This window comes from Phytohabitans kaempferiae, from assembly GCF_042433955.1.
GTDB classification, from domain to species: Bacteria; Actinomycetota; Actinomycetes; order Mycobacteriales; family Micromonosporaceae; genus Phytohabitans; species Phytohabitans kaempferiae.
This window is the reverse complement of sequence record NZ_JBHLUH010000077.1, coordinates 173,015-227,478: the sequence shown is the minus strand read 5'-3', so window position 1 is coordinate 227,478 and position 54,464 is coordinate 173,015. Positions and strand designations below refer to the sequence as shown.

The window sequence follows — 54,464 nt, the reverse complement described above, 5'->3', positions numbered from 1 at the left end:
GTCTACAGCCAGCCGTTCTTACGGAAGAAGCGGTACAGCCCGAGCGAGATGCTCAGCATGACGGCGAGCACCACCGGATAGCCGTACGTCCAGTTCAGCTCGGGCATGTGCGTGAAGTTCATGCCGTAGATGCCGGCGAACGCGGTCCACACGGCCGCGATGGCGGCCCAGGCGGCGATCTTGCGCATGTCGTTGTTTTGGTCGACGGTCACCTGTGCCAGCCGCGCCTGGAGCACCGAGTTGAGCAGGTCGTCGTACGAGTTGATCTGCTCGACCGTGCGCGTCAGGTGGTCCTGCACGTCCCGGAAGTACCGCCGGATCTCCTTCGGCACCTCCCGGTTGACCTGCGCGGTCAGCGTGATCAGCGGGCGCTGGAGCGGCACCACCGCCCGCTTGAACTCCACCAGCTCCCGCTTCATCTGGTAGATCCGCTGGATCCGGCCGTGCGAGTTGCGCGCGAAGACCTCCGACTCCAGCGCGTCGAGGTCGATCTCGACCTGGTCGGCCACCTCGACGTAGAGGTCGACGACCCGGTCGGTCACCGCGTACGCCACCGACCACGGCCCCTGGATGAGCAGGTCGTGCTTGCTCTCCAGGTCGGCGCGGACGGGCGTGAGCCGGCACGCGTCGCCGTGCCGCACCGTGATCACGAACGCCGGGCCGATGAAGAGCATCACCTGCCCGGTCTCCACCACCTCGGAGGTCTCGGTCAGCTCGCCGTGGCCCACGTAGCGGGCGGTACGCAGCACCAGCGAGCTGACCTCGCCGAACTGCTCCAGCTTGGGGCGCTGCCCCGCCTTCACCGCGTCTTCGACGGCGAGTTCGTGCAGCCCGTACGTCTCGGCGATGTCGGCCATCTCCGCCGCCCCTGGCTCGTGCAGCCCCAGCCAGACGAAGGCGTGCCGCTGCCGTTCCCGGCGGGCCGCGGCGAGCGCCTCGGCGTACTGCCACTCGCCGGGCTGGCGCTCGCCGTCGACGTAGAGAGCGCAGTCGACGACCGCGCTGCGCGAGGGGGGCGCGTGCTCCCGCCGCGGCGCCCCCTCGGCGGGGCTCAACATCCTGGTCATCGCCCGCCGGACGGGTGCGGCCAAGGTGCGGGCCAGTGGCCGCCCTCCCCCCTCGGCTCGCGGGGCACCCTCATGCGCCATGGACCCATCTTCCTATGCATCACTCGTCCCGACCGTTTCCGCTCGGGCGCCCCCGAGCAGCCGCAAGGTGAGGCCATCCGCGATCAAGGCGCCCCGATGCCGCTCGGTGGCGGCAGGGACGCCCTGATCACGGGGAGGGAGGAGGCTTGGGCGCCGGGCGGACCGGCCGCGTCGGGGGGTGGGGGGTGCGAGCGGCCCACCCGGCGCCGATGGGGGCGGGGGGTTTTGCTTATGGGGTCAACCGCATAGCGATTGCTCGCAGCATTGTGATCCGTTAGCCGGGCCTAGGGGAACCCCGGGCCGGCAGTGATGACACATTGTCAGAAATCCGACAGAAGAAGCGCAAGGGCCTGCCTTGTAGGGATCGGTCGAGCCGAGGCGAGGTCCAAACGGCGTCAGGTGTCGCCGATCGTCGCCTCGACCCACCACAAGGCAGACATTCCCTATAACCAGGCCCTAGCTTCGCCCTGTGTTTCCGCGCGGGGCTGGGTTACCTCCGGACCGCTTCGACCGCGGCGGCGAGCCGGCGCACGCCTTCTTCGATCTGCTCGACGGTCACGGCCGAGTACGCCAGCCGCAGCGCGTGCTCCCCGCCTTCGAGCAGGAAGTCGCTCCCCTTGACCACGGCGACGCCCCGCTCGGCGGCCGCGGTGAAGACGTCGTCGGCAAGTACGTCGTCGGGCAACTCGATCCAGAGGAAGTAGCCGCCGTCCGGCTCGGTGAACCGCACGCCCGGGATGTGCTCGCGCAGCGCGGCGGCGAGGACGGTGGCCCGCTCGCCCAGGGCCGCCTTGACCGTCTCGACCGAGCGGTCGATGTCGCCGGAGACGCAGAACTGGTGGACGATCGCCTGCGCCACCATGCCGGGCGAGATGTAGAGGTTGGTGGCGCGCTTGGCGATGTCACCGATCAGCGGCGCCGGCCCGACGAGGTAGCCGACCCGCACACCGGGGCAGACCGTCTTGGTGAAGCTGGAGGCGTGCACGACGACGCCGGTCTCGTCGAGCGAGAGCATCGAGGGCAGCGCCTCGCCACGGAAGCGGATGTCGACGTACGGGTCGTCTTCGAAGATCGTGAAGCTGTACTCGGTGGCGAGCTGGAGCAGCGCCTCACGCTTCTCCATCGAGAGCGTGACGCCGGCCGGGTTCTGGTAGTTGGGGATGATGTGGGCCAGCTTGGGGCGCACCCCCGACTCAAGCAGCTTGCGCAGCTCGTCGGTGTCGATGCCGTCGGGCTGGAGCGTGACGGCGTGGATCTCGCCGCCCCGGCTACGCAGGTTGAGCAGCGTGCGGTCGTACGTCGGGCGCTCCACCACCACAGCGTCGCCCGCGCCGACCAGGTAGTCGAAGAGGAACGCGTCGGCCTGCAGCGAGCCGTTGGTCACCAGCACCTGGTTGACGGAGACGCCATGCTTGTCGGCGATCCACTTGCGCAGGGGCGGGTAGCCGACGGACGTGCCGTACGCCGTGATCCCGCCGGGATCGGCGTCGAACGCGCGGACGGCGGCGGCCTTGAGGCCTTCGACATCGACGATGTCCAGCGAGGGCGCGCCACGGGCGAAGGAGATCAGCTGCTCGGCGGTCATGGTTGCACAGCGTACGGACCAAAGTTGATCATCACGACCCAGATCCGCTGTGAAGTGCCTTTTCGGAGGACGTACGGCAGCCCTCCCGATGGACCCGCGGGCCGGGTCAGACCTTGGTCGACGCGTGCTGCTGGGCCCAGACCCGCATGATGTCGCGGACCGAGATGATCCCCAACACGTCGCTCTCCTCCATGACGACGAGGTGGCGGAACCCGCCACGGGCCATCGCCACAGCCGCCTCCTCAAGAGTCCACTCCGGGCTGGCGTAGACCACATCCCAGGTGAGGTGGGCGGACGTGTGCTCGACATCGGGGTCGAGACCCCGGCCGATGGCGTTGAGAACGTCACGCTCCGTCATGATGCCGACCCCCTCGGAGTCGGGGTCGATCACGATGGCTGAGCCGATCCGGCGAGTGGACATCATCTGGGCGGCCTGCCTGAGTGTGTGCTCAGGGCCGACTACGAGGACCTGGCTGGACATGGCATCGCGTACGCGCATCGCACATCACCCCTCAAGGCACCGTACGGACATCGTCGCCCGAACAGAGACAGAACTACAAGACTTGTGTTCTGTCCGGACGGGACTCAAGTAGATAGATTCGGAATGTGCCCACGGAGCCCCTACGCTGCGCCGGCGCCTTGATCGTCGACGACGACGGGCGCATCTTCATCCAGCGCCGCTCACCTGATCGGCGCCTGTTTCCCAATACCTGGGACATCGTCGGTGGCCATCTGGAGCTTGGGGAAACCCTCGAGGAGGCCCTGCGACGGGAGGTCGAGGAGGAGACCGGCTGGACCGTCTCCGTCGTCCTCGGCACGGTCGGTGAGTACACGTACACCGGCGATGACGGCATCGACCGCGTGGAGACCGACTTCCTGGTGCGGGTCGACGGCGACCTGAGCCGCCCACGGCTGGAGGCCGGCAAGCACACGGAATGCCGGTGGATTACGGAGAGTGAGATCGTGGTGCTGGATGAGCACCGCGATGTGAACGACGGCCTGATCCGCCGGATCGCCGAGGACGGTTTCGCGGCTTTACGGCTCCTCGGCCTCTGAAACACGGGCTACCTTTTGTCACATGCCGGAGTTGCCTGAGGTGGAGGCGCTCGCCGCGTACCTTCGCGAGCGGGCGGCCGGACAGCGCGTGGAGCGCATCGAGGTCTCCGCGATCAGCGCGCTGAAGACGTACGACCCACCACCGACCGCGGCGGCCGGGCTGGAGCTCACCGGCGCCGGCCGGCACGGCAAGTTCCTCGACGTCCGCATCGGTGACGACCTACACCTGGTGGTGCACCTGGCGCGGGCCGGCTGGCTGCACTACCGCGACTCGTTCAACCGCGACGCCCCGCTCAAGCCCGGCAAGGGGCCGATCGCGCTGCGGGTACGGCTCGGCGACGGCTCCGGCTTCGACCTCACCGAGGCCGGCACCAAGCGCAGCCTCTCGGCATACCTGGTGAAGGACCCTGCGCTGGTGCCCGGCGTGGCGCGGCTCGGTCCGGACGCGCTCGCCACCGACGCGGAGACGTTCGCCGAGCGGATCCGCAGCCGCAAGGGACAGGTCAAGGGGGTACTGACCGACCAGGAGGTGCTCGCCGGCGTGGGCAACGCCTACTCCGACGAGATCCTCCACGCGGCGCGGCTCTCCCCGTTCGCGATCACCAGCCGGCTCACCGACGAGCAGATGGCGCGGCTGCACACGGCGACCCAGGAGATCCTGACCGACGCGGTGACCCGATCGGTGGGCCAGCGCGCCGCCGAGCTCAAGGGCGAGAAGCGCTCGGGTCTTCGGGTACACGCCCGGACCGGCCTGCCCTGCCCGATCTGCGGCGACACGGTGCGGGAGGTCTCCTTCGCCGACTCCAGCCTCCAGTACTGCCCCACGTGCCAGACCGGCGGAAAGCCACTCGCCGATCGCAGACTGTCACGGCTCGTGCGCTAGGCGATATGGCCGTGACCTACCGTTTTGCAAACCGGACCCAACGGGCACATCCGATGTGGGCAACGCTCGGTATAGTGGCCCGGTCCATGGTCCCATTCGATCACGGTGGGGCGTATTGTCTCTGCGGTCACCGATCCGCCGCGGTGACCATGGGAGACTGATGCGGTGGTCAGTCCCGAGCCTGACGGCACATGGGCGGCACGTGCAAAGCGGGAGGACGTAGGTGAGGTGACGACAAGCCTCCAACGCCCGGTAGCAAACACAAGCCGGAACAGGACCGTGCGCCACGTCGACAGCTTCGAGATCCAGGCGCCGACGCCGCCATCGCACAACGGTGTGCCGCGTTCGGCGTGGGCCCGTGCCCGTCGGCGCGCGTCCCGCTGGCACCGCCCATACACAGCGGTGCTGCTCCTACTCGACTATGGGGCGGCCGCACTGGCCAGCCTCATCGCCATCAGCGCCTTCGACCAGGCCGTCTCCGGCTTCCAGGACGCCGACGAGGCATGGTTCAAGACGGTCGCGTACGTGCTGTTGCCGCTCGGTTGGCTCATCATGCTCTGGGCCAACGGCGCCTACGACCGTCGTTATCTCGGCCTCGGCACCGATGAGTTCAAACGAGTGGTGCGTGCATCGGTGACGGTCATGGCGAGCGTTTCGTTCCTCGCCTTCGCCACCAAGACCGACCTCTCCCGGCTCACCGTGGCCACCGCCCTCGTCGGGGCGACCATCCTCATCCTGGTCGCCCGCTACTTCGCCAGGTTCGTGCTGCACCAGGTGCGCAAGCGAGCCGGCCACGCCGGCCACCGCATGCTGCTGATCGGCACGCTGCCGGAGACGCTCGAGGTCTACACCGCGGTCACCCGCAGCCCGTCCGCCGGCCTGGTGCCGGTCGCCATCCACATCACCGACGGATACGCCGCCGTGCGCGGCATCGAGACGCCGGTGCCGGTGCACTCCGGGCGTGACGTGCTCACGCTCGTACGCGAGGTGGGCGCCGACACGATCGCGGTCTGCGGCTCGGCCAGCGCCGAGCCGGGCGAGCTGCGCCGCCTGGCCTGGCAGCTCGAAGGCACCGGCGTCGACCTTGTCGTGGCCCCCCAGCTCACCGACATCGCCGGCCCGCGCGTCCACATCCGGCCGATCGAGGGCCTGCCACTGCTGCACGTCGAGGAGCCCACGCTCTCAGGCATCGGCTGGCTGGCGAAAAACCTCCTCGACCGGATCGCGGCCGGCGTGGGGCTGCTGCTGCTGACGCCGGTGTTCGTCGGGATCGCCATCGCGATCAAGCTCTCCGACCGCGGCCCGGTCTTCTTCCGCCAGCCTCGGGTCGGGCACGAGGGCCGGACGTTCCGGGTCTGGAAGTTCCGGACCATGTACGTCGACGCCGAAGACCGGCTCGCCTCCCTGGTCGACCAGAACGAGTCCGACGGCATGCTCTTCAAGATCAAGGAAGACCCGCGCGTCTTCCCCGTCGGCCGCTTCCTCCGCGCCAGCTCCCTCGACGAGTTGCCCCAGCTGATCAACGTGCTCAAGGGCGAGATGTCCCTCGTCGGCCCCCGGCCACTCCCCGCCGACGACGGTGACTTCCTCGGCGACGTGCGGCGCCGGCTGCTGGTCCGCCCGGGCATCACCGGCCTGTGGCAGGTCTCCGGCCGGTCCGACCTGTCGTGGGACGAGGCCGTGCGACTCGACCTGTACTACGTGGACAACTGGTCCCTCGCCTACGACCTCAGCATCCTCTGGCGCACGGTTGGCGTGGTGCTGGCCCGCAAGGGCGCCTACTAGGACCTGGCCGGGCGCTGTTTGCGGGCGCCCGGCAGGGTCCGGTGGTATGTGTTCTTTCGTCCGATGCCGCCGATCGTCGTCCGGTGACCTTCGCCGGCTTCGCTGAGGCCGGTGGCCAGCGGCTGGGGGCCGGTGGACGCCGGTGGACGCCGTCCTAGATCCGCAGCCGACCTGCCCGGGATGCCATGATCTGCGCGTGAGCGCCAACGTCTCCGCAGCGGTAGCCGTCCTGGCGCTGATCAGCGCACTGGCGGCGGCGGTCTGGGCGGTGGCCCGCCTGCGCGCCCGGCGCGGCATCGCCACCGCGACCCAGCGGGCGACGTACGACGTGCTGCACACCGCCGGCCTCGCCGCCGACCCGCTCCGCACCGGGCTGAACCAGGCGAGCGCCGCGAAGGCGATCCGGCACCTCCGCGCGCTCGTCGGCGCGCCCGGCCTGGCGCTGGTCGACGGGGATTCCGTACTCGCGCTGGACGGCCGCGGCACGCACCACTCCGACCAGCTGACGGCCGCCTCCCGCAAGGCGCTCACCGCCGGCCGCTCCACCGTGCTCGGCCCCGGCGAGCTGCCCTGCGACCGCGTCGACTGCCCGGTGCGCGGTGCGGTCGTGGCGCCGCTGACCGGCCCTGACGGCTCGGCGCCCGGCGCGCTCGTGGCGATCGCCGACGACCAGCCTGCGCCTGGCCTCGTGCAGGCGACGCTGGAGACCGCCCGCTGGGCCGGCGCACAGCTCGCGCTGGCCGAGCTGGACTCGTCGCGGGAACTGCTCGCCCGCGCCGAGGTACGCGCGCTCCGCGCCCAGATCAGCCCGCACTTCGTCTACAACGCGCTCTCCGCCATCGCCTCCTTCGTCCGCACCGACCCGGAGCGGGCGCGCGAGCTGATCCTGGAGTTTGCCGAGTTCACCCGCTACTCGTTTCGCTCGCATGGCGACTTCACCACGCTCGCCGAGGAACTGCGCTCGATCGACCGGTACCTCACGATCGAGCGGGCCCGCTTCGGTGACCGCCTCCAGGTGCGGCTCCAGATCGCGCCCGAGGTGTTACCGGTGGGGCTGCCGTTTCTCTGCCTCCAGCCGCTGGTGGAGAACGCTGTGCGGCATGGCCTGTCGCGTAAGCCGGGCGTGGGTATGGTGAGCATCGAGGCCCGCGACGCCGGGGCCGAGTGCCACATCACCGTCGAGGACGACGGCGTGGGCATGGACCCGGCGGTGCTGGTGGCCGGGGTCGCGGAGGCCGCCGACAGCCACGACTCGGGCCATGTCGGACTGTCCAACGTAGACGAGCGACTCCGCTCGGTGTTTGGTGAACAGTTTGGCTTGGTGGTCGAGACCGACGTCGGAGCGGGTATGAAGGTGAGCATGCGAGTGCCGAAGTTTCACCCCGCGGTCAGGACGAGCCCGTGACCGCCTTCCTGCGTGTGCTCGCCGTCGACGATGAGCCGCCGGCCCTCGACGAGCTGGCCTACCTGCTCCGCACCGACCCGCGCGTGGGTCGCCTGCACACCGCCTCCGACGCCACCGAGGCGCTGCGCGTGCTCCGCGACACCGATGTCGACGTCGTCTTCCTCGACATCCGCATGCCCGGCCTCGACGGCATGGAGCTCGCCCGCGTGCTGCGCCGCTTCGCCCGGCCGCCGGCGATCGTGTTCGTGACCGCGTACGACGACGCCGCCGTGGACGCCTTCGACCTCGGCGTCACCGACTACGTGCGCAAGCCGGTGCAGCCCGAGCGGATCGGCGAGTCGCTGCGGCGCGTGGTCAGCTCGCGCGTCGTGCCGGCCGGCCCCACCGCCGCGCCCCGCGCCGAGGACGACCCGACGATCCCGGTCGAGCTGGCCGGCACCACGCGCATGCTGCCCCGCTCGGCGGTGCGGTGGGTCGAGGCGCAGGGCGACTACGCCCGCCTGCACACCGCCGACGGCTCCCATCTCGTGCGCGTGCCGCTGGCCACACTGGCCGAGCGCTGGGCCGACGCCGGATTTGTCCGCATCCACCGGTCGTACCTGGTGCAGCTGCGCCTGATCGCCGAGCTGCGGCTGACCGGCTCCGGATACGTCGTGGTGGTCGACGACACCGAACTGCCGGTCTCCCGCCGGCACACACGCGAGTTGAAGGACAAGCTCGTCCGCGCCGCCAAACAAGACTGGAACCGCTAGGGCGTGTTTCATAAGAGCATGCCCGGCCTGCGGCGGGCCCAGACGACGACCGGCGGCACCGGACGCCGCCTGGACTCCGCCTCGGCTCGACCGACCCTCATGAAACACGCCCTAGAGCCAGCCATCGCGGCGTCGGTCGTGGCGCAGCCCGCGGCTCCCGCTCGGTCGGGCTTGAACGAGGCGTCTAGAAGATCTCCGCGAGGTCGAAGGCGAGCGGGAACGGCTTGTCGGTGCGCCACACCTCGCCCGGGCGCACGACCTGCGCCTCTCGATACATGCCGTCGATGGCCAACTCCAGGACCGTCAGGGTCTGCTGCCTCGGGTCGACGATCCAGTAGAGCGGGATGCCGGCCAAGGCGTATTCGTCACGCTTCAGGATGAGATCCTGGCGGGCGTTACTGGGCGAAAGCACTTCTACCACGACGAGCACGTCGGTGGGATGAAAAGCATCGCCGTCTTCGGCGCAGGCCGCCTCGCTAACGACGAACAGATCTGGAATGAAATAGGACGTGCGTTTTCTGCTCACGCCAACGCTTTGGCCGACAAGGAGTTCTTTGGGCACCTGACGCGCCATCAGGCCGTGCAGCCGGTTGGTCGCGTTGCCGTGGAACTTGCCGGCGTGTGGGGTCACGAGCAGGCTCCCGTCGTAGATCTCGTAGCGGTTGCCGTCGTCGTCGGGGAGATCCTTGAGGTCGTCGATCGTCCATGGTGCGCCGAACTCGTGGTGCGGTATGAGTGATGCGGCCATCGTCATGCCTCCACATGCTGGCGGAATTGGCGGAAGATCGTTCGGTTATCCACAGGCGCCAGTTATCCACAGGGCTTCCTGATTATCCACAGGCGGCGTAATTATCCACAGGCTGTACCCGACAAGTGGGCGGGCCGACCGCGTCCCCGCGGACACGGGCATTCGCACGGCCATCGCGTCGCTGGCGCTTGACATCGGGCGACGGTGAGTGAGACTGCCGGACATGGAGCAGCCCAGCGGCGCCGACGCGCCAGAGCGGACCAGGATCGTGCTGGCCGAGGTGGTACGCCGCCGCGACCACGATCGGGTCAGGGCCGAGCTGGCCGAGCAGACCCAGGTGGGGGAGGCGCTCGTGCGCGGGCTGGTCCGCGCCCAGCTCGCCCTCGCGCTGCGGCTCACGGTCGTGGTGGCCATCGGGCTTGGGGCGCTGCCGCTGCTCTTCGCCATCGCGCCCACGACCAGCGCGGTCGACGTCTTCGGCATCAGCCTGCCGTGGCTGCTGCTCGGCGTCGGCTCGTTCCCGTTTCTGGGCCTGGTCGGCTGGGCGTACGTCCACCTCGCCGAGCGCAACGAGCAGGACTTCACCGCGGTGGTCCGCCGGCCGGAGCGCTGATGGACAATCCGTACACCGTGCCGGCGATCGTCGCGGTCACGCTCGTCACGCTGGCGATCGGCTTCTACGGGCTCAAGCTGGCCCGCACCACGTCCGACTTCCTGGTCGCCTCGCGCGTGGTCAGCCCCACCTGGAACGCGGCCGCGATCGGCGGCGAATACCTCTCGGCCGCCTCGTTCCTTGGCGTCGCCGGGCTGATCCTCAAGTACGGCGTCGACGTCCTCTGGTACCCCGTGGGCTTCGCCGCCGGCTACCTCGCGCTGCTGCTCTTCGTCGCCGCGCCGCTGCGCCGCTCGGGGGCCTTCACGCTGCCCGACTTCTGCGAGGTGCGGCTGCACTCGCGCGGGCTGCGCAAGCTCGCCACCGCGTTCGTCGTCTTCATCGGCTGGCTCTACCTCGTGCCGCAGCTCCAGGGCGCCGGCCTCACGCTCACCACAGTCACCGGCGGGCCGTACGAGCTGGGCGCCCTCCTCGTCGGCGTCGTCGTCACCGCCAACGTCGCGCTCGGCGGGATGCGGGCGATCACCTTCGTGCAGGCGTTCCAGTACTGGCTGAAGCTCACCGCGCTCGCCGTACCCGCGATGTTTCTGGTTTTGCACTGGCAGGCGGACGGGCGTCCGCCGGTGAACCCGCCCGACGGCCTCACCTTCCCCACCACGACCACCGTCGTGATCGAGGACCGCGCGACCCTCACCTTTCCCGATGGGTCCACAGAGGAGGTACGACCCGGCGAGGAACTCACCTTCCAGGCCGGTGACCCGGTGCCGCAGGTGTCTGGTGTGGACACCGCGATGGGGATGGACTGGCTGCTGCCGGGGCAGGAGCCGGGCGGGCTCTTCGGCACGTACAGCCTGATCCTGGCGACCTTCCTGGGCACGATGGGGCTGCCACACGTACTCGTGCGCTTCTACACCAACCCCAACGGCGCCGCCGCCCGCCGCACCACGCTGGTGGTGCTGGCGCTGGTCGGCCTCTTCTACTTCCTGCCCACGCTCTACGGCGTCCTCGGCCGCGTCTACACGCCACAACTGCTGATGACCGGCCAGACCGACGCGGTGGTGCTGCTCCTGCCCGGCGCGGTCGTCGGCTCGGGCCTGCTCGGGCAGTTGCTCGCCGCCCTGGTCGCGGCCGGCGCGTTCGCCGCGTTCCTGTCGTCCAGTTCCGGGCTGCTCACCAGCGTCGCCGGCGTCGTCTCCACCGACGTGCTCGCCGCCCGGGCCGGCGACCGTGGGCCCGCCCAACGCGGCTCCGTACGCGACTTCCGCCTCGCCTCGCTCATCGCCGGCTTGGTGCCGGTCGTGCTCGCGCTCAACGTCGCCAGCCTCGACGTCTCGCAGGTGGTGGGGCTGGCGTTCGCGGTGGCGGCGTCCAGCTTCTGCCCGCTGCTCGTGCTCGGCATCTGGTGGCGCCGCCTCACCGACCTCGGCGCGGCGGCGGGCATCCTGGTCGGCGGCGGGGCCGCGGTGGGCGCGGTGCTGGTGACGATCCTCGGCCCGCCGCTCACCGGCTGGTCGGCGGCGCTGGTCGCCCAGCCGGCGGCGTGGACGGTGCCGCTCGCGTTCGCCGTGATGGTGGTGGTCTCCCTGGCCACACGCCGCCGCACCCCGCCCGACGTGGGCACGACGATGCTGCGCCTCCACGCCCCCGAATCCCTCCGCCTCTGAGCGTTTGCAGTACGACTGACCGGTTCTCCACAGGTTGTTCACAACTCGCGCCGGAGGTCTCCACTGACGGTGCATAGAGTGCCGGACATGAGCGAGCGTCGTGTGCTGGTGGTGGAGGACGAACGGACGATCGCAGACTCGGTGGCGGCACGGCTGCGCGCTGAGGGCTTCACCGTACGCATCGCCGCCGACGGGCCGAGCGCCGTGGAGATCGCCGGTCAGATGCGGCCCGACCTCGTCGTACTCGATGTGATGCTGCCCGGCTTCGACGGGCTGGAGGTGTGCCGGCGGATCCAGGCGGAGCGGCCGGTGCCGGTGCTCATGCTCACCGCGCGCGACGACGAGACCGACCTGCTCGTCGGGCTCGCGGTGGGGGCGGACGACTACCTGACGAAGCCGTTCTCCATGCGCGACCGGCTGCTGGTACGGGTCCTGCTCGGCGGGCTCGCCGCGCTGTGCCTGGTCATCGTGGCGTCCGCGCTTTTCCGGATGCACACCTACGAGGAGGCGTACGGCTTCACCCGGCTCCGCCTGCTGGTCAGCGCCTGCGTGCTGTGGCTCGGCTCGGTGCTGGTGATGGTGCTCGTGGCGGGCGTACGGCTGCGCGCCGGCTGGCTGCCCCAGGCGGCGGTCGGCAGCGGCGTGGCGGCGCTCGTCGGGCTCGCCCTCCTCGACCCGGACCACTTCATCGCCGACCGCAACGTGCACCGGTACGAGCAGACCGGCCGGATCGACGTGGCGTACCTGGCCGAGCTCTCCGCCGACGCCGTACCCGCGCTGGACCGGCTGCCCGCCACGCTCCGCACCTGCGCGCTCGGCGACGTCGCCCGCGACCTTGGCCAGGAGAGCGACTGGCGGGCCTGGAACCTCGGCACCGACCGGGCCCGGCACGCGCTCGGTGACCATCCCGACACCTCGTATCCCTGGTCAGAGGCGTGCGGTCCGCGCCGCACCGCCTGGTAGCGGCTACCGTCGGGTAGGTGAGGACTGGTGAACATGCCGCGCTGGCGGTCCGGGGGATGGTCAAGCGGTTCGATGCGAAGGTGGCCGTGGCCGGGGTCGACCTGGACGTGCCGGCCGGCTCGTTCTACGGCCTGCTCGGCCCCAATGGCGCCGGCAAGACGACGACCCTCTCGATGGCTGTCGGGCTGTTGCGGCCGGACGCCGGCGCGGCCTGGGTCCTGGGGCACGACGTGTGGGGCGACCCGGTGCGGGCCAAGGCGCTGCTCGGCGTGCTGCCCGACGGCGTACGCCTCTTCGACCGGCTGAGCGGCGCCGAGCTGCTCGCATACAGCGGACTGCTGCGCGGCATGGACCCCGCGGTGGTCGACCAGCGGGCCAGGGAGCTGCTCGACGTGCTCGCGCTCGCCGACGCCGGCCGGACGCTGGTGGTCGACTACTCGGCCGGCATGAAGAAGAAGATCGGGCTCGCCTGCGCGCTTCTGCACGCGCCGCGCCTGCTGGTGCTCGACGAGCCGTTCGAGGCGGTCGACCCGGTGTCGGCCGCGCTGATCCGCGACATCCTGCACCGGTACGTGGCGGGCGGCGGCACGGTCATCTTCTCCAGCCACGTGATGGAGGTCGTCGAGCGGCTCTGCACGCACGTCGCGATCCTGGCCCAGGGCACCATCAAGCGGGTCGGCACGATCGACGAGGTACGCGGCGGCCGCTCGCTGGAGGACGTGTTCGTCGAGGTGGTCGGCGGGCGTACGGCCACGGGCGAAGAGCTGGCATGGCTGTGAGCGAGCCGCCGCCCGCAGACCCCACAAATTGGGGCGGCACGGAAGGCGCGCACACCGCCCTCGCGGAGCGAGGGCCGGCATCACTGACCCAGCGGCAGCCCTCGGTCGCGCTCTTCGTCCGGCTCAAGCTGCGGGTCACGGCCAACAACATGCGCGGGAAGGGATGGCGGATAGCGCTCTTCCTGATCGGGCTGGTGATCGGCCTCTGGTGGTCGGTCACCGCCGGCCTCCTGCTCGCGGCGCCCGGCTTCGCCGACGACCTCGACGCGGCCGTGCTCGTCTCGGCGCTCGGCGGGGCGCTGCTCGTCGTCGGTTGGGTACTCCTGCCCCTCGTCTTCTTCGGCGTGGACGAGACGCTCGACCCGGCCCGCTTCGCCCTGCTGCCGCTGCGCCGCCGCACGCTCGTCACCGGTCTGCTGGCCGCGGCCCTGATCGGCATCCCGGCCGTCGCCGCCGTGATCGCGACGAGCGGGCTGGTCGTCTCGGCGGCCCTGCTCGGCGGCTGGGGCGCGGCCCTCGTGCAGGTGGTCGGCACGGCTGCAGGTCTGCTCGTCTGCGTATCGGCGAGCCGTGCGGTGACCAGCGCGTTCGCCACGATGCTCCGGTCCCGCAAGGTGCGTGACCTGGCCGCCATCCTGCTCGCCTGCCTCGCCGCGCTGCTCGCCCCGGCGCAGCTCGGCGTGATGGCGCTCGCCGAGAACACCGACTGGGACCGGCTGATCGGCCCGGCCCGCGTGCTCGGTTGGACCCCGCTCGCGGCGCCGTACACGATGGGCATCGACGTCGCCGAAGGGCGGGCTTGGGCCGTACCCCTGAAACTGCTCATCGCCGGTGCGACCGTCGCCGGGCTGCTGTGGTGGTGGTCGCGGACGCTGGAGTCCGCGATGGTGGGCGCGGAGAGCGCGGGGCCGACGAAGGCCACGGCGGAGGAGAGTTCCGCCTCGGCGGTGGCGCAACTCTTCCCGCGCGGCATGGTGTGGCTGCCGCGCAACCGCTACGGCGCGCTCGTCGCCCGGGAGGCCCGCTACTGGTGGCGGGACGCGCGGCGGCGGTCCGGCCTGATCACGTTCGCGGTGATCGGTGTGGTCATGCCCGTGATGATCAACCTCGGCTCGGGCGGGCTCGCCGGTGCCACCTCGGCGCTGGTGATCAGCCTGACCATGGTGTTCGTCGGCGTACTCGCCGCGGCCACGCTCGCCAACCAGTTCGGCTACGACGGCAGCGCGTACGCGGCGAACGTGGTGGCCGGCGTGCCCGGGGCGGTGGAGCTGCGCGCCCGGCTGGTGGCGTTCACCGTGTACACCGGCCCGCTCCTGCTGGTCATCGCGGCGATCGTGGCGGCCTTCCTGCGCGAGCCGGGCTGGATCGGCGTGATGATCGGCTCGCTCGGCGCCGCGTACGGCTCGGGGCTCGCGGTCAACCTCTTCCTGTCGCTGCACGGCGCGTACGCGCTGCCCGAGACCTCCAACCCGTTCGCCATCAACACCGGCTCCGGCGTGGCGAAGAGCATGCTCAGCCTCCTCGGCTTGGTCGGGGCGGCGGCGGTGGCGATCCCGGTCGTGGTGGTCACCGCGCTCGCCGGCGAGGCGGCGGCGTGGCTGTGGCTGGCCGCACCGGTCGGCATCGCGTACGGCGTGGGCGCCGCCTGGCTCGGCACGTACCTGGTCGGCGACATGCTCGAACGCCAGATGCCCGAGCTGCTGCAGGCCGTGACGCCGAGGCGCTGAGCGGTCAGTCGCGGTATGAACGAAGATGGTTAACGTGATCCCTCCCGAGCCCGGGGCCAAGATCCACGGCACCGACCCCTTCGCCACGCCCGCGGAGGCTCGCTCGCCGGTGCGCCAGCTGCGCGGCCGCCTGGCCTCCACCGTGACCCTCTGGACCGCGCCCGGCCCGGCCGGCCTCACCGTCTCGTCCACCGTGGTCGCCGGCGGCGAGCCCGGGCGGCTACTCGGCATCATCGACGACGAGTCCGATGTCTGGGCCGCGGCGAGCACCGCCGGCCGCTTCGCCGTCGCGCCGCTGACCGACGCGCACAAGCAGCTCGCCGACCGCTTCGCCGGCATCCTGCCCGCGCCCGGTGGCCTCTTCCGGGGGTACGACTGGACGGACACGCCGTACGGCCCGGTCCCCGCCGACGTTGGCACGTGGGTCGGTTGCCGGCTGGACAGCTCCCGCGAGTTCGGCTGGGGGCTCCTGGTCGAGGCGACGATCGAGGCGGTCGAGGTCGGGCCGGACGAGTCCCCTCTGATCCACTTTCGGGGCCGCTACCGGGAATTGCGGTAGCGCCCGTCCGACACCTACCGGTAACCGGCGTGATCCACGTCACTCGGCGCAGGCAGACAACCGTTCGGCGCAATCGACGACCGTGATCGCGGTCACGGGTTCCGTCGCCCGTACCGACCTTCTTACGGTCCAGCCGACACCCGCCTACGCCTGTGAAGGTGGTGAACTCGCATGACGACGGATACCCCCGCTCCCGCTTCCACGGCTTCCGAGCGGTACCTCGAGGTCCAGCGGTCGGAGGACTTCACGACGCTGCGCAAGACCCTGCGCGGCTTCATCTTTCCGATGACCGCGGCCTTCTTTCTCTGGTACGCGCTGTACGTGATCCTCTCCGCCTACGCCCGCGGATTCATGGACACCAAGATCGTCGGCCACATCAACGTGGCGCTCGTCTTCGGCCTGCTCCAGTTCGTGTCCACGTTCCTGATCGCGTGGCTGTACTCCCGGTACGCGGCCCGCCGGGTCGACCCGCTGGCCGACAAGATCGCGCACGAGCTCAAGGAGGAGGACGCCGCATGAACCAGATCGTCCTCGCGGCGGAGGCGGGCAACAGCACCGCCCGCACGCTGACCATCACGCTCTTCCTCGTGTTCGTGGCGGCGACGCTCGCGATCACGGTGTGGGCGAGCCGCCAGACCAAGACGGCGACCGACTTCTACGCCGGTGGCCGCTCCTTCTCCGGCTTCCAGAACGGCATGGCGATCGGCGGCGACTACATGTCCGCCGCGTCGTTCCTCGGCATCGCCGGCCTCATCGCGCTGTACGGCTACGACGGCTTCCTGTACTCGATCGGCTTCCTGGTGGCGTGGCTCGTCGCGCTGCTGCTGGTCGCCGAGCTGCTGCGAAACTCGGGCAAGTACACGATGGCCGATGTGCTCGCGTTCCGGATGCGGCAGCGCCCGGTGCGTACGGCGGCCGCCGTCTCCACGATCACCGTGTCGATCTTCTACCTGATCGCCCAGATGGTCGGCGCGGGCGCGCTGGTCGCGCTGCTGCTCGGCATCCGCCCCGGCACCACCTTCCTGGGTATGGACGCCGACGCCGCCAAGATCGCCACGATCATCCTGGTCGGCGCGCTGATGATCATCTACGTCACGGTCGGCGGGATGAAGGGCACCACATACGTCCAGATCGTCAAGGCGTTCCTGCTCATGGGCGGCGCGGCGCTGATGACCGTACTCGTGCTGGCGAAGTTCAACTTCAACCTCTCCTCGCTGCTCGGTGCCGCCGCGGACCAGTCCGGCAAGGGCGAGGCGTTCCTCCAGCCCGGCCTGTACTACGGCGTCGAGGTCGCCAACAACGCGACCCAGACCTTCTACAACAAGGTCGACCTCTTCTCGCTGGGCATCGCGCTGGTACTCGGCACCGCCGGCCTGCCGCACATCCTGATCCGCTTCTACACGGTGCCCACCGCCCGGGCGGCCCGGCGCAGCGTGCTGTGGGCGATCGGCATCATCGGCACCTTCTACCTCTTCACCCTCGCGCTCGGCTTCGGCGCGGCGGCGCTGGTGGGCGGCGACGCCATCCGCGAGCAGAACGCGGCCGGCAACACGGCGGCGCCCCAGCTCGCCGAGCAACTCGGCATCGACTTCCTCGGTGGCGACACCGGAGGGGCGGTGCTACTCGCGGTCATCGCCGCGGTCGCCTTCGCCACGATCCTGGCGGTGGTGGCCGGCCTGACACTCGCGTCGTCGTCGAGCCTCGCGCACGACTTCTACGCCAACGTCATCAAGCGGGGCCAGACCTCGGAGAAGCAGGAGGTGAATGTGGCCCGGATCGCCGCGTTCGCCATCGGCGCGATCTCGATCGTGCTGGCCCTCTTCGCCCAGAGCCTCAACGTGGCCTTCCTGGTCGCGCTGGCCTTCGCGGTGGCCGCCTCCGGCAACCTGCCGGCCATCCTCTACAGCCTCTTCTGGAAGAGGTTCAACACCTCGGGCGCGTTGTGGGCGATCTACGGCGGCCTGCTCTCCGCCGTGGTGCTGGTCTTCTTCTCGCCCGTGGTGTCGGGCCGGCCCAACTCGATGTTCCCGGATGCCGACTGGCAGTGGTTCCCGCTGTCCAACCCCGGCATCATCTCGATCCCGTTCGGCTTCCTCTGCGGCTGGATCGGCACGATGCTCTCCAAGGAATCCGACGAGGAGAAGTACGCCGAGCTGGAGGTGCGCTCCCTCACCGGTGCGGGCGCGCACTGACGAACCCGGCGTTCCTGACGGACCCGCGCGGCCTGCCCACAGTCGCGCGGGTCCGTCCCGTCCCGGCGGTCCGCGGCCCGCTTCGAGCGCTCGGCGAAGCCCCGGCGCCGCTGTCGGGGTATGTAGGGACGAGGCTGCGGGTATCAATCGGTAGGCTTGCGCTCATGGTCGTAGTCCCGCGATTCGGAGCAGGTCACCGCGTCCTCGTCACCGGGGGTGCGGGGTTTGTGCCGTCGCACCTTGTCGACGCGCTGCTCGCCCGTGGTGCCAGCGTGGTCGCCGTCGACAACTTCGTGACCGGGACCAAGGACAACGTGGCCCACCTGGCCGAGCACTCCGGGTTCGCGCTGGTCGAGGCCGATGTGGCCGACGGGCTGCCCGACCATCACCCCGCGCTCGCCCAGCGCTTCGACGCCATCATGCACATGGCCTCGCCGGCGAGCCCGACCGACTTCGCCACGCTGCCGATCGAGATCCTGCGGGTCGGCTCTCAGGCGACGCTCCACCTGCTCGACCGCGCGCTCAAGGATGGTGCCCGGTTCATCCTCGCCTCCACCTCCGAGGCGTACGGCGATCCCAAGGTGCACCCCCAGCCCGAGTCGTACTGGGGCAACGTCAACCCGGTCGGCGTCCGCAGCGTCTACGACGAGTCCAAGCGCTTCGCCGAGGCAGCCACGATGGCCTACCACCGGCACCACGGGCTCGACGTCGGCATCGTGCGCATCTTCAATACGTACGGGCCGCGCATGCGCCCCGACGACGGCCGGGCCGTGCCCACGTTCATCACCCAGGCGCTGCGCGGCCAGCCGATCACGCTGCACGGCACCGGCTCGCAGACCCGGTCGATCTGCTACGTCGACGACCTGGTGCGCGGCATCCTGCTGCTCCTCGACTCGACCGAGACCGGGCCGATCAACTGCGGCACCGAAGACGAGTTCTCGATGCGCGAGCTGGCCGAGCTGATCATCCGGCTGACCGGCAGCGACTCGGTGGTCACCTACCTCCCGCGCACCGCCGACGACCCGGAGATGCGCCGCCCCGACCTGACGCTCGCCCGCACGCGCCTCGGCTTCGCCCCCAGTGTGGGAGTCGAAGAAGGGCTGCGCCGCACGATCGAGCACTTCGCCCAGCGTGTCGGCAAGGTGAGCGCCCACCGCGTCGGCTGAGACTCCCGGGTTTGTGCCGCCTCGGCGTTGGCTAAGAGGCGGATTCGTAATCCCGACCTACCCTGAGTTCTATGGCAGCGACCAGGTCTCCTTACGGCGGCAGCTCCGGCCGAGCGTCCGTTCCGGGCATGAAGCAGCCCGATTCAGGACGAATCTCCGGTCGCGCACACGTGCCTGGCAGGGCGGCCCCCGGAAGGCCACGCTCCGCTGGATCTGGCGGGCGGGGGCCTGGTGGTCCGGGCGGACCCGGTGGGCCGGGCGGCGGGGTCTACCCCGGTGGTCGCAAGCCGCGCCTGCGTCCGCGCTGGGGCCGGATCGCGCTGGTCGCCGGCATCGCGGTGCTGGTGCTCGGCGTGCTCGGCACGCTGGGCGCCTGGGCGTACGTCAACAGGCTGGATGACGACCTGGCCCGCACCAATCCGTTTTCCGAGCTCACCGGTGGGCGGCCGGTCAAGACCGTCGACGGGACGCTCAACATCATGCTGGTCGGCAGCGACTCCCGCGACCCGGACGCGCCGGTCGACCAGGGCAGCGAGTGGCGCGCCGACACGATCATCGTGATGCACATTCCGTCGAGCCACGACAAGGCATACCTGGTCTCCATCCCGCGCGACCTGTACGTGCCGATCCCGGAAAGCGCGGGCGCCGACTGCGGCAGCGGCCAGCGCGCGAAGATCAACGCGGCCTTCGCCTTCGGCGGCCTCCCCTTGGCGGTACGCACGGTGGAGTGCTTCACCGACGTACACATCGACAACGTGATGGCGATCGACTTCGCCGGCTTCAAGGAGGTCACCGACGCGCTCGGTGGCGTCGACCTGACCGTGGAGCGCACCATCACCTCGATCCACAAGCCCTACCGCACCTTCCACAAGGGCGTCCGGCACATGAACGGCGAGCAGGCGCTCGACTGGATCCGCCAGCGCAAGCAGTTCCCCGAGGGCGACTTCGCCCGGATGCGGCACCAGCAGGAGTTCCTGCGGGCGCTGATGGACAAGGCGGCGAGCACCGGCACGCTCACCAACCCGAAGAAGCTCAACTCGTTCCTCAAGGCGACGACCGACGCGGTGACGGTCGACGAGGGCTTCTCGTTGATCGACATGGCGATCCAGTTCCGCAGCCTGCGCGGCGAGAACCTCCACTTCGTCACCAGCCCGCACAAGGGCAGTGAGACCATCAACGGCGAGTCGGTGGTGGTCTCCGACCGGGAGAATGCGCTGGCCATGTACAAGGCGATGGCCGCCGACAAGATGGACGAATGGGTAGCCGCCAATGCCTCCCCGGCACCGAAACCGGGTAGTTGATCGATAGCGGTCGGTGGCGTAGCTGGATGTTTGCCGCTACGCCATCTGCTGTTAACCTTCCATATCCCCGGCGGCTGTATCTTGCGCGCTGGACCTGACCCCCGGCGATCGGACCTCAGAATGCAGGTGGAGCGCGGCCAGAGGCGCCCCGGCACGGACGTCCCCGCTCCGCGCAAACGTCGGCGGGACCCACTGTGGGCACGGCTGACGGTCATATTCGGCGCGGTGCTCATGATGATGAGCGGCACCGCGATCGTGGGCGCCCGAGTCGTGATCGGCAGCGCGACCTCCAAGATCGAGACCACCAACCTGCTCGGCGGCGCCGCGGCGGCGGCCGCCCAGCCCGGTGGCAACAACATCGACGGCCCGGTCAACCTGCTGCTGGTCGGCATCGACGCCCGGCCCAAGGGCAGCTCCGAGACGGCCGTGCTGGCCGACACGATCGTCGTGCTGCACATCCCCGCCTCGCACGACCAGGCCTACCTGGTCTCCATCCCGCGCGACTGGCGGGTGCAGATTCCCGCCTATCCGAAGACCGGCTACGGCGGCTCCACCGAAAAGATCAACTCCGCTTTCTCGTACGGCTACCAGGGCGGCGGCACCGAGCTGGAGAAGCGCGCCCGGGGAGTGGACTCGCTCGCGCAGACCGTCCACTCTCTCACCGGCATCAAGTTCAACGGCGCGGCCATCATCGACTTCGCCGGCTTCGAGTCGGTGGTCAAGACGCTCGGCGGCGTCAACATGTGCGTCTCCGAGCGCGCCGAGTCGATCCACCTGGGCATCGACAAGAAGGGCAAGATCTACAAGCTCTGGTACAAGGAGGGCGTCGGCATCCAGGATCTGCCGCCGGGCGCCAAGCCGGTCGTGCACGAGAAGGGCTGTCGCCGGATGTCTCCCGAGCTGGCCCTCGACTACGCCCGCATCCGCAAGAGCCTGTCCGACGGCGACTACGGCCGGCAAAACAACCAGCAGCAGCTCATCAAGGCCATCGCCAAGGAGGCGACGAGCAAGGGCATCATCACCAACCCGCTCAAGCTCAACGACGTCATCAAGGCGGCCGGCAAGGCGTTCGTGCTCGACACTCAGGGCATCCCGGTCGAAGACTTCATCTTCACGCTGCGCGGCGTCGCGGCCAACGACCTGGTGATGACCCGGACAAACGAGGGCAAGTTCAACACCGTGAAGATCGGCGGGGTTGAATACCAGCAGCTCACCGAGAAGTCGATGGACATGCTGGCGGCGGTGCGCGACGGCCGGCTCGCCGAATTCGTGATCGCCAACCCCGGGTTCGTCTCCAAGGCGTAGTCCACTTTCTCGCACATCGCCGCGTACTCCGCAAATCGGACCTTAGGCTGGCCTCAGGAGCCCGCACCTTGGTCCGGGAGGAGCGACGTCCAGCAACGAACAGGAAGCCACGGCACCGGAGGCACCGGGTCAGCCGAGGGCTCCCCGCTGGGCGAAGGCCGTACTCGGCGTCGGAATCTCCCTGGTGCTGGTCTCGGCGCTCGGCGGCGTGGGGCTGCACCTGCTCGTGGAGCGCTACGAGCGTTCGGTCGCCCAGGAGCGGCTGCTCGACGAGCAGGCGCGGCAACGACACACGGCCACGCACGGCCCGCTCAACTACCTGCTCGTCGGCTCCGACCTGCGGGAGGCCGACCCGGGAAGCGGGCAGCGGGCGGACACGATCGTGGTGGCGCACATCCCGGCCGGGCTGCGCCAGGCGTACCTGATCTCGATCCCGCGCGACCTCCAGGTGCGGATCCCCGGCCACGGCACCGACAAGATCAATGCCGCCTTCCAGTACGGCCGCGCGCCACTGCTCTCCGCCACCCTCACCCAGCTCACCGGCGTCAACTTCGACGGTGCCGCGATCATCGACTTCGCCGGCTTCCGCCGCGTGGTCGACCTGCTCGGCGGCGTGACGATGTGCGTCGACACGCGTACCCGCTCGATCCACACCGGACACACCTTCGATCTGGGCTGCCAGCAGATGTCCGGTCCGGTGGCGCTCGACTACGCCCGCCAGCGGTACGACCTGCCGGCCGGTGACTTCGACCGGCAGCGGCACCACCAGCAGCTACTCAAGGCGATCATGGTCAAGGCGACCGACCAGGGCCTCGCCACCGACCCGATCAAGCTCGACCAGCTCATCCGGGCCGTCGGCGCCTCGCTGACCGTGGACACCAACGGCGTACCCCTCCAGGACCTGATCTTCGCGATGCGTGGCCTGCGCGGAAACGACCTGGTGGGGCTCCAGATCCCGGCCCACTCGGAGACGGTGGGCGGCACCTCGTACGCGCTGCTCGACGAACCATCGGCCGGCCTCTTCACCGCACTCTCCCGCGCCGAGGTGGCCGGATGGGCGACGGCCAACCCCAAGTGGATCAACAAACTTTAGCGGCGGTACCGGTACTCCTGGTTATTGTGGCGTTGTGTTCGGACCTCACATTCCCACCGTGACCACGGCGGAGATCCCCGCCAGCGCATACCTGCTCGACGTGCGGGAGCCTGACGAGTGGCAGGCCGGCCACGCGCCAGGTGCCCACCACATGCCGATGATGGACATCCCCGTGCGGCTGTCCGAGCTGCCCACCGAGGGCGACATCGTCGTGGTCTGCCGCTCCGGCGGTCGTTCCGGCCAGGTGGTGGCCTACCTCCTCGGCAACGGTTGGGACAACGTCAGCAATCTCGTTGGCGGCATGCAAGACTGGGCCGCCAGCGGCCGCGCTCTGGTCAGCGAGGATGGTCAGCCGGCTCGCGTGCTGTGAGGCGTGGGATACCGCGGCAGACCGGGACGGGCACTCTGTGCGATCCGCGAAGTCCGGCGATAGCGAAACGGGAGTCCCACAGGGCAGACTCTGATCCATGCCGGAGAGCCCTGACTACGCCGCTCTGATCGCCGGCCAAGCCGTCGTCATCGAGATGGCCAACTCGGGCGCGTCCGGGCTGCCGATGGTCGGCCACCTGCTGGGTCTTGGCCAGCGCGCACTGCACGCCGACGGCATGGCCTTCGTGGAGTACGGGCCGTCCGGCGGCCGGATCATCGCGGCGAGCGGGGCCACCGACTGGGCGCTGGGCCGGCCGGTCGACCCGGGCGATCCCGCGGTCGTGCGACTGATCACCGGCCCGCCCAGCAGCGACCTGCCGGTCGAGGCGCTCGACGGCGCGCTCGCCCTCCAGCTCCGCGCCCGCGGCGTCCACCGTGCCATCCACGCGCGCACCGAGATCGGCGGCGCGACGATCGGCAGCCTGTATGCGTACTTCGCCGATCGCGCCGGTGCCGCCACCGAGCACCACTCGCTGATGACCTACCTCGCGAGCTGCATCGCCCACCTCTACGGCGACCAGGCCGGCCTGCCCACGCACGGCAACGGTCCGGTCGTGGCCGCGCTCGCCGACGGTCTCGCGGTGGTCGACCGCGATCTGCGCATCCGCTTGTGGAATCCGGCCGCCGAGCAGGTCACCCGCATCCCGGCCGACAAGATGCTCGGCGAGCGGCTGCCCTTTCCGGTGCCCGCGCCCGGCCAGGTGCTCGACCACCGGCTCGACGACGGCCGCTGGCTGAAGATCACGGCGGGCGAGCTGCCGGGGGCGTACGAGTCGCGCGTGGTCACCTTCCGCGACACCACCGACCAATACCGGCGCGATCACGACCGCGACCTCTTCGTCGCGGTGACCAGCCACGAGCTCCGCACGCCGGTCACCGTCATCAAGGGATACGCCGACACGCTCAGCAACCACTGGGGTTCGCTCTCCGAGCTCGACCGGCTTGAAGCGGCCCGCGTGATCGGGCTGCGCGCCGGCGAGCTGGCCCGCCTCGTCGACCGGCTGCTCTCCGCCGCCAATGACGGGGGTCAGGTGGGCGGGGCGCCGCCCACACCGTTCGACCTCGTCGATGCCCTGCGCACCGCGGCCGGCGCGCTCCCCGCCGACCTGCGTCGCCGCCTCGTCCTCACGCTCCCCGACGACCTGCCCAAGGCGCTGGGCGACCGGGCCAGCATGACGACGGTGCTTACCGAGCTGGCGACCAACGCGGAGAAGTACTCCAATCCCGGCACGATCATCGAGGTCACCGCCGAGGCGGAGGAACGCACGGTGGTCTTCCGGGTTAGTGATCGCGGCATCGGGGTACGACCGGAGCACGTCGAGCGGGCCTTTGATCGTTTTTGGCAGGGCGAGCAGGGAGACCGGAGGAGGTATCCAGGGACCGGTTTGGGCCTCTATCTCGTTAGAAGGATCGTTGAGCGACAAAACGGGTGGGTATCCCTCCGTCCTCGCACCGGGGGCGGTACCGTCGCAGAGGTGCGACTCCCGCGCGGATAGGTGAGGGCAGGAGGCACGATGGTCTCGATGGCAGTGGCCGAGCGAGCCTGGTGCGTGGTCATCCCGCATCACCCCCGTGGCGCGCGAATCGCCCGGCAACGCCTCACCACCGAGCTGCGCGGTGCCGTCCATCCCACTCTCCTCGCCGATGCCGTCGCTGTGCTCGCCGAGCTGGTCGGCAATGCGGTGCGCCACGCCAGCCCGCTGCCCGGCGGCGTCGTACGGGTCGCCTGGCGGCTGCGGCCTGCCGGTTCCGTGGTGGGGGTCGAGCGCGACAGCGTGGAGGTGCGGGTCACCGACGGCGGCGCCATGACCGAGCAGCCGCGGATCCGGGCCATCGCCACCGACGCCATCGACGGGCGCGGGTTGAGCATCGTCGCCGCGCTCGCCGACCGGTGGGGCGTCGACCGCGACGGGCTCGGGCAGAGCGTCTGGGCCGAGCTGTCGAGCAGTTTCGTCCACGAACGGCGGGAAAGTCCGTGATCGGCCGCGCCTTTGGCCCCACGCCGCGCTCGTAGAGCCTAGGCTGGTGCGCCGTGAGTAAGCGTCGAAAGAACTCCCGGCCCGCCGAGGCCGCCCCCAAGCGCCAGAAGCTGCGCGACGTGTTCGTACCCCGCCCCTTCGAGGGCCTGGCCGACGAGGCCGAGTGGATCGCGCTGCGCGAGCTGGTCCCGGCCGCATCGGCGCCCCTTCAGCTCACGCCCGAGCTGGTCAAGCAGTACGGTGAGCGGTCGGTCACCCTGGCCACCGTGCTCCCGATGGCGTGGCCCGCGATGACCAAGCCCGACGGCCGGGTCTTCGTCGGGCTCCAGCGCCACGTGCAGTCCGGCGACATCTCGCGCGACCTCGCGGTGGCGATCCTCTCCGCGCTGGAGACCGAGCCGGGCGGCACCGTCGCCGTGCCGGCCCTGCCCGGCCAGGGCCCCCGCCTCCAGGACATCCTGGTCGACGGCGCGCTCGACGTGACCATGCACGACACGTTCGAGTTCTGGCTCGACGCCGACGCGGCCGACGACCCCAACGTCAAGGCCTCGCTCGAGCGCGCCAACGCCTCGATCTACCCCACCGTGCGGCTGGCGGCGGCCAAAGCGGCGTACTGGTGCCGCGTACCCGAGAAGGGTCACGTGCGCTGGGTCCTGCCCGACGACGAAGACGCCGCCCTCAACGCCCTCGCGCGGCTCGCCGGTGTGGGCGAGCTGCTGCTGGGTGACGGCACGAAGTTCGCCGGCATGTTCCGTGCCCACGGGCGCCTGGTGCCGGTGTGGGACATCCCGCGCGAGCCGGAGGCGGCCGAGTGGGAGGCGCCCGTGGCCGACTTCGCCAAGCGGTACGCCGACGCGCTCGCCGACGACAGCCAGCTCGACTCGGCCGCCCGCCGCGCCAAGCAGGGCCTGCTGGGCCGCCAGTTGACGTTGCGCTAGCGCGCCGGCTTCAGCGGGTCGCGGACCATCGGGCACGACATGCACCGCGGCCCGCCCCGGCCGGAGCCCAGCTCGGAGCCGGGGATGGAGATCACCTCGATGCCCGCGCGTTCGAGCTGGGCGTTGGTCTCCACGTTCCGCTCGTACGCCACGCAGAGGCGCGGCTCGATCGCGAGCGTGTTGTTGCCGTCGTCCCACTGCTCCCGCTCGGCGGTGACCGGGTCGAGGCCGGTGTCGATGACCCGCAGCGCGTCGAGGTCCATCGCGTCGGCGGCGGCGCGCAGAAACGGCGCCGGGCCGTCCACCTGCGGCTCGCCGTCCTCGCCCGCCACCACCGTGTACGCCACGAGGGCGTCGGCCACATTCGGGTACATGAGCACGGCATCGACGTCGACCATGGTGACGATCGTGTCGAGGTGCATGGTGGCCCGCTCCTGCGCGATCGGCACCACCAGGATCGTGTGTGCCAGCCCGTCGGCGAACGCGCGCCGGGCGAGCCGCTCAGCGCCGGCGGGAGTGGTCCGCTCCCCCACGCCGACCGCCATGACGCCCGGGGCGAGGAGCAGTACGTCGCCGCCCTCCACCGGTTCGAGCGCGGGCTCGTACACAAGTTGGGTCCCGGCGAAGCGCGGATGGTGCCGGTAGATCGAGTGCAGCAGCGTGGTCTCCCGCCGCCGCGCGGGCATGGCGAGGCTGCTCACCGCCGCACGGTCCCGTACCCAGGCCGAGGAGTCGCGCGTGAAGAGCAGGTTCGGCAGCGGGTCGATGATGAAGTCGTGCTGGTCCATCAGCGCGTAGACAAGCCCGCCCGTGCGACCCCGCAACTCCTCGTGCGCGAGGCCGGCGATGAGTACGTCGGCCAGCCCCACCGGGTCGAGGTAGGCGAGGTGGTGGGCGACCCGCCGGCGCAGTGTGTCGCCCAGCCGCGGGTCGGCGAGCACCAGGTCGGTCAGCTCGGCCCGCGCCTCGCTGATCGCGAGCGTCTCGCCGAGCAGGGAGCTGAGGTAGAGCACCTCCACGCCGCGGTCGCGCAGGGCGCCGGCGAAGGCGTCATGCTCCTCCTGCGCGCGACCGACCCACGGGATCGCGTCGAAGAGGAGTGAGTCGCTGTTGCGGGGGGTCAGCCGCGCGAGCTCGGGCCCCGGGCGGTGGAGGAGCACTGTGACAAGTCTTCCAACCTCGCTGTCCACGTAATGGGCCACAATGGTCAGCGTATCCAGTCAGGTAGCACCATCTGACAAAAGAGGCGGGTCGTGAATGCGGCATTCATCCCCACTCACTCCCCCGTCACTCCTTCTTGAGTACCCGCCCAACCACGTACCGTAGTGAAACCACAACTAGAGAGACCTTTTGCCGGAGGTCCGTGATGAGCGTTTTCCCCGCGCGTCGTGCTGTCCCCCCGCAGCGGGCGCTACCCCCCGCTGGCCAGTCCCCCACCGGGGATGGTCAGCCCGCACTCCTCGAAGCGGTTCGACCAACCCCAATGGAGTGGGCTCGTAGGCGGCGCGCCGAGCGCGGTGCCCGGCGCGTGGAAGCCGCCGGCGCCCGCGCGCTCACCCGACTCGACCACCTCGGCCCCGCGTGGCACGTGGTCGACTGGCCCCGCACCGATGTGCCGGCGGCCCCGTTCGTCGACATCGACGGCCGGGCGCGCGACGAGCGGGCCGGCTTCCTGGCGATCGGGCCGAGCGGCATCTTCGCCGTCACCGTCGCCGACCACGGCCGCGCCCGCGTGATGATCGCCGGCGACGTGGTGCAGATCAACGGCAAGCGCCCGGCATACTTCGCCGAGGCCCGCCGCGACGCCAAGCGTGCCGCCAAGGCGCTCTCCGCCGCGGTCGGCCTGACCGTGCCGGTCACGCCCGTGCTGACCTTCGTCGGGTCGGGCCAGATCAGCGTCTACGGCCTGCCCAAGGACTGCCTCGTGGCGACCCATCGGGAGCTCGACCGCCTGCTCGTCGCCGGCGGCCAGAAGATCTCCCCCGCGACGGCGGAAAAGCTTTCCCAGGTCGCCCGCCACCCGTCGACGTGGCTCAACGCTCCGTACCGGTCGGCGGCCAACTACCGGTGGTACGAGGACGGCCGAACGGCCGCTGACAAGGGGAGCGTCCGGCGGTAGCGTCCCAGCCAGCCGTACCGGGCAAACCCGTCGGAAAGATCGGGGTCGGCGTTCTTCGTCGAAACCGGTTAGCGTAGCGGTTGGCCGGCGGAGCGTATTGGAGGCGCGGGTGGCGCACGTCGAACTCTCCATCTCGGAAGCGTTCGTGCCCGAAGCTCGCGCTGCCACACGTGCGGAGCAGGTCAGCAGCCTCGACCTGTGGGCGCCCACCGTTGCGGCGGCTGGCGAGCCGTGCATGCTGATCGATGACGAGATGGCGATCGTGGCGGTCTCCGAGTCCGCCTGCCAGCTCCTGGGCCTGGGCTCCCCGGCCGACGCGGTCGGGGAGAGCCTGCGCGACGGAGGGCTCCGCCTCGTCGACTTCACCCAGGCGCGCACCGAGCTGCCCGGGACGGAGATCGAGAAGATTCCGCCGCTGCTCGCCATCTCGTCCGGTCGGCTGGCCCGTGGGCTGCTGCGCGTGCAGCCCGGCAATGAGGGCGGGGCGGCCACCGTCGACGCGATCGCCACGCCCTTGCACGACGACGGCACGGTGTCCGGGTCTCTCACATTCTTTTGCGAAGTCTGAGAGCACGCCCTCGATCGCCGTGTAACGGCCGTATCCGCCTACTATGGACCTCGGCCACCTTCGGCTGTCCAACGACGCCCGTTGATGTTCGAGGAGCCGCGTGCCTGCCCACGCCCGCGCCGCCCGTGCCGGCGCCGCTGTGATCGCCGTTGCCGCGCTTGTCGCTGCCTGCGGCCTCCCGCCTGAGCTGCGTGATCCCCCAGGCAGCGTCGTCCCCTCGCCCAAGACCGCACCGCCCACATCATCGCCACCGCCGCCGGCCGCCGACCTGCCGCCGACCGCCTCGGCCACGGCTACGCCCACGTTCGGCGAGGCCCGGGCGACGATGTGCAACGGCCAGCCGAGTGCGACCCAGGTGATGGCCCTGCTGCGCCGCACATCCGGGATGCTCCCCCGCGGCACCGAGGCCGCCGTCCGCTCGGACACCCCGATCTGCGCCGGCACCTGGCAATACACCGTGATCACCCTGAGCGGCCGCGATCCGCTGCTGGTGGTCACCCGCGGCGCGCCCAGCTCGCTCACCCTCGTCACCGCCGGCACCAACGTCTGCAACATCCCCGTGCGCACCAGCGCACCGGCCGGCATCCGCGTCGTCGCCTGCGAAGCGGGCCCGGCGCCCGGCACGATCTAGGGTCGGCCTGCACAGGGGTCCGCGCCCGCCGCACGCCGGCCATGCCCTTGTGAAACAGGCGTAGATCAGAGACAGATTCGAGCTACCGCGCTGTCCGTCGCGGTCCAGATCGCTGCTCCCGCAGCCTCACCCTCCGCAGTCCCACAACCGGCCGGCCCTGTGGACCTCGCCCGCGCGCCCACAAGATCCATCAACAGGCCCTAGGCTGGTGGTCATGCCGGGCGTGCCACCTACCCACTTCATGTTCCTCGGTCCCGAGGCGACCTTCACCGAGCAGGCGCTGCTCACCCTGCCCGCAGCCGTGCGTGGGAGGCGCACGCCGGCGCGCAGCGTCCCCGAGGCGCTCGACGCGATCCGGTCCGGCGAGGCGGACGCGGCGCTCGTACCGCTGGAAAACTCCATCGGCGGCGCGGTGGGCATCACGCTCGACGAGCTGATCGACGGCACGCCGCTGGCGATCACGCGCGAGGTGGTGATCCCGGTCGAGTTCGTGCTCGGCGCGCGCGAGCCGATCGCGTTCGACCAGATCCGCACCGTCGCGGCCCATCCGCAGGCGTCCGCCCAGTGCCGGGGCTGGCTGCGCACGCACCTGCCCGAAGCCACCGTGATCGACGTGCTCTCCAACTCGGCCGCCGCCATCTCCGCCGCCAAGGGGGAGTACGACGCGGCCATCTGCGCGCCCATCGGTGCCGATCGCTACCAGCTCTCGCTGCTGGCGGAGAAGATCTCCGACCACCCCGACGCGGTGACCCGCTTCATCCTGGTGACCCAGCCCGGGACGCCGCCCGCGCCGACCGGCGACGACGTCACCTCGCTGGCGATCTTCATCTCGCACGACCGGGTCGGCGCGCTGCTCGCCGTACTCATGGAGCTGGCGGTGCGGGGCATCAACCTCACGCGCATCGAGTCGCGGCCCACGGGCGAGCGGCTGGGGCGATACGCGTTCTTCCTCGACTGCACGGGCCACGTCGCCGAGGACCGGCTCGGCGAGGCGCTTCAAGGGCTGCACCGGGTCTGCGCCGACGTGCGCTTTCTGGGGTCCTACCCGCGGCACCGGGCCTTCGATGGCGACCGGCCGGTCCCCGCGCCGGCCGGACTCTCCGATGTGGACTATGCCGACGCGGCGGCCTGGCTGGCTCGCATCCGCGCCGGCGACCTCACCTGACCTCAGCTGCCGAGCAGGCCGCCCAGGCCACCGCTCTGCTGCTGGCCGCTCCCCTGCACCGGCGGCTCCTCCGAGGGCTGCACGACGACGAAGCCCTGCCCCGCGAAGCTCATCGTGAACGCCTCACCCGTGCGCCGCCCCAGCAGCGTGCCGAGGCCAAGCTGCTCGGCACGGTGGTAGCCGGTCTGGAGGCTGGCCGACCAGCACACCGCCGCCTGCGGGTCGACGAACGTGGGCTGGTCGACGTTGAGCACGACCGGGTAGCCCTTCGTCGTGATGGCGATCCGCCCCTGCCCGCTGAACACGCAGTTGAACAGGCCGGCGGCGGAGAGCATGCCCATGCCCTGCACCATCTTGATGTCGTACTGGAGCGACGAGTCGAAGGCCAGCACGCTCGAACCGTTGATGGAGAGGGCATCGCCGTGCTCCAGGTCGATCAGGTGCACCTCGGCCGCGCTGTCGGCGAGAAAGACGTCGCCGCGTCCGGTCAGCTTCATCAGCGGTACGCCCTCACCGGTCAGCTTCTGCTTCAGAAACTTGCCGATGCCGCCGGAGCCGAGCGCCTGGAACTGGACCTGGCCCTGGTAGGCGACCATGGCACCGGTGCGTGCCATGCACTCGCCGTTGAGCTCGATCTTCAGCATCTTGGAGTTTTGCAGCCGCATGCCAGGCTGCGCCGACTCCTTCTCGAGGTTTTCCGCAGAGAACAACGCGCTACGCATGCCTGGGAGGGTAGGCCGCGCCGGCAACAGTGGATCTGGGCCGTTTGGCGAGTTTTCCCAGCCAGGAGGCGGGGGCGGCTCAGCCCCAGCCGAGCTCGTGTAGGCGCTCGTCGTCGATACCGAAATGGTGCGCTATCTCGTGCACGACGGTGATCGCTACCTCCTCGACCACATCGTCTTCGCTGTCGCAGATGCGCAGGGTCGGGTTGCGGTAGATGATGATGCGGTCGGGCAGCACGCCGCCGTAGTCCCAGCCTCGGCTGGTGAGCGCGTATCCCTCGTAAACACCGAGCAGCTCCTGCTCGCCCGGCGGCGAGTCGTCCTCGACCAGGATCACCACGTTGTTCATGAGGCGGAGCAACTCTTCGGGCACCTCGTCGAGGGCCTCGCTGACCAGCTCTTCGAACCGCTGCCGGCTCATCTCGACGGGCACAGCATTCATTCTGCCCGAAGGGCATGGTGACCGACGGCGCCGGAGAGCCGGCGCCGTCGGTGAAGGCGAAGGTCAGCCGAGCTGAGCGGTGAGCGTGATCTCGGCGCCGGGCGAGAGCAGCCGGGAGATGGGGCAGTTTGCCTTGGCACCCTCGGCGAGCTTCAGAAACTCGGCCTCGTCGATGCCCGGCACCTGGCCGACCGTCTCAAGGTCGACGCGGGTGACCGTGAAGCCGGCGTCGGTCTTGTCCAGGTGCACCTTGGCGGTCGTCTCGACCGAGTCCGGCGGGAAACCGGCGTCGGCGAGGCCCTTCGAGAAGGCCATCGAGAAGCAGCCGGCGTGCGCGGCGCCGATGAGCTCCTCGGGGTTGGTCCCTTCCCCCTCCTCGAAGCGCGACTTGAACGAATAGTTCCCTTCCAATCCACCCTTACCGGTGCGGATGGTGCCGGAACCCTCGGTGAGATTGCCCTGCCAGCGGGCAGATGCGGTGCGGATAGGCATGAGCCCGACGCTAGCCCAATCGGCACCGCGATGCGACGATCCCGACTATGACCCGGAAGGTTGCGTTGGTGGGTGGCGGCGCGCTCGCGGTGGCCGGGTTCGGGCTGGCACTACTGGCGCTCGCGGTGCCCTGGGCGCGCTACCGGCTGGCGGTCGACATCCCGATGGCCGGCGCCGACCTGGACGAGTCGGGCGGCATCGCGGTCTTCCAACTGGAGCTGGGCTGGTGGTACGTCATCGCCCTCTTCGCGGTCCTCGGCCTGGTCGCGGGCGCGGCGGCGGCCACCGGCAGCGCGGCGCGGGCGGCCGCGGTGGCGGGGCTCGCGATGGGCGTCGTCGGCATGCTCACCGCCAACCTGGTCGGTGCGCGGGCGGCCGGCTCCTCGGTCGACACCGTCGTGAGCGGGCTCGCCATGGTCGACGTCCGCGCGTCCCGGGGCCCGGGGATCGGCTATGGCGTCGCGGCTCCACTCGTACTGGCGCTGGGCGGTGCCCTCCTGTCCGTCCGCAACAAGCGAGAGTTCCGCACCACGCGAGAGTTCCGCACCACGCGAGAGTTCCGCACCACGCGAGAGTTCCGCACCACGCGAGAGTTCCGCACCACGCGAGAGTGATGCCTATCCTGGGTGAGGGCCGGCCCAGGAGGTACGCGATGCGGACAGCGATGTCGGGACGCGCGTGGTCATGGTGAGCACGCTGGAAGAAGAGGGCCACTAGCCATGTCGCAGGAGCCACAGGCCGACATCGGCGCCCGGACGGACGAGGCGGCCGTCGTGGAGTTCGGCGCCGACGAGCCGGTCCGCGGGCGCCCCCGCATCTCGCAGGTCCTCACGGGCGTGCGCCGCGACTGGCGGCTCGTGCCCATGGTCGCCGGCCTGGGCGCGGTGGCCATCTTCGCCTCGATGGTCGGCGAGTGGCAGGTCACCACGTTCACAGGACAAGACTTCATCGGCCCCGGCCAGTCGGTCCAGCCGACCACCGCCGGCATCGCCGAGCTGGGCGGCTTCGGCACCGGATACCTCATCGGGGTTTTCGTGATCGTGGGCTGCGTCGCGCTGGTGCTCTTCGGCCGTCCGGCACTCCGCGACCAGGTGCGGATCCTCGGCCTCACCGCGGCCGGCGTGCTGGGGGCGGTCCTCGTCAGCGTCGCCGTGTGGCTCGACGACAACAGCGCGGCGTTCGCGGCGGCCGACATCTTCGTCGGCCCGCAGGGCCCGCCCTACGAGCTGGCGTACGGGCGCGGCCTGACCATGGCGTTCCTCGGCGTCGCCGGGCTCGCCGCCGCGTTGCACCTGGCTGGGCGCCTCATGCCCACGCCTCCCGCCCAGCCGGCCGTGGCCCCCGCGACCGCCGATGCCGAGCCGCCGCCGGCACCGGAGGAGCAGCCCGACTGGCCGTGGCGGCGGCCCCGGGCGGCCCGGGAGTCGGCCGAGGCCGACACCGATCTCCCTCCGCCGGCCGACCTGACGGTGGGGCCCACCGCGCCTTTCCTACCCATGCCCGACGGCAAGAGGGACCCACACACCCCGTAGGCTCGTATGTCGTGATTGACCTCCGTCTGCTTCGCGACGACCCCGCCGCCGTACGTGCCAGCCAGCGAGCCCGCGGCGAGTCCGAGTCCGTTGTCGACGAGCTGCTGCGCGCCGACGAGGAGCGCCGGGCGGCCGTGCAGGCGTACGAGTCGGTGCGTGCCGAGCAGAAGTCGCTGGGCAAGCAGGTGTCGCAGGCCAAGGGCGAGGAGAAGGCCGCGCTGCTGGTCCGTACCAAGGATCTGTCGGCCGAGGTGAAGACGGCCGAGGCGACCGCCAACCAGGCCGAGCAGGCACTGCGCCAGGCCCAGCTCGCGGTCCCCAACATCGTCGAGTCGGGCGCGCCGGCGGGCGGGGAAGACGACTACGTCGTGCTGCGTGAGGTCGGGCAGAAGCCGGAGCTGGAGAGCCCGCGCGACCACCTGGAGCTGGGCGAGGCGCTGCGCGCGATCGACATGGAGCGCGGCGCGAAGGTCTCCGGCAGCCGCTTCTACTTCCTCACCGGCGTGGGCGCCCTGCTGGAGATGGGCCTGCTCCAGCTGGCGATGGCGCAGGCGGTGGAGTACGGCCTGAGCCCGGTCATCCCGCCCGTGCTGCTCAAGCCGGAGTCGATGGAGGGCACCGGCTTCCTCGGCGCGCACGCGAGCGAGGTCTACCGGCTCGAGGCCGACGACCTCTTCCTGGTCGGCACGAGCGAGGCGCCACTGGCCGCGTACCACTCGGGCGAGATCCTCGACCTCGAACAGCCGATCCGCTACGCCGGCTGGTCGACCTGCTTCCGCCGGGAGGCCGGCTCGCACGGCAAGGACGTGCGCGGGATCCTGCGGGTGCACCAGTTCAACAAGGTGGAGATGTTCACCTTCTGCCGGCCGGAGGAGGCGCACGACGAGCACCTGCGGCTGCTCGCCTGGCAGGAGGAGATGCTCGCCAAGGTCGAGGTGCCCTACCGCGTGATCGACGTGGCGGCCGGCGACCTGGGCACGAGCGCGGCCCGCAAGTACGACTGCGAGGCGTGGGTTCCGTCGCAGGGGCGCTACCGCGAGGTGACCTCGACCTCCAACTGCACCACCTTCCAGGCGCGGCGCCTCGGTGTCCGCTACCGCGACGCGGATGGCAAGACCCACACGGCCGCCACGCTCAACGGCACGCTCGCCACGACCCGCTGGCTCATCCCGATCATGGAAAACCACCAGCAGCCGGATGGCTCGATGCGCGTGCCGAAGGCGCTCCAGCCCTACCTCGGCGGCCGTGACGTGCTCGAGCCCCGATAGCCGGCCTCACACATGATCCACCTTCGCCTGGCGAAGTACATCGTGACGTCGCACGAAAGTCATGGATGAGTCGCGGTCGGTGAGGTACGGTTGCTCCCCCGCCGGTGCCGGAGCGGATTCGCCGCCCTGGTCCCGGCCGGGTGAGGAGGGACCATGCCCCGCCCGGGACTGCCGAAGCTGATCGCCACCGACCTCGACGGCACGTTGGTGCGCAGCGATGACACCGTGTCCGAGTTCACGCATCAGGTGCTCGACCGCGTGCGCTCGGCCGGCATCCCGATCGTCGGCGCGACCGGCCGTGGCCCCCGGCTGGCCGAACTCACCCGCAACGACATCCGGACGGCCGACTACCTGGTAATGGCCGGCGGCGGGCGGGTCATCGACCAGACCGACCCGGCTGGTCCGGTGATCCTGCGGGACGAGCGGCTCTCCGGTGCCGTGCTGGCCGAGCTCATCGCCGAGCTGGAGGCGCTGGTCGGGCCGCTGACCGTGATGGTGGAGGCGCTCGACGGCCCGGACGCGCCGCTGTGGGGCGACTTCGACCCGAGCTGGCGCTACCCCGAGTGGTTCGAGGAGCGGGCCCGCGCCGACTGCCTGACCGGCGACGTGATCAAGGCGTTCGCCCGTACCGCCGACCGCGACGTCGACACTCTGCTCGCCACCGCCCAGAAGGTCGTACCGGCCCACCTGGCGACGGTGACCCAGGCCGGTCTCGGCTTCGTGGAGATCTGCCCGCCCGGCGTCGACAAGGCGACCGGCCTGGCGGTGGTGGCCGACCTGCTCGGCGTCGACCCGGCCGAGGTGCTGGTCTTCGGCGACATGCCCAACGACATCCCGATGTTCGAGTGGGCCGGCTGGGGCCGGGTCGCGGTCTCCAACGCCCACCCCACCGTGCGCCTCCTCGCCGACGAGGTGACCTTGCGCAACGACGACGACGGCGTAGCGGTCTACCTCGATCGGCTACTGTCGCGCTGATGGGAGACTTGCCTCGCCTCGTCGCCACCGATCTCGACGGCACACTGGTGCGGCAGGACCGTTCGCTCAGCGCCCGCACCGCCGGGGTCCTGGCCCAGATCGCCGCGCGGGGCACGGTGGTCGTGCTGGTCACCGGCCGTCCGGTGCGGTGGCTCAGCCAGGTGTACGGCCAGCTCCACGAGCCCGTGCCGGCGGTCTGTGCCAACGGCGCTGTCGTCTACGACCCCGAGGCCGACCAGATCCTGCGCGCCGACCCGCTCGCCCCCGAGCTGCTCGCCGAGGTGACCCGGCGGCTGCGGGCCGAGGTACCCGGCGCGGTCTTCGCCGTCGAGGTGGAAGACGGGCGTGAGCTGCGCCACGACGCCGAGTGGCCGGTGCTGTGGGAGGCGGGCGACCCCTCGATCCGCGCGCTCGCGACGCCGGAGGAGGTGGCCTCGGTGCCGGCGGTGAAGCTGCTCGTCCGCGCCGGCCGGCGCGACCCGGACGTCTTCGTGCAGGTCGTCGCCGCGGCGCTGGGCGGGCTGGCCGAGGCGACCCACTCGTCGCACTCCGGGCTCATCGAGATCTCCGCGGCCGGTGTCACCAAGGCGGCCGGGCTCGCGTGGTTTTGCGAGCAGCACGGCATCGAGCCGGCCGACGTGGTGGCCTTTGGCGACATGCCCAACGACGTGCCGATGCTGACCTGGGCCGGCCGAGCCGTCGCGGTGGCCAACGCGCACCCCGCGGTACGCGAGATCGCCGACGACGTCACGCTCTCCAACGACGAGGACGGCGTGGCGGCGTACCTCGAAAAGCTCTTCGATCTGCCCTGACGCCTCGAAGGTCCGGACAGACCTCAGAGGTACTGGCCGGTGCGGCCCGAACCGTCCTGCTGCTGAGGCTGCTGGCCGGGCATGCCGGGCATCAGCCCACCGGGCACAGCCGGGAGGGCGGGACGACCGCCGCCGCCGCGCATCTGCTCGAGCTGGAGCCGGGCGGCCATCTGCTGGGCGACCAGCGCGGCCTGGATGCCGTGGAAAAGCCCTTCCAGCCAGCCGACCAGCTGCGCCTGGGCGACCCGCAGCTCTCCCTCGCTGGGCGTGGCCCCCTCTTCGAACGGCAGCGACAGCCGCTCCAGCTCCTCACGCAGCTCGGGGGCGAGGCCGTCTTCGAGCTCGGCGATCGAGCGCTTGTGGATCTCGCGGAGGCGGCTGCGGCTGGCCTCGTCGAGCGGCGCCGACTTCACCTCTTCCAGCAACTGCTTGATCATGCTGCCGATCCGCATGACCTTGGCCGGCTGCTCGATCAGGCGCGACGGGTCTTCGCCCTCGGCCTGCGCGTCCGTGTCGACGGTGCCGACCGGACGACCGTCCGGACCGACCACCACGACGGTGCCGGGGCCGGGCTGTTCCGGGGTACCAGGTGCTTCGGTCATGCCGTCCATCTTTGCGCAGTGGCCGTGGCCTGTGGGCACCGGTGGGGGCAACTGTGCTGCGAGGCGGCGGGATAGCGTCTGCCCATGTCCAGCGACCCTCGTGGCGTACTCCACCGCCAGACACCGCCGCCGGACGCCACGGTGCGATACGGCGACCATCCCGACCAGATCGCCGACGTGCGGCTGCCGCCCGCGGGCTCGCCGGCGCGCCCCCTGGTGATCGTGGTGCACGGTGGCTTCTGGCGGGCGGAGTGGGATCGGTCACACATCTCCCCGCTCGCCGCGGGCCTGGCCGCCAGCGGCTACCCGGTCGCCCAGCTCGAATACCGCCGCACCGGCCAGCCCGGCGGTGGCTGGCCGGGCACGTTCGCCGATGTGGTGGCGGGCGTGACCGCGATCCCCCAGTTGATGGGGTTCGGCTGGGCTCCGCCGGTCCTGCTGGGACATTCGGCGGGCGGGCACCTGGCGCTCTGGTACGGGCTGGCCGGCCCCGCGCCCGTGCGCGGCATCGTGGCGCTCGCGCCGGTCGCCGACCTGGCCGAGGCGCACCGGCTCGACCTCGACCGCGGGGCGGTGGCCGCGCTGCTCGGTGGCGGGCCGGCCGAGGTGCCCGACCGGTACGCCGAGGCCGACCCCTCCGCGCGCACTCCCCCGCCTGTACGGAGTGTGATCATCCACGGCTCGCGCGACCGGCACGTGCCGGTGGAGATCAGCCGCAAGTACGCCGCGACGACCCGAGCCGACGGCGGTGATGTCGCACTGATCGAACTACCCGAAGTGGAGCATTTCGCCCTTATCGACCCTCAGTCAAGCGCTTGGCCGGCAGTCAAGAACGCGCTGCAATCGATGCACTGAAGATCAGGCTGAGACCTCCGACGGCGACGATGAGACGTCGGGCACGGCTCAGTTTGAAAAAGATTCATTGACGCAGCGTCGCGAAGCAGGTAGACAGCCGGTTGGGCCGCGATCCGGCCCCCGACCTCGGGAAAGGGTGACCGTGCCCCAGATAGACCGCCGGCAGGCGCTGAAACTCTTCGCGGCGCTCGGCGCGGCCGGGTTCGCTGCCGCGTGCGCCTCGGACGATGGTGCCGACACCGAACCGGAGACCAGCGACGTTCCGGTGCGAATCGGGCTCATCGCGCCACAGACCGGCCCACTGAAGGCGATCGGCGACGACCTCGTCAACGGCTTCCGGCTCTTCCTCCAGCTCAACCAGGACCGGCTCGGCGGGCACCCCGTGCAGCTGGTGACGGCCGACGAGGGCGCCGACGCCAAGTCCGCGAAGGCCGCCGTCGACTCGCTCCTCGGGCAGGGCGTGCTCGCGCTCACCGGCGTGGCAAACTCCGCCGCGCTCACCGGCATCCGCGACACGGTCGAAAACGCCACCGTGCCCCTCATCGCCGCCAACGGCGTCCCCGAAAGCCTCAAGGGCGTCCTCTACATCTGGTCCGACTCGTTCGTCGACAGCGACCCCAGCCAGGCGCTCGCCGGCTACCTGACCGGCGTGGTGCCGAGCAGCGACAAGCTGGCCGTGATCGCGCCGACCGGGCAGACCGGTCAGGACGCGGTGGACATGTTTCGGCGGACCTTCGGCGGCACCGACGCGCGGCTCACCGCGACGATCTGGACGCCGCCCACCATCACCCCGGGCAAGGACTTTTTCCAGACCTCCCTCGCCGAGCTGCGCTCCAGCGGCGCCGACGTGGTGTACGCGTTCTACACAGGCCCGGCCGCGGTCGAGTTCGTGAAGCAATTCCGGGCCGAGGGGATCGACGCGACCATCTACGCGCCGGGCGGCTTCACCGAGGGCAGCGCGATCAACGACCTGGGCGACGAGGCGCAGGGCATCTTCACCGCCATGAACTACTCGGCCGACCTCAACAACGCCGCCAACCGCCTCTTCTCGACGGCGTACCAGCGCGAGCACGACCTGCTGCCCTCGGCGTCCGCGATGGCGTCCTACGACGCGGCGCAGGTGCTCGACCGGGCGATCCGGCTGTGCGACGGGCGTCCGACCCCGCAGCAGGTCAACCTGATGCTCGGCCGGGTCGGGCAGATCGACAGCCCGCGTGGCGCGTGGCAGTTCAACCAGCCGCGCACGCCGCAGCAGAGGTGGTACCTGCGAGAGGTGCGCCACGACGGCCGAGTGCTCTCCAACGTGCTGCTGACCGAGCTGGCGACGCTCGGCTGAGCGGGCCACGGCCTCTGGCAGCGCGGGCGCCCGGTCGCGTCCGCGCGTAGCCGGGGCCTTGGGCGCGCGTCGGCGGTGCGGGCGGGCGCTGGGCGCGGCTCAGGTGGCCCTCGGCCTCACGGACGCAGCTCGGCCACACAGCACTTGACGCTGCCGCCGCCCTTCTTCAGCTCGGAGAGCTCCACCAGCACGGCGGTGTAGCCGGCCGCCTCGACCTTGCGCGCCATCCCGGTGGCCTCGCTGTTGAGTACGACGTTGCGGCCGTCGCTGACCAGGTTGAGCCCGAACGCGTACGCATCCGCCTCGTCCGCCAGCACCGCGTGCGGGAAGAGCTGGCGCAGCACGCGCTGGGACGCCACCGAGAAGGCGCCCGGATAGTAGGTGACATTGCCGTCGTCGAGCGCGGCCAGCGCGGTGTCGAGGTGGTAGAAGCGCGGATCGACCAGGCGCAGCGAGACCGTGGGGCGGCCGAGCACGTCCTGCGCCTCGGCGTGGGCCGCCGGCTCGGTGCGGAAGCCGTAGCCGGCCAGGATCAGGCCGCCGTGTGCCCGGGGCAGGTAGGCGAAGTCGCCCTCGCCCTCGTTGGTCTGCGTGGGCGCGCGGAAGTCCCAGCCGCCCGCCTCGTAGAAGGCCCGGTGGGCGGCCGCCTCGGCGGTGCGCTGCGCGTACTTGAAGCGGGCCCCGTAGGCGACGCCGTCGACGGTGAAGGCGCCGTTGGCCGCGTACACCATGTCGGGCAGGTGGGGCTCCGGCGCGAGCACGTGCACCTTGTGCCCCAGACCGGTCAGCGTCTCGCGCAGCCGCTCCCACTGCTTGACGGCCAGCTCGGCGTCGACCGGTGTGGCGGTGTCCATCCACGGATTGATCGCGTACGCCACCTCGTAGTGCTCAGGCGGGCACATGAGATATGTCCGGTTTCGCGGAATACGGTGCTGACTCACGCACACAGAGTAGGTACGCTGCACGCACAGTAACAGCCGGAACTCTTGCGTCGGAGAGGTCAAACGTTGCAGATCGACGACGTAGACCAGCGAATCATTGCGTCTCTGGTTGCCGATGCCCGCAGTTCGTATTCGGAGATCGGCGCCCGTGTCTCCCTCTCCGCGCCAGCCGTCAAGCGGCGGGTCGACCGGCTCCGTGCCGCGGGCGTGATCCGGGGATTCACGGCCGTCATCGACCCGGCCGCGGTCGGCTGGACCACCGAGGCGTTCGTCGAGCTCTTCTGCGCCGGGCGCACCACGCCGGCCCAGATCGCGGTCGCGGTGCGGCGGCTTCCGGAGGTGGTCGGCGCGTACACGGTCTCCGGCGAGGCGGACGCACTCGTGCACCTCCGGGCGGCCGACATCGCGCACCTGGAGGACGCGCTCGAACGGCTGCGCGCACAGCCCTTCGTCACCTCGACCCGCAGCACGATCGTGCTCTCCCGGCTGGTCGACTCGCCGACCGTGGTGGCCGCGCCCACATAGACCGGGCGTGTCCGGGCATGCCCCTGGCCATCCTCATTCCGTGGGAACGGCTCCCGGGAACGCGGCGTCAAAGCTCGCATGACACCGAGACTCGCCGTCGCCGCGGGCGTGCCGATCACTCTCCTGGTCGCCCTCGCCGGTTGCACGTCGTCGCCCGAGCCGCCGAGCGCGCCGCCGGTGCGCGACCCGGTGGTGCTGGCCGGACAGGTCCGGCTCGTCGCCTTCGACTCCTGCGCCGACGGCCTGTCCCTGCTGAAGAAGGCCGCCAAGGAGCACGTCGGGCCATGGGGTCTCGGCGGCGACGGCATGCCGTTCGCCGCCGAGGGAGGTGCCCGGGCCGCCGCCGGCGCGGCCGACACCGCCGGCGGCTCCAGTGCCCGCGAGAAGGCGCCCAACTACTCGGGTACCAACACGCACGAGGCCGGCGTCGACGAGCCCGACCTGGTCAAGACCGACGGCCAGCGCATCGTGACGGTGCAGCGGGGCGTGGTGCGGGTCGTCGACGCCGGCTCCCGCAAGCTCACCGGCAAGCTCGACCTGGCGACCGGCGGTCAGGACGACCCGGTCCGCTGGAGCGACAGCAGCCTGCTGCTGCACGGCGACCGCGCCCTGGTGCTGATCCGGGGCGACGGCTGGCACGGCCGTGCCGAGATCGCCCGCCCGGTCTCCGGTCGTGGTGCGAGCGCGCGGCTGCTGCTGCTCGACATCTCCGGCGCGCCCAAGAAGATCAGCGAGTACGAGATCGACGGCAACCTCGTGGACGCCCGCCAGATCGGCGGCACCGCCCGGGTCGTGATCCGCTCGTCGCCGCGCCTCGAGTTTCCATACCGTGAGGACGGCACCGACAAGCAGCGCATCGCCGCCAACCAGCGGATCATCGACAAGGCGACCGCCGACGACTGGTTCCCCCGATACACGGTCACGACCGGCGGCACCACCTCCAAGGGCCTGGTTGGCTGCGAGCGCTTCTCCCGCCCGGCCACGTACTCCGGCACCTCGATGGTCACCGTGCTCAGCTTCGGACTCGGGGCGAGCAGCCTCGGGGACGGCGACCCGGTCGGCGTGGTGGCCGACGGAGACACCGTCTACAGCAACGGATCCAGCCTGTACGTGGCCAACGACCAGCGCTGGCGGGTCATGCCCTGGCTCCAGCGGAGCAACGGCGAGCCCAAGCCCGAAGACGAGATCACCGAGATCTACCGCTTCGACATCTCCCAGGCCGGCCGCCCGGCGTACGTCGGCGCCGGCTCGGTGCGCGGCTGGCTGATCAACCAGTACGCGATGTCCGAATGGGACGGTCACCTCCGCGTCGCCACCACCAGCGGCCGCACCTGGGGCGACGCGCCCAAGTCCAGCTCCACCGTGTACGTACTGCGGCTGGCGGGAAACGCCCTCCCCGAGGCTGGCAAGGTGACCGGGCTGGGCAAGGGCGAGCGCATCTACGCCGTACGCTTCACCGGCACCACCGGCTACGTCGTGACGTTCCGCCAGACCGACCCGCTGTACACAGTGGACCTCACCGACCCGGCCAAGCCCCGAGTGGCGGGCGAGCTGAAGATCACGGGCTACTCCGCGTACCTGCACCCCGCCGAGCCGGGCCGCGTGATCGGCGTCGGGCAGGAGGCCTCCGACCAGGGCCGCGTACAGGGCACGCAGATCTCCCTCTTCGACGTGTCCAACCTGGACACTCCGGCGCGGCTGGCCCAGCACCACGTGAAGTCCGGGCACTCCGAGGCCGAGTACGACCCGCACGCCTTCCTCTACTGGCCCGAGGACCGGCTGCTGGTGATGCCGCTGTCGGTGTGGGACCAGGGCAAGGGCGGCAACAGCGCGCTGGTGCTGCGGATCGGCGACAGCACGATCTCCGAGGTGGGCGCCGTCTCACACGAGGCCAGCCAGCCGGAGCTCGGGATGATCCGCCGTTCCCTGGTCATCGGCGACGACCTGTGGACGCTCTCGGAGAGCGGATTGAAGGCCACGAACATGTCGACATTGGACACACAAGCATGGCTCACCTGGAGCAACTGATGGCACCGATCGGTGACGAGTACGGTTTCCCGTCGTCCGTTCGCCGCGAACGGTCCATCGGCGATGGTGACCATCGCGTCCATGGCCGACGATGGGCACATGCCTCGGAGTACGTCACGCGGGCGGATGGTGCTGATCGTCGCGACGGCTGTGGTCGCACCGGCAATCATCACGGCAACGGTCGTATGGCTGGCCCCGACAGATGACGAGAGCACCGATCAGCTAGCCAAGCTGAGCGCCATCGGCGAAGCATTCGGGACCGTTTCCGCCGCACTGTCGGCGGTCGCGTTGATCGGCATCGCCACCTCGTTGTACTTCCAGATGCAGCAGACACGCGTGGCCCGGATCGAAGCGTCCCGCACCATGCGGATGCAACTGCTCCAGTTCGCGCTGGGGAAGCCCCGCTACCTCGCCCCGCGACACCTTTTCGTCGGACGGACGCCGGTTCGCCCGCCTCGTTGATGATGTCTACACCGAAGTGATCGCGACGCCACGTCCGCCGCCCGCAGCGCCTGATACTGGCGTTCCAGTGTCAGCCAGGACACCGCCCGCACCGACATCGCCTCACCGGGCAGTCGGTGTGGCCATAGCTGTCGGCGTCTCGGTTGGTGTGGTGTGGCACGCGATCGGCGCCAGGCTTCAAGCCCGCCAAAAGACCGGCGATCGCAGGCGGATCAGCGAACGAAAAGACCGTTCTTGACCGCGGTGATAAACGCCCGGTAGGCATCTGGCGCCACGACCAGGCTCGGCTGGTCCGGAAAGGTGCTGTCCCGGATCAGGACGTCTTCACCGAGTGAGACCTCGACACAGTTGGCGTGTTCGCAGTAAGTCGAGCGCAACCACATCGGCCGGCTGGCACCGTGCTCCTGATCGGGCGCAGCGTCGCTCAGCTCGAAGGTGGCCATAGTCCCTCGCTCGTCAATAGGTAACTCGTCAATAGGTAACAGAATCTCGGCGCCGCGATGGACGTGGCCGAGATGTGCCTTCTACAGCGCAGGAGATTACATCACACCGACGAATGGATCACAGGTACATGCCGGTGCGGTGGTCTTCGCCTGGGTCGCGGTGGACGGGCTTGTCGCCCTCGCCGAAGAAGCGCTTCCCGCCGAACTCGCCGTGCAGCCGGTCGTCCAGTTCGTCGGCCAGGCCGGTCATCACCTGCACCGCCAGCATCAGGTGGGTCGCCTGGAAGTTGCGGCCGAAGACCGGGATCGAGGCCCACACCGTGTCGTTGGTGCAGTAGAGGCGGCCGATCGGCATGCGGTTGGTGAGTTCGGAGAGCTTCACGTAGAGCTGCTCGGTGGGCTCGACCTCGGTGAGCACCGGCGAAAAGACGTCGACCAGCGGAGGGTTGTCGCGGACCCGCACGAAGACCATCGCCGAGCCGGCGCGGATGCCGATGTCGCCGTCGGAGTCGACCTGGAGTTGGTCGGGCGCGCTCTTCATCATCGCGGCGACCACCATGCGCACCTGCTCGTCGAGCGCGATGACCTCGTCGGACTCGGCACCACCGCGCACCACGCGCTCGGCGAGTGCGGCCTCGTCCTCGTCGAGAAGGGCCTCGGGGCGGGCGGTGCCCAGCGGGTCGACCGGGAGAGGCTGGTCTTGGTCGTCGTGCACCAGGAAGACCAGGAACGCGGGGTGCGGCGCCCCGTACACGTCGCGGAGCGTGCGCGACAGCGTGGTGGCGAGGCGGCTGGCCTCGGCGGTGGTGGAGCGGAGGCCGAAGTGCTCGCCCGAGCCCTCGACCACGCCGGGCGGTGACCATCCGAGCGCCACGAGGTCGGCGACCGCCGCCCGGTCCATCCGGAATCCGGGCGGGAGGCTCGCGTTGCCCACCGCGCGCGCGTTGATCCGGCCCTCTTCGGCGACGTCGACGCTCACCGAGTAGACGGCGTCGCCGGTGCCGGACGCGGTCGGGTCGAGCGTCAGCTCCACGTTGGCGCCGGAGGGCAGCTTGGCGAGCATGGCGGCCAGCGCGGTGGCGAACTCCCGCCACGCGTCGGTCACCTTCGAGCGCAGATCTGCCGTCGTGGGCTCGTCGAGCAGGATCGTCTCCTGGTGGTGCCCGCTGCCTTCGTCGGCCCTGTCGTGACCTGCGCTCATGATCGCCTCCGTCCGTCAGCCACACCCTACCGAGCGGTTCGCGCGCGAACTGACCACCGTTCATCCAACGGGTACGGGGTTATTGTGCAGCTATGGCGAAAGGGGCGCCGCGCGATGACGCCGGCGACCGCGACCTGCGGATCGGGGCACCGAAGCGCACAGCTGCGGGCATTCCGGGCGTGACTCACGCGCTGAGCGCGGGAGTAGCGCAGATGGGAGTGCGCCGCACCGCGCTCACGCTGCTGCGCGTCAACCAGCCCGGCGGCTTCGACTGTCCGGGGTGCGCGTGGCCCGAGCCGGGGCCGGGCGCGCGCTCGCACACCGAGTTCTGCGAAAACGGCGCCAAGGCGGTGGCCGAGGAGGCGACGCTGCGGCGGGTCACGCCAGAGTTCTTCGCCGCGCATCCGATTTCGGAGTTGGCCGAGCGTTCCGACCACTGGCTGGGACAGCAGGGGCGGCTCACCACGCCGATGGTGCGGCGGGCGGGCGCCGACCACTACACGCCCATATCGTGGGACGAAGCCTTCGCGCTCACCGCCGCCCACCTGCGGGACGCCGAGCCGGACGAAGCGGTCTTCTACACCTCGGGCCGCACCTCCAACGAGGCGGCCTTCCTCTACCAGCTGCTCGCGCGGGCGCACGGCACCAACAACATGCCCGACTGCTCCAACATGTGCCACGAGTCCTCCGGAGTCGCGCTCACCGGCACGATCGGCATCGGCAAGGGCTCGGTCACGCTCGACGACATCCACCGGGCCGAGCTGATCGTGGTCGTCGGGCAGAATCCGGGCACCAACCATCCCCGCATGCTCTCCGCGCTGGAGGAGGCCAAGCGCCGCGGCGCCAAGATCCTGGCCGTCAACCCGATGCCCGAGGCGGGGCTGATCCACTTCCGCAACCCGCAGAAGCCGCGCGGGCTGATGGGCAGGGGCACCTCGCTCGCCGACCGCTTCCTGCAGATCAAGGTAGGCGGCGATCAGGCGCTCTTCCGGGCGATCGCCGCGCTGCTGGTCGAGTGGGGCGCGGTGGACCAGTCCTTTGTAGACCGACACACAACTGGTTTCCAGGCGTATACCACCGCCCTCCGTACCCTCGATTGGGCAGACGTGGCGGCGGCGACCGGGCTGGCGCGCGAAGAGATCGTGGCGGCGGCGCGGATGTTCGCGTCGTCAGACGCGACGATCGTCTGTTGGGCGATGGGGCTGACCCAGCAGCGCGAGGCGGTGGCCACCATCCGCGAGGTGGTCAACGTGCAACTGATGCGCGGCATGCTCGGCAAGCCGGGCGCCGGCCTCTGCCCCGTGCGCGGCCACTCCAACGTCCAGGGCGACCGCACGATGGGCATTTGGCACGAGCCGCCGCCGTGGTCGGCCGCCGCAGGCGACCTGCTCGGCGTCTCCGTGCCGACCAGAATTGGGTACGACACGGTCGCTGCCCTCCGAGCGATGCGCGACGGACGCGTGCGGGTCTTCATGGCGCTGGGCGGCAACTTCGCCTCGGCCACGCCCGACACCGAGGTCACCGAGGCGGCGCTCCGCTCGTGCGCGCTGACGGTGCACGTGTCGACCAAGCTCAACCGCTCGCACGTCGTACCCGGCGAGACCAGCCTCATCCTCCCCTGTATCGGACGCACCGAGCGCGACCGGCAGGAGTCGGGCGAGCAGTTTGTCACCGTCGAAGACTCGATGTCGTCGGTGCACGCCTCCCGTGGCCGCCTCGCCCCCGCCTCGCCCGACCTGCTCTCCGAGGTCTCGATCGTGACCCGGCTGGCCCGCGCGCTGATGCCGGAGTCGCCGATCCCGTGGGCCGACTACGAGGCCGACTATCGCGCCATCCGGTCGGTGATCGCGGCGGTGGTGCCGGGCTTCGCCGACTTCGAGGCGCGGGTCGCCGACCCGGCCGGCTTCACGCTCCCCCACCCTCCCCGCGACCGGCTGGAGTTTCCGACCCCCAGCGGCAAGGCACACTTCACCGCCGGCCCACTGTCGGTGATCAAGGTGCCCGAGGGGCGGCTGCTGCTCCAGACCGTGCGCAGCCACGACCAGTACAACACCACGATCTACGGGATGGACGACCGCTACCGTGGCGTGAAGGCGGGCCGGCGCGTGGTCTTCGTCAACCCCGACGACCTGGTCGCGCTGGGCGTGGCCGACGGCAGCATGGTCGACCTGGTCTCCGAGTGGACCGACGGCGTGGAGCGGCGGGCGAAGAGCTTCCGCGTGGTGGCGTACCCCTCCGCGCGCGGCTGCGCCGCCACCTACTTCCCCGAGGCAAACGTGCTGGTGCCCCTCGACTCGACGGCGGAGGGCTCGAACACACCGACGTCGAAGCAGATCATCGTCCGCTTGGAGCCGGTGGGCTGAGGGTCGGTGATCCTCTGCTTCCAGGCCGTCGGTGGCCCTCGGACTGAGCCGCTGCGCTCAGCGCCGCGGGCCGCTGGTTGCCATCAGGCTGACGCGTCGCGTTCAGCTCGGCGGCCCTTCGCTGGCCCGCCCTCAAGCTAAGGCGCTGCGCTCAGCGCGGCGGCCGCCCGCTGGCCGCCCTCGGACTGAGGCGCTGCGCTCAGCCAGCCCGGTGAGGGCGGGGCACGCAGATCGCCATCAGGTTGAGGTGCTGCGCTCGGCCAGGGCGGTGAGGCGGGCGGCCGCGTCGGCTGGGTCGGCGCCCCGCCCCACGGCCACGCCCAGCAGGTAGGCGGAGACCGGCGCGCCCGGCCGGACCACGTTGTGCGCGACGTCGCGGGCGAGGTCGAGCACCAACTTGGTATTGGCGTCAGCCGGGTCGAGGCCCAGCTCGGCGCAGGCGGCCGCGGTCCACTCGTCCAGGGTCATCGGGCCCACTCCTCCGCTTGCCGCAGGTCGTCGTCGGTGTCGCAGTCGAACCAGGGGGGCGGGCCAGGCTCGCTCCAGGCCACCTCGCGCGCGTGCAGCCCGGCCAGGAGCGCGCGCATGGAGGCGCCCGCCAGCCCGCGCCCGCCCGCAGCCGCTTGGGAGCCGTGCGCCAGCCGATCGAACGCGGCGCGCAGCGGCGGCACACGCCACAGGCCACACAGCAACTGCCGCCGGCCAGCTCCGTCGACGTAGAGGACGCCGTCCACTGTGGATGAATCGAGGTGGCGGCGGAGTTGCGCGACGGCTGGTCGCGTGAGGAAGGGGAGGTCGGCGGCGAGGAGCGCGACACACTCGGTGTCGCGGGGGAGGAGGGCCACGCCAGCGGCCGCCGCGGCGACCGGTCCCTCCCCCGGCGGATCCTCGACGGTGGTGAGCACGTGGGCGGGTAATCCGTCGGACACTCGCCCGACGACCACGACCGGTGCGGCGTCGGCGACCGCGTCCAGCACGAGGTCGAGCATGCGGCGACCCGCGACTGGCAGGGACGGCTTGGCCGCGCCGCCCAGCCGCCGCCCGGCACCACCGGCCAGCATGATCGCCGCGAATCCCTGCACACCATGCGCGAACCCCTGCACACCATGACCGTAACCGCCCGCGGCGCCGAGTGGCCGCCATCGGCGAGGCGCGCGCTTCGGCGGCGTCGCGGGCGCCGGCCGCATGTAGGCGGTGTGCGCTGCCCTCGTCGCGCCTTGGCGGTGCGTTCGCCGGCCATTGAGCCCGACGAGCCGGCCGCGCAGCGTCATCGATCAGGATCGTGCCGCTGGCGGCCGCCGCCAGCGCGGCACCGGGAGCGAGCCCTGGCGGGTCGCCCCCGAACAGGTGGCACGAACGGGGAAGTCGGAGGAGATTGGGGGGATGGGCAGGGCAACGGACCGGCGGATGGTCCTCACGATCGACACGTCGGGGCGGGGGACCGTGGAGCGGCGGGACACTCTGGCCGCCGAGGAGCCGCTGGAGATCAGAGTGGGGCCGGCCGGGCCGGCGCGACGCCGCCCGCTCGCGGTGACGATGCGCACGCCCGGTGACGACCTCGACCTGGCGATCGGCTTTCTGCTCACCGAGGGCGTGATCCGGGAGGCCGCCGACGTGGTGACCGCCCAACTCTGCGCCGGCACCGACATGCCCAACACCTACAACGTCGTGGATGTGGTGCTCGCCGGCCACGTGCCGCCGCCAGAGACCGACCCGGCCCGTAACTTCTACACCACAAGCTCGTGCGGAGTGTGTGGCAAGGCGAGCATCGACGCGATCCGCACCCGCTCGCAGTTTGACGTCGCGGGCGACCCCGTCGAGGTGGAGGCCCGTGTGCTGGCCGCCCTGCCCGACCGGCTCCGCGCCGCCCAGCGCGTCTTCGAACGGACCGGCGGCCTGCACGCGGCGGGCCTCTTCACCGCGGCGGGCGAACTCGTGGCGCTCCGCGAGGACGTGGGCCGGCACAACGCGGTCGACAAGCTGATCGGCTGGGCGGTGCGGGAGCAGCGCCTGCCCCTGCGCGGGCACGTGCTGCTCGTCTCCGGGCGGGCGAGCTTTGAGCTGACCCAGAAGGCGTGGATGTCCGGGCTCCCCCTGCTCGCCGCCGTGTCGGCGCCCAGCACACTCGCCGGCGACCTGGCCGCCGAGGCGGGCATGACGCTCGTGGGCTTTCTGCGGGGCGAGACCATGAACGTCTACACCGGACAGCACCGGATCACGCCCTGATCGCGAGGGAGTTGGCGCGGCGGCGTCTGGACTGAGCGCCCCGCGGACGAAGTCGGGGTCCGGGGTCCCCGCGTAAACGTGGAGCGCAGCGGAGCGTTTTCGTGGGGTGGTCTTCGGGACGGCGAAGGAAGACGCCGCCTCAAAGCGCCGCACCACCGAGCGATCCATCAGGCAGGGCTCGGCGACGCGGGCGGCGGCTGCCGGCCCGGGCGTGCGCCGGCACCGGAAAGTCGTCCAGAGTGGACGGTGGGATGCCCCGGTGCAGCACGTCGTCGAGGAGGCGGGCCATCGAGTAGCCGGGGTCGGACCGCTTGGCCCGCTCCACCGCCGCGACCGCCAGCGCGCCCTGCCCACACCGCCAGGCCGCGAACGCGAGCAGGCACGCCGGCGCCGGCACCAGGTGGGACTCGACCCGGCGCAGCACGTCGATCCACAGCTCCAGGTGCCACTCCTCGGCGCCCACGCGCTCCCAGGCGTAGTCACGGATCGGCAGGTGCACGAGCAGCACCGTCAACCACGCCACCTCGTCGTCGGTCAACTGGCCGCCCTCGCGGTGGCGGCGCATCGACTCGCGCACCGCCGCGACGCCCAGCCGGCGCAGCAGGCGGCGGCCCAGCAGGTCGCCCGGGGGCGAGGTGACGAGCATGCCGGCGAGCCGCTCGGTGGCCCGATCGGTCGCCTGGCGCATCGCCTCGCGCATGCGCCCGCCGACCGGCTCGATCTGCCGCACGAGCGTGTCGCGGTCGGGGAGTGCCACCTGCCCCGCGTGTGTGGCGGCGGCGGCGATGGGGCTGGCCACCGCGTCGTAGGGCGTGCCGTCGGGCGGGCAGCAGCCGTCGCGGCCGCACGCGTAGGACCAGTAGCGCCCGCCGGCGACCCGCAGCACGTCGAGCACGCCGACCCCGTGCCGCTCCAGCGCCGCGCGGATCGCGGTGACCGGCTCGCGCGCCCGCTCGTCGGTGCCGTAGCCCACCACCGCGGCGGTGTCGACATCTTGCCGCATGACCACGGACGTCACGTATTCCACAAAGCCGGGCGGCTCGCCGAGGTCACCACGGGCGGCGAAGACCACCTGGCGGGCACGGAGCCCCACCACGACGACGCTGTCGCGCGGATGGAAGCCGAGCAGGAAGGGGATGGCGGCGATCAAATCGACCGGCGTGCGAAGGGCGAGCGGTGTGGTCATGCCGGGGAGCTTGGTGCCGCCCAGGGTGAGATCAGAAGGCCCTGTGGACGACACGCGGGTTATCCACAGGCACGCTCAGTAGTCGAGCAGGTCAGGACCTAAATCGAAGCTCGTGGATATCAATCTCCTGCCGCCCAGGCCGCTCCCGCTTCCCCAGATCGAGCGTGAGCCGCAGCGCGGAGAGCACGTCGTATCCCGCCCCGTGCAGGCTTCGGATCGCGTCCACGTCGCGCGACTCGGGAGAGATCGTCAGATAGGCCAGGCCCCGCCGCCGCGCCTCGTCGGCCACGTGGCCGAGCAGCGCCCGCCCGATGCCCTGGCCGCGGCGGGACTCGGTCACCACGACCGGCTCCACCTCGCCGGCCCGGCCCTTCATGATCAGGCCCACCAGCCCCACCACACCGTCTTCGCCGTGGTCGGCCACCCACATCCCGGAGAGGTCCAACCGGGTCAAATAGTCTTCGAACGCCGCACCGGGATCGGTCCCACCAAAGCCGGGGTCGTCGTAGAGTGCCCGGTGCCGCTCGGCCAACTCGACCCACAACCGCCGGCCGGCGCTGTGGTCGCCGGGCCGGTACGAACGGATCGTCACCGCCATGACGTCATGCTTACCCCTGTTGACCCGGTGGCGACACCCACTTGGTAAGAGTGGTCGCCATGGACCTCGCGTACCTTCGGGCGCATCCTGAGCATCTCCCCGCATTCCTGACCCATCAGCGGATCCGGGAGACACCGGTGCCCGGGGGGAGCATCTGCACCGCGTCCCGGCTCACGCTCGACGACGGCGCATCCCTGTTCGCCAAGGCGTGGGGCGGCGCGGCGGCGCCCGTACCCGATGGCTTTTTCGAAACGGAGGCCGCGGGGCTGCGGTGGCTGCGCGACGCCGGCGGCGCGCCCGTGCCGGAGGTGATCGCCGCACTCCCCGACCTGCTCGCGCTCGAATGGGTCGAGCCCGGCTCGGCGCTGCCGCAGGCGGCCGAGCGCCTGGGGCGCGACCTGGCGGCGACCCACCGGGCCGGCGCGGAGGTCTTCGGGGCGCAGTGGCCGGGCTTCATCGGCGCGCTGCCCGCGGACAACACGCCCTCCGCCGGGCCGTGGCCGGCGTGGTTCGCCGAGCGGCGGCTGGCACCGTACCTGCACATGTCGGCCGACAACGGCGCACTCTCCGCGCCCGACGTCGCGCTGGTCGAGCGCGTGCTCTCCCGCATCGAGGGGTACGGCGGGAGCGAGCCGCCCGCCCGCATCCACGGCGACCTGTGGCCGGACAACGTGCTGTGGGCGGCCGACGGTCGCGCCTGGCTCGTCGACCCGGCCGCGCACGGCGGCCACCGGGAGACCGACCTGGCGCAGCTCGCCCTCTTCGGTGGCGTGCCTCACCTCGATCGGGTACTCGCCGCCTACCAGGAGGCGTGGCCGCTGGCGGAGGGGTGGGAGGCACGCGTGCCGGTACACCAACTGCACCTCATGCTCGTGCACACCGCTCTCTTCGGCGCGGCCTACCGATCCGCCGTCCGTACAACGGCTGAGGCCGCGCTCCGCGCCTGACGCGGTAACGTCGAGAGATGACCAACGCAGGGCTCGTCGACCGGTATGGGAGGGTGGCGACCGACCTGCGGGTCTCACTCACCGACCGCTGCAACCTGCGCTGCGTCTACTGCATGCCCGCCGAGGGCCTGCCCTGGCTGCCCAACTCGGCGGTGCTCACCGACGACGAGGTGATCCGCCTGATCCGGGTCGCGGTCGAGCGGCTCGGGGTCGACGAGGTGCGCTTCACCGGCGGCGAGCCGCTGATCCGCCCCGGCCTGGCGAAGATCGTGACGGCGGTGGGGGAGCTGACGCCCCGCCCCCGGATCTCGCTGACCACCAACGGGATCGGCCTCGACAAGCTCGCCCGGCCACTGCGTGACGCCGGGCTCGACCGGGTCAACGTCTCGCTGGACACGCTCGACGCCGAGCGCTTCGAGCGGCTGACCCATCGGCGGCGGCTCCCCGACGTGCTGGCCGGGCTCTCGGCCGCCCGCGCCGCCGGCCTCACTCCCGTCAAGATCAACTCGGTGCTCATGCGAGACGTCAACGCGGACGAGGCGCCCGCGCTGCTGCGGTTCGCCCTCGCGGAGGGCTACGAGCTGCGTTTCATCGAGCAGATGCCGCTCGACGCCCAGCATGCCTGGGATCGTTCGCGCATGGTCACGGCGGCGGAGATCCTGGCCGTGCTGGAGGCGGAGTTCACGCTGCTGCCCGACCCGGCCGAGCGCGGCGGCGCGCCCGCCGAGACCTGGCTGGTCGACGGCTTCACCACGCCCGACGGCCGGCCGGCGAGGGTCGGCGTGATCGGCAGCGTCACGCGCCCCTTCTGCGGCGACTGCGACCGCACCCGCCTCACCGCCGACGGCCAGGTGCGCAACTGCCTCTTCGCGACCGAGGAGTCCGACCTGCGGGGCGCGCTGCGCGACGGCGCCGCCGACGAGGAGATCGCCCGCCGGTGGCGTGCGGCGATGTGGGCGAAGCGGGCCGGCCACGGCATCGACGACCCGCAGTTCCTTCAGCCGGCCCGCCCGATGTCCGCGATCGGTGGCTGACGTGACCGCCGACTCGATCACGGTGCGTTACTTCGCCGGTGCGCGAGCCGCCGCCGGCGTACCAGAAGAGCTGGCCCCCGCCGGCCTCTGCCTCGACGACCTCACGGCCGAGCTGTCGGCGCGGCGGGGCGAGCGGCTCGGCACGGTGCTCAAGGCGGCCAGCTTCCTGGTCGATGGCGTCGCCTGCCACGACCGCCGCGCGGCACTGCCCGGCGGATCGACCGTCGACGTCCTGCCCCCCTTCGCCGGAGGCTGAGCGAGCGGATGATCGGGTTCCTGGCGTTCGCGTTCGCCGTGATCGGCCTCATCCACCTCTACCTGTGGAAGCGCCTCGTCCGTGACACCACGCGACCGGGCCGCTGGCGCCGCGCCGGTTCGGTCGCCGCCGCGGTGCTGGCCGTGCTCGTGCCCACGACGCTGATCGGCACGCGCGCGGGACACTGGTGGCTGGCCTGGCCCGGCTACCTCTGGCTGGCGGTCATGTTCTATCTGATCGTCGTGCTGGTCGCCCTCGAGATCCCGATGCTGGTCGCCAAGCTGTGGCTGCGCCATCGGCGCCGGGCCGCCGCCGCGGCCGTCCCCCACGCGCCGGAGCCCGCGCTGGTCGGTGCCGCCGGCCCGGCGGTCGAGACGCCCGCGGGCGAGGTGCCGCTCGACCACAGCCCGGACCGCCGCCTCCTCCTGGCCCGCGGCGTGGCCATCTTCGCCGGGCTCACGGCCGCGGGCATCTCCGGGTACGGCATCCGCACCGCCCTCGGCCCCCCCCAGCTCGACCGGGTCGCCATCCCGATCGCCCGGCTGCCGCGCACGATGGACGGGCTGCGCATCGCGCTCGTCTCCGACATCCACCTCGGCCCGATGCGCGGTCTCAGCCACACCGAGCGGATCGTCAACATGATCAACAACATGGACGCGGACATC

57 protein-coding genes (1 of these 57 cut by a window edge) are annotated in these 54,464 nt (G+C 70.9%); 41 read left to right on the top strand and 16 right to left on the bottom strand.

Annotation, left to right across the window (positions count from 1 at the left end):
• Positions 1-2 precede the first annotated feature (2 nt).
• From corA to ACFFIA_RS35800, 3 genes are all read right to left on the bottom strand, one after another.
• Complete coding sequence (corA, locus tag ACFFIA_RS35810) at positions 3-1,148, bottom strand: magnesium/cobalt transporter CorA (RefSeq protein ID WP_377260083.1); 1,146 nt, start codon at positions 1,146-1,148, stop codon at positions 3-5.
• A 490-nt stretch (positions 1,149-1,638) separates the two neighbouring features.
• Positions 1,639-2,733 (bottom strand): aminotransferase-like domain-containing protein, encoded by a 1,095-nt coding sequence (locus ACFFIA_RS35805; protein ID WP_377260081.1) that lies wholly within the window; start codon positions 2,731-2,733, stop codon positions 1,639-1,641.
• Positions 2,734-2,839: 106 nt separating this feature from the next.
• Positions 2,840-3,232, bottom strand: coding sequence for a CBS domain-containing protein (locus tag ACFFIA_RS35800; RefSeq protein WP_377260079.1), 393 nt, complete (start codon positions 3,230-3,232; stop codon positions 2,840-2,842).
• A 107-nt stretch (positions 3,233-3,339) separates the two neighbouring features.
• Here ACFFIA_RS35800 and ACFFIA_RS35795 point away from each other — a divergent pair, with 107 nt between their 5' ends.
• The 5 genes from ACFFIA_RS35795 (at position 3,340) to ACFFIA_RS35775 (ending at position 8,614) form a co-directional block, all read left to right on the top strand.
• On the top strand, positions 3,340-3,789 hold the full coding sequence (locus ACFFIA_RS35795; protein WP_377260077.1) for an NUDIX hydrolase: 450 nt from the start codon (positions 3,340-3,342) through the stop codon (positions 3,787-3,789).
• 22 nt (positions 3,790-3,811) lie between these two features.
• Positions 3,812-4,672 (top strand): Fpg/Nei family DNA glycosylase, encoded by an 861-nt coding sequence (locus tag ACFFIA_RS35790; RefSeq protein WP_377260075.1) that lies wholly within the window; start codon positions 3,812-3,814, stop codon positions 4,670-4,672.
• Positions 4,673-4,951: 279 nt separating this feature from the next.
• Entirely contained in the window at positions 4,952-6,457 is a 1,506-nt protein-coding gene (locus ACFFIA_RS35785; RefSeq protein WP_377260073.1) for a sugar transferase, read from the top strand.
• A gap of 196 nt (positions 6,458-6,653) precedes the next feature.
• Positions 6,654-7,862, top strand: a complete 1,209-nt coding sequence (locus ACFFIA_RS35780) for a histidine kinase (protein ID WP_377260071.1) — start codon at positions 6,654-6,656, stop codon at positions 7,860-7,862.
• On the top strand, positions 7,859-8,614 hold the full coding sequence (locus ACFFIA_RS35775) for a LytR/AlgR family response regulator transcription factor (RefSeq protein WP_377260069.1): 756 nt from the start codon (positions 7,859-7,861) through the stop codon (positions 8,612-8,614). Before ACFFIA_RS35780 ends, ACFFIA_RS35775 begins: the two co-directional genes overlap by 4 nt.
• Positions 8,615-8,798: 184 nt before the next feature.
• Here the strand turns inward: ACFFIA_RS35775 and ACFFIA_RS35770 are convergent, their stop codons facing one another.
• On the bottom strand, positions 8,799-9,368 hold the full coding sequence (locus ACFFIA_RS35770; protein WP_377260067.1) for a Uma2 family endonuclease: 570 nt from the start codon (positions 9,366-9,368) through the stop codon (positions 8,799-8,801).
• Between the two features lie 217 nt (positions 9,369-9,585).
• Between ACFFIA_RS35770 and ACFFIA_RS35765 the strand changes: the two genes are divergently transcribed.
• From ACFFIA_RS35765 to ACFFIA_RS35690, 16 genes are all read left to right on the top strand, one after another.
• A complete protein-coding gene (locus tag ACFFIA_RS35765; protein ID WP_377260065.1) occupies positions 9,586-9,975 on the top strand; it encodes a DUF485 domain-containing protein in 390 nt (129 codons plus the stop codon).
• Positions 9,975-11,639, top strand: a complete 1,665-nt coding sequence (locus tag ACFFIA_RS35760; RefSeq protein ID WP_377260063.1) for a sodium/solute symporter — start codon at positions 9,975-9,977, stop codon at positions 11,637-11,639. Before ACFFIA_RS35765 ends, ACFFIA_RS35760 begins: the two co-directional genes overlap by 1 nt.
• Before the next feature lie 87 nt (positions 11,640-11,726).
• Entirely contained in the window at positions 11,727-12,602 is an 876-nt protein-coding gene (locus ACFFIA_RS35755; RefSeq protein ID WP_377260061.1) for a DUF4153 domain-containing protein, read from the top strand.
• Between the two features lie 56 nt (positions 12,603-12,658).
• Positions 12,659-13,381, top strand: a complete 723-nt coding sequence (locus tag ACFFIA_RS35750; protein ID WP_377260305.1) for an ABC transporter ATP-binding protein — start codon at positions 12,659-12,661, stop codon at positions 13,379-13,381.
• Positions 13,372-15,108: an ABC transporter permease gene (locus tag ACFFIA_RS35745; RefSeq protein ID WP_377260059.1), complete on the top strand. Its 1,737-nt coding sequence runs from the start codon at positions 13,372-13,374 to the stop codon at positions 15,106-15,108. The genes ACFFIA_RS35750 and ACFFIA_RS35745 overlap by 10 nt, the downstream gene beginning before the upstream one ends.
• Before the next feature lie 25 nt (positions 15,109-15,133).
• Complete coding sequence (locus ACFFIA_RS35740) at positions 15,134-15,667, top strand: flavin reductase family protein (protein ID WP_377260057.1); 534 nt, start codon at positions 15,134-15,136, stop codon at positions 15,665-15,667.
• Between the two features lie 171 nt (positions 15,668-15,838).
• Complete coding sequence (locus ACFFIA_RS35735; RefSeq protein WP_377260055.1) at positions 15,839-16,186, top strand: DUF485 domain-containing protein; 348 nt, start codon at positions 15,839-15,841, stop codon at positions 16,184-16,186.
• Entirely contained in the window at positions 16,183-17,859 is a 1,677-nt protein-coding gene (locus ACFFIA_RS35730; protein ID WP_377260053.1) for a monocarboxylic acid transporter, read from the top strand. Before ACFFIA_RS35735 ends, ACFFIA_RS35730 begins: the two co-directional genes overlap by 4 nt.
• A 164-nt stretch (positions 17,860-18,023) precedes the next feature.
• The gene (locus tag ACFFIA_RS35725; RefSeq protein WP_377260051.1) at positions 18,024-19,025 is read left to right on the top strand and encodes a UDP-glucuronic acid decarboxylase family protein; all 1,002 of its coding nucleotides are present in this window, start codon (positions 18,024-18,026) and stop codon (positions 19,023-19,025) included.
• A 71-nt stretch (positions 19,026-19,096) separates the two neighbouring features.
• Positions 19,097-20,326, top strand: coding sequence for an LCP family protein (locus tag ACFFIA_RS35720; RefSeq protein ID WP_446686992.1), 1,230 nt, complete (start codon positions 19,097-19,099; stop codon positions 20,324-20,326).
• 231 nt (positions 20,327-20,557) lie between these two features.
• Positions 20,558-21,631: an LCP family protein gene (locus ACFFIA_RS35715; RefSeq protein WP_377260303.1), complete on the top strand. Its 1,074-nt coding sequence runs from the start codon at positions 20,558-20,560 to the stop codon at positions 21,629-21,631.
• 184 nt (positions 21,632-21,815) lie between these two features.
• On the top strand, positions 21,816-22,724 hold the full coding sequence (locus tag ACFFIA_RS35710) for an LCP family protein (protein WP_377260047.1): 909 nt from the start codon (positions 21,816-21,818) through the stop codon (positions 22,722-22,724).
• A 34-nt stretch (positions 22,725-22,758) separates the two neighbouring features.
• Positions 22,759-23,094 carry a rhodanese-like domain-containing protein gene (locus ACFFIA_RS35705; RefSeq protein ID WP_377260045.1) on the top strand — a complete coding sequence of 112 codons (336 nt, stop codon included), beginning with the start codon at positions 22,759-22,761 and terminating at the stop codon, positions 23,092-23,094.
• 97 nt (positions 23,095-23,191) lie between these two features.
• Positions 23,192-24,649, top strand: coding sequence for a sensor histidine kinase (locus ACFFIA_RS35700; RefSeq protein ID WP_377260043.1), 1,458 nt, complete (start codon positions 23,192-23,194; stop codon positions 24,647-24,649).
• A gap of 27 nt (positions 24,650-24,676) precedes the next feature.
• Positions 24,677-25,132, top strand: coding sequence for an ATP-binding protein (locus tag ACFFIA_RS35695; RefSeq protein WP_377260041.1), 456 nt, complete (start codon positions 24,677-24,679; stop codon positions 25,130-25,132).
• A gap of 53 nt (positions 25,133-25,185) precedes the next feature.
• A complete protein-coding gene (locus tag ACFFIA_RS35690; protein ID WP_377260039.1) occupies positions 25,186-26,070 on the top strand; it encodes a DUF5926 family protein in 885 nt (294 codons plus the stop codon).
• Here the strand turns inward: ACFFIA_RS35690 and ACFFIA_RS35685 are convergent.
• Positions 26,067-27,275 (bottom strand): arginine deiminase, encoded by a 1,209-nt coding sequence (locus ACFFIA_RS35685; RefSeq protein ID WP_377260301.1) that lies wholly within the window; start codon positions 27,273-27,275, stop codon positions 26,067-26,069. The genes ACFFIA_RS35690 and ACFFIA_RS35685 overlap by 4 nt on opposite strands.
• Positions 27,276-27,436: 161 nt before the next feature.
• Here ACFFIA_RS35685 and ACFFIA_RS35680 point away from each other — a divergent pair, with 161 nt between their 5' ends.
• From ACFFIA_RS35680 to pheA, 4 genes are all read left to right on the top strand, one after another.
• The gene (locus tag ACFFIA_RS35680; protein WP_377260037.1) at positions 27,437-28,189 is read left to right on the top strand and encodes a hypothetical protein; all 753 of its coding nucleotides are present in this window, start codon (positions 27,437-27,439) and stop codon (positions 28,187-28,189) included.
• A 109-nt stretch (positions 28,190-28,298) separates the two neighbouring features.
• Positions 28,299-28,757, top strand: coding sequence for a PAS domain-containing protein (locus ACFFIA_RS35675; protein ID WP_377260035.1), 459 nt, complete (start codon positions 28,299-28,301; stop codon positions 28,755-28,757).
• A 100-nt stretch (positions 28,758-28,857) separates the two neighbouring features.
• Positions 28,858-29,388 carry a hypothetical protein gene (locus tag ACFFIA_RS35670; protein WP_377260033.1) on the top strand — a complete coding sequence of 177 codons (531 nt, stop codon included), beginning with the start codon at positions 28,858-28,860 and terminating at the stop codon, positions 29,386-29,388.
• A 214-nt stretch (positions 29,389-29,602) separates the two neighbouring features.
• Positions 29,603-30,553, top strand: coding sequence for a prephenate dehydratase (gene pheA, locus ACFFIA_RS35665; RefSeq protein ID WP_377260030.1), 951 nt, complete (start codon positions 29,603-29,605; stop codon positions 30,551-30,553).
• A 2-nt stretch (positions 30,554-30,555) separates the two neighbouring features.
• Here the strand turns inward: pheA and ACFFIA_RS35660 are convergent, their stop codons facing one another.
• The 3 genes from ACFFIA_RS35660 to ACFFIA_RS35650 form a co-directional block, all read right to left on the bottom strand.
• Positions 30,556-31,275, bottom strand: a complete 720-nt coding sequence (locus ACFFIA_RS35660; protein ID WP_377260027.1) for an AIM24 family protein — start codon at positions 31,273-31,275, stop codon at positions 30,556-30,558.
• Positions 31,276-31,354: 79 nt separating this feature from the next.
• Entirely contained in the window at positions 31,355-31,717 is a 363-nt protein-coding gene (locus tag ACFFIA_RS35655; RefSeq protein WP_377260024.1) for a metallopeptidase family protein, read from the bottom strand.
• Between the two features lie 63 nt (positions 31,718-31,780).
• On the bottom strand, positions 31,781-32,209 hold the full coding sequence (locus ACFFIA_RS35650; RefSeq protein ID WP_377260021.1) for an OsmC family protein: 429 nt from the start codon (positions 32,207-32,209) through the stop codon (positions 31,781-31,783).
• Between the two features lie 47 nt (positions 32,210-32,256).
• Here ACFFIA_RS35650 and ACFFIA_RS35645 point away from each other — a divergent pair, with 47 nt between their 5' ends.
• From ACFFIA_RS35645 to ACFFIA_RS35625, 5 genes are all read left to right on the top strand, one after another.
• The gene (locus ACFFIA_RS35645; RefSeq protein WP_377260018.1) at positions 32,257-32,823 is read left to right on the top strand and encodes a hypothetical protein; all 567 of its coding nucleotides are present in this window, start codon (positions 32,257-32,259) and stop codon (positions 32,821-32,823) included.
• Positions 32,824-32,928: 105 nt separating this feature from the next.
• Entirely contained in the window at positions 32,929-33,741 is an 813-nt protein-coding gene (locus tag ACFFIA_RS35640; protein WP_377260015.1) for a hypothetical protein, read from the top strand.
• An 11-nt stretch (positions 33,742-33,752) separates the two neighbouring features.
• The gene (serS, locus tag ACFFIA_RS35635) at positions 33,753-35,009 is read left to right on the top strand and encodes a serine--tRNA ligase (protein ID WP_377260012.1); all 1,257 of its coding nucleotides are present in this window, start codon (positions 33,753-33,755) and stop codon (positions 35,007-35,009) included.
• Positions 35,010-35,162: 153 nt separating this feature from the next.
• The gene (locus tag ACFFIA_RS35630) at positions 35,163-35,984 is read left to right on the top strand and encodes a Cof-type HAD-IIB family hydrolase (protein WP_377260009.1); all 822 of its coding nucleotides are present in this window, start codon (positions 35,163-35,165) and stop codon (positions 35,982-35,984) included.
• Complete coding sequence (locus tag ACFFIA_RS35625; protein ID WP_377260005.1) at positions 35,984-36,796, top strand: HAD family hydrolase; 813 nt, start codon at positions 35,984-35,986, stop codon at positions 36,794-36,796. The genes ACFFIA_RS35630 and ACFFIA_RS35625 overlap by 1 nt, the downstream gene beginning before the upstream one ends.
• 23 nt (positions 36,797-36,819) lie before the next feature.
• Here ACFFIA_RS35625 and ACFFIA_RS35620 read toward each other — a convergent pair whose 3' ends face one another.
• Positions 36,820-37,407 (bottom strand): bacterial proteasome activator family protein, encoded by a 588-nt coding sequence (locus ACFFIA_RS35620; RefSeq protein WP_377260002.1) that lies wholly within the window; start codon positions 37,405-37,407, stop codon positions 36,820-36,822.
• 75 nt (positions 37,408-37,482) lie between these two features.
• On the opposite strand from ACFFIA_RS35620, the gene ACFFIA_RS35615 reads away from it, so the two are divergent.
• Together ACFFIA_RS35615 and ACFFIA_RS35610 are read left to right on the top strand one after the other, a co-directional pair.
• A complete protein-coding gene (locus tag ACFFIA_RS35615) occupies positions 37,483-38,253 on the top strand; it encodes an alpha/beta hydrolase family protein (protein WP_377259999.1) in 771 nt (256 codons plus the stop codon).
• 142 nt (positions 38,254-38,395) lie between these two features.
• The gene (locus ACFFIA_RS35610) at positions 38,396-39,589 is read left to right on the top strand and encodes an ABC transporter substrate-binding protein (RefSeq protein ID WP_377259996.1); all 1,194 of its coding nucleotides are present in this window, start codon (positions 38,396-38,398) and stop codon (positions 39,587-39,589) included.
• A gap of 116 nt (positions 39,590-39,705) precedes the next feature.
• Here ACFFIA_RS35610 and ddaH read toward each other — a convergent pair whose 3' ends face one another.
• Positions 39,706-40,530, bottom strand: coding sequence for a dimethylargininase (ddaH, locus tag ACFFIA_RS35605; RefSeq protein WP_377259993.1), 825 nt, complete (start codon positions 40,528-40,530; stop codon positions 39,706-39,708).
• A 66-nt stretch (positions 40,531-40,596) separates the two neighbouring features.
• On the opposite strand from ddaH, the gene ACFFIA_RS35600 reads away from it, so the two are divergent.
• The 3 genes from ACFFIA_RS35600 to ACFFIA_RS35590 all read left to right on the top strand — a co-directional run bounded on the left by ACFFIA_RS35600 (position 40,597) and on the right by ACFFIA_RS35590 (position 43,545).
• On the top strand, positions 40,597-41,055 hold the full coding sequence (locus ACFFIA_RS35600; protein WP_377259990.1) for an Lrp/AsnC family transcriptional regulator: 459 nt from the start codon (positions 40,597-40,599) through the stop codon (positions 41,053-41,055).
• Between the two features lie 78 nt (positions 41,056-41,133).
• The gene (locus ACFFIA_RS35595; protein ID WP_377259987.1) at positions 41,134-43,083 is read left to right on the top strand and encodes a beta-propeller domain-containing protein; all 1,950 of its coding nucleotides are present in this window, start codon (positions 41,134-41,136) and stop codon (positions 43,081-43,083) included.
• 126 nt (positions 43,084-43,209) lie between these two features.
• A complete protein-coding gene (locus ACFFIA_RS35590; RefSeq protein ID WP_377259984.1) occupies positions 43,210-43,545 on the top strand; it encodes a DUF6082 family protein in 336 nt (111 codons plus the stop codon).
• A 212-nt stretch (positions 43,546-43,757) separates the two neighbouring features.
• Here the strand turns inward: ACFFIA_RS35590 and ACFFIA_RS35585 are convergent, their stop codons facing one another.
• Together ACFFIA_RS35585 and ACFFIA_RS35580 are read right to left on the bottom strand one after the other, a co-directional pair.
• Positions 43,758-43,988, bottom strand: a complete 231-nt coding sequence (locus ACFFIA_RS35585; RefSeq protein WP_377259981.1) for a DUF397 domain-containing protein — start codon at positions 43,986-43,988, stop codon at positions 43,758-43,760.
• Between the two features lie 118 nt (positions 43,989-44,106).
• Entirely contained in the window at positions 44,107-45,189 is a 1,083-nt protein-coding gene (locus ACFFIA_RS35580; RefSeq protein ID WP_377259978.1) for a T3SS (YopN, CesT) and YbjN peptide-binding chaperone 1, read from the bottom strand.
• 92 nt (positions 45,190-45,281) lie between these two features.
• Here ACFFIA_RS35580 and ACFFIA_RS35575 point away from each other — a divergent pair, with 92 nt between their 5' ends.
• Positions 45,282-47,552 (top strand): FdhF/YdeP family oxidoreductase, encoded by a 2,271-nt coding sequence (locus tag ACFFIA_RS35575; protein ID WP_377259975.1) that lies wholly within the window; start codon positions 45,282-45,284, stop codon positions 47,550-47,552.
• Positions 47,553-47,789: 237 nt separating this feature from the next.
• Here the strand turns inward: ACFFIA_RS35575 and ACFFIA_RS35570 are convergent, their stop codons facing one another.
• The gene (locus ACFFIA_RS35570; RefSeq protein WP_377259972.1) at positions 47,790-48,020 is read right to left on the bottom strand and encodes a DUF6457 domain-containing protein; all 231 of its coding nucleotides are present in this window, start codon (positions 48,018-48,020) and stop codon (positions 47,790-47,792) included.
• Positions 48,017-48,739: a molybdenum cofactor guanylyltransferase gene (gene mobA, locus ACFFIA_RS35565; protein ID WP_377260299.1), complete on the bottom strand. Its 723-nt coding sequence runs from the start codon at positions 48,737-48,739 to the stop codon at positions 48,017-48,019. Before mobA ends, ACFFIA_RS35570 begins: the two co-directional genes overlap by 4 nt.
• A 196-nt stretch (positions 48,740-48,935) precedes the next feature.
• Between mobA and fdhD the strand changes: the two genes are divergently transcribed.
• The gene (fdhD, locus tag ACFFIA_RS35560) at positions 48,936-49,778 is read left to right on the top strand and encodes a formate dehydrogenase accessory sulfurtransferase FdhD (protein ID WP_377259969.1); all 843 of its coding nucleotides are present in this window, start codon (positions 48,936-48,938) and stop codon (positions 49,776-49,778) included.
• 139 nt (positions 49,779-49,917) lie between these two features.
• On the opposite strand, the gene ACFFIA_RS35555 is transcribed toward fdhD, so the two are convergent.
• On the bottom strand, positions 49,918-50,964 hold the full coding sequence (locus ACFFIA_RS35555; protein WP_377259966.1) for a DUF4192 domain-containing protein: 1,047 nt from the start codon (positions 50,962-50,964) through the stop codon (positions 49,918-49,920).
• A gap of 91 nt (positions 50,965-51,055) precedes the next feature.
• Entirely contained in the window at positions 51,056-51,562 is a 507-nt protein-coding gene (locus ACFFIA_RS35550) for a GNAT family N-acetyltransferase (RefSeq protein WP_377259963.1), read from the bottom strand.
• Positions 51,563-51,621: 59 nt separating this feature from the next.
• On the opposite strand from ACFFIA_RS35550, the gene ACFFIA_RS35545 reads away from it, so the two are divergent.
• The 4 genes in view from ACFFIA_RS35545 to ACFFIA_RS35530 are tightly spaced (at most 17 nt apart) and all read left to right on the top strand, a layout consistent with a single transcriptional unit that may run on beyond the window.
• Positions 51,622-52,509 (top strand): fructosamine kinase family protein, encoded by an 888-nt coding sequence (locus ACFFIA_RS35545; RefSeq protein ID WP_377259960.1) that lies wholly within the window; start codon positions 51,622-51,624, stop codon positions 52,507-52,509.
• Positions 52,510-52,526: 17 nt separating this feature from the next.
• Positions 52,527-53,543: a GTP 3',8-cyclase MoaA gene (gene moaA / locus ACFFIA_RS35540; protein WP_377259957.1), complete on the top strand. Its 1,017-nt coding sequence runs from the start codon at positions 52,527-52,529 to the stop codon at positions 53,541-53,543.
• Positions 53,536-53,799 carry a MoaD/ThiS family protein gene (locus ACFFIA_RS35535; RefSeq protein ID WP_377259954.1) on the top strand — a complete coding sequence of 88 codons (264 nt, stop codon included), beginning with the start codon at positions 53,536-53,538 and terminating at the stop codon, positions 53,797-53,799. Before moaA ends, ACFFIA_RS35535 begins: the two co-directional genes overlap by 8 nt.
• An 8-nt stretch (positions 53,800-53,807) precedes the next feature.
• A protein-coding gene (locus ACFFIA_RS35530) for a metallophosphoesterase (protein WP_377259951.1) crosses the window boundary here: on the top strand, positions 53,808-54,464 show its 5' portion. Its footprint extends 561 nt past the window's final position; only the first 657 of its 1,218 coding nucleotides appear in the window; it begins with the start codon at positions 53,808-53,810; its stop codon lies off the right edge, out of view.

What these genes read in the sequence shown, in the direction of transcription:
- ACFFIA_RS35745 (WP_377260059.1), top strand. Translation starts at nt 13,372, where the DNA reads ATGGCTGTGAGCGAGCCGCCGCCCGCAGACCCCACAAATTGGGGCGGC.
- pheA (WP_377260030.1), top strand. Translation starts at nt 29,603, where the DNA reads ATGCCGGGCGTGCCACCTACCCACTTCATGTTCCTCGGTCCCGAGGCG.
- ACFFIA_RS35590 (WP_377259984.1), top strand. Translation starts at nt 43,210, where the DNA reads ATGGTGCTGATCGTCGCGACGGCTGTGGTCGCACCGGCAATCATCACG.
- ACFFIA_RS35620 (WP_377260002.1), bottom strand. Translation starts at nt 37,407, where the DNA reads ATGGACGGCATGACCGAAGCACCTGGTACCCCGGAACAGCCCGGCCCC.
- ACFFIA_RS35800 (WP_377260079.1), bottom strand. Translation starts at nt 3,232, where the DNA reads ATGCGCGTACGCGATGCCATGTCCAGCCAGGTCCTCGTAGTCGGCCCT.
- ACFFIA_RS35545 (WP_377259960.1), top strand. Translation starts at nt 51,622, where the DNA reads ATGGACCTCGCGTACCTTCGGGCGCATCCTGAGCATCTCCCCGCATTC.
- ACFFIA_RS35550 (WP_377259963.1), bottom strand. Translation starts at nt 51,562, where the DNA reads ATGGCGGTGACGATCCGTTCGTACCGGCCCGGCGACCACAGCGCCGGC.
- ACFFIA_RS35735 (WP_377260055.1), top strand. Translation starts at nt 15,839, where the DNA reads ATGACGACGGATACCCCCGCTCCCGCTTCCACGGCTTCCGAGCGGTAC.
- ACFFIA_RS35650 (WP_377260021.1), bottom strand. Translation starts at nt 32,209, where the DNA reads ATGCCTATCCGCACCGCATCTGCCCGCTGGCAGGGCAATCTCACCGAG.
- ACFFIA_RS35680 (WP_377260037.1), top strand. Translation starts at nt 27,437, where the DNA reads ATGAGCGTTTTCCCCGCGCGTCGTGCTGTCCCCCCGCAGCGGGCGCTA.
- ACFFIA_RS35615 (WP_377259999.1), top strand. Translation starts at nt 37,483, where the DNA reads ATGTCCAGCGACCCTCGTGGCGTACTCCACCGCCAGACACCGCCGCCG.
- ACFFIA_RS35790 (WP_377260075.1), top strand. Translation starts at nt 3,812, where the DNA reads ATGCCGGAGTTGCCTGAGGTGGAGGCGCTCGCCGCGTACCTTCGCGAG.
- ACFFIA_RS35740 (WP_377260057.1), top strand. Translation starts at nt 15,134, where the DNA reads ATGGTTAACGTGATCCCTCCCGAGCCCGGGGCCAAGATCCACGGCACC.
- ACFFIA_RS35655 (WP_377260024.1), bottom strand. Translation starts at nt 31,717, where the DNA reads ATGAATGCTGTGCCCGTCGAGATGAGCCGGCAGCGGTTCGAAGAGCTG.
- ACFFIA_RS35730 (WP_377260053.1), top strand. Translation starts at nt 16,183, where the DNA reads ATGAACCAGATCGTCCTCGCGGCGGAGGCGGGCAACAGCACCGCCCGC.
- ACFFIA_RS35770 (WP_377260067.1), bottom strand. Translation starts at nt 9,368, where the DNA reads ATGACGATGGCCGCATCACTCATACCGCACCACGAGTTCGGCGCACCA.
- ACFFIA_RS35765 (WP_377260065.1), top strand. Translation starts at nt 9,586, where the DNA reads ATGGAGCAGCCCAGCGGCGCCGACGCGCCAGAGCGGACCAGGATCGTG.
- ACFFIA_RS35640 (WP_377260015.1), top strand. Translation starts at nt 32,929, where the DNA reads ATGTCGCAGGAGCCACAGGCCGACATCGGCGCCCGGACGGACGAGGCG.
- ACFFIA_RS35645 (WP_377260018.1), top strand. Translation starts at nt 32,257, where the DNA reads ATGACCCGGAAGGTTGCGTTGGTGGGTGGCGGCGCGCTCGCGGTGGCC.
- ACFFIA_RS35805 (WP_377260081.1), bottom strand. Translation starts at nt 2,733, where the DNA reads ATGACCGCCGAGCAGCTGATCTCCTTCGCCCGTGGCGCGCCCTCGCTG.
- ACFFIA_RS35625 (WP_377260005.1), top strand. Translation starts at nt 35,984, where the DNA reads ATGGGAGACTTGCCTCGCCTCGTCGCCACCGATCTCGACGGCACACTG.
- ACFFIA_RS35575 (WP_377259975.1), top strand. Translation starts at nt 45,282, where the DNA reads ATGGCGAAAGGGGCGCCGCGCGATGACGCCGGCGACCGCGACCTGCGG.
- mobA (WP_377260299.1), bottom strand. Translation starts at nt 48,739, where the DNA reads ATGCGGCCGGCGCCCGCGACGCCGCCGAAGCGCGCGCCTCGCCGATGG.
- ACFFIA_RS35595 (WP_377259987.1), top strand. Translation starts at nt 41,134, where the DNA reads ATGACACCGAGACTCGCCGTCGCCGCGGGCGTGCCGATCACTCTCCTG.
- ACFFIA_RS35700 (WP_377260043.1), top strand. Translation starts at nt 23,192, where the DNA reads ATGCCGGAGAGCCCTGACTACGCCGCTCTGATCGCCGGCCAAGCCGTC.
- ACFFIA_RS35755 (WP_377260061.1), top strand. Translation starts at nt 11,727, where the DNA reads ATGAGCGAGCGTCGTGTGCTGGTGGTGGAGGACGAACGGACGATCGCA.
- ACFFIA_RS35725 (WP_377260051.1), top strand. Translation starts at nt 18,024, where the DNA reads ATGGTCGTAGTCCCGCGATTCGGAGCAGGTCACCGCGTCCTCGTCACC.
- ACFFIA_RS35585 (WP_377259981.1), bottom strand. Translation starts at nt 43,988, where the DNA reads ATGGCCACCTTCGAGCTGAGCGACGCTGCGCCCGATCAGGAGCACGGT.
- ACFFIA_RS35580 (WP_377259978.1), bottom strand. Translation starts at nt 45,189, where the DNA reads ATGAGCGCAGGTCACGACAGGGCCGACGAAGGCAGCGGGCACCACCAG.
- ACFFIA_RS35570 (WP_377259972.1), bottom strand. Translation starts at nt 48,020, where the DNA reads ATGACCCTGGACGAGTGGACCGCGGCCGCCTGCGCCGAGCTGGGCCTC.
- moaA (WP_377259957.1), top strand. Translation starts at nt 52,527, where the DNA reads ATGACCAACGCAGGGCTCGTCGACCGGTATGGGAGGGTGGCGACCGAC.
- fdhD (WP_377259969.1), top strand. Translation starts at nt 48,936, where the DNA reads ATGGGCAGGGCAACGGACCGGCGGATGGTCCTCACGATCGACACGTCG.
- ACFFIA_RS35720 (WP_446686992.1), top strand. Translation starts at nt 19,097, where the DNA reads ATGGCAGCGACCAGGTCTCCTTACGGCGGCAGCTCCGGCCGAGCGTCC.
- ACFFIA_RS35760 (WP_377260063.1), top strand. Translation starts at nt 9,975, where the DNA reads ATGGACAATCCGTACACCGTGCCGGCGATCGTCGCGGTCACGCTCGTC.
- ACFFIA_RS35630 (WP_377260009.1), top strand. Translation starts at nt 35,163, where the DNA reads ATGCCCCGCCCGGGACTGCCGAAGCTGATCGCCACCGACCTCGACGGC.
- ACFFIA_RS35750 (WP_377260305.1), top strand. Translation starts at nt 12,659, where the DNA reads ATGGTCAAGCGGTTCGATGCGAAGGTGGCCGTGGCCGGGGTCGACCTG.
- ACFFIA_RS35660 (WP_377260027.1), bottom strand. Translation starts at nt 31,275, where the DNA reads ATGCGTAGCGCGTTGTTCTCTGCGGAAAACCTCGAGAAGGAGTCGGCG.
- ACFFIA_RS35555 (WP_377259966.1), bottom strand. Translation starts at nt 50,964, where the DNA reads ATGACCACACCGCTCGCCCTTCGCACGCCGGTCGATTTGATCGCCGCC.
- corA (WP_377260083.1), bottom strand. Translation starts at nt 1,148, where the DNA reads ATGGCGCATGAGGGTGCCCCGCGAGCCGAGGGGGGAGGGCGGCCACTG.
- ACFFIA_RS35715 (WP_377260303.1), top strand. Translation starts at nt 20,558, where the DNA reads ATGATGATGAGCGGCACCGCGATCGTGGGCGCCCGAGTCGTGATCGGC.
- ACFFIA_RS35695 (WP_377260041.1), top strand. Translation starts at nt 24,677, where the DNA reads ATGGCAGTGGCCGAGCGAGCCTGGTGCGTGGTCATCCCGCATCACCCC.